Source organism: Agrobacterium sp. fls2-241-TYG-188a (genome assembly GCF_030209845.1).
The window spans coordinates 576,715-634,385 of sequence record NZ_JARVRD010000001.1 but is presented as its reverse complement, the minus strand read 5'-3'; the positions used below and the strand labels follow the sequence as shown (position 1 = coordinate 634,385).

Below are 57,671 nucleotides of genomic sequence, written 5' to 3'. Positions count from 1 at the left end.
GACGGCACCCCGGCGATTTATTCCGGCATCATATATCCCTTGCAGAAGCTCAATTGACCAGATCAGGCGACGGCTGTCTGCGTGGACTGGAGTGGCTCAAAAGAGCGATTGAACCATTCCCAGTCATGGGTGTGGTTTCGCTTCAAGCGATAGAGGGCCTGATCCGCTGCGTGGAGTAGCGTTTCGAGATTTCCAGCATGATGGGGGTAGAGGCTGGCCCCGACAGTCGCCCCAACGTCAATCTCTTCGCCCTGGATGATAAAAGGTTTGGCAAACGCATCTGAGATGCGCTGACAGATCTTCTCTGCGTCATCCTGATCTTCGAGATCGGTGAGAAGGATCGCAAACTCGTCACCACCCATCCGCACCACCGTGTCATCCTGGCGGACCGATTGCCGCAGACGAATGGCCACCATCCGCAAGATATCATCTCCGGCGGCATGTCCGAAATAGTCGTTGATCGGTTTGAAGTTGTCGAGGTCGATCATCAGGATGGCAATCATCCGCTGCGACGCCGTCGCAAGACTTCTCGCCATCTCGCTGTCCCAATGCTCCTGCAACGCCCTTCGATTGCCCAGACCGGTCAACGGGTCCTCATAGGCAATCCGCTTCAGGGCGCTTTCAGCAAGCTTCTGAGTGGACAGGTCCTCGTAGGTCGCCATCCAAAGATTGAAGTCGTGGAGGACGATACCTCTGTGGAGCACGACGATGGTCTTGTCGTTGATATCATTGATGTGCAATTCGAGCGGCTGCACCTCGGTTATGCCGCGACGTCCACAATTCCAGAATTCGTCCCATCTTTGCCGGGCCTGGGCCTTTTCGGCCTCATCAGCATAGGTCTGGCTGACCCATTGATCGATTGTGGCGAAATGACCGTTCTGGTATCCGAATGTCTTCGTGAAAGCCCTGTTGACGAAGCGCATGTTGCCGTCCGGCAGTGACGCCCAGGTCAAAGGCACCGGAAGCGCATCAAGGATGAATATCAAGTCGTCATCAAACCTGATCGTACCGCTGGCCATTCGCGCAAATATGTCTTTCATATCGGGATGCCTCTCTGGTGACGGATGCAACGCTCTTGAAACGGATGCTGCCTTCTGGCGGCTTACGCCGAGAGCAAAGCAGCCGGCTGGTCTCGTTCCACAAGCCAGTTGAACAGATCATCGCCCCGGATGGGTCGGGACAGCCAATATCCCTGTAATTCGTCACAACCCATCGCTCGAAGCAGATTGACGGCCTCGACCGTTTCCACCCCCTCAGCAACCACCCGATATGCAAGACTGTGGGCAAGATCGATCATCGAACGCACAAGTGTGCGCTCGCGATTGCCATTTTCCATTTCCGATACGAATGAACGGTCAATCTTGACAACATCCGCCGGTAGTTTCTGAAGGTAGGCTATGCTGCTGTAGCCGGTGCCGAAATCGTCGATCGCCAACTGGAATCCAGCAGATTTCAGCTTGTCCAGCAAACCGAAGGCGCCCTCAGTTTCCTTCATCATCACGGTTTCAGTCAATTCCAGTTCAATCTGGTCTGGGCGAACCATGTGGGTGGAAAGCTTTGACATGATTCTTTCGAAGAAATCCTGCTCATCCAGATTGGCCGCAGAAAGGTTGATCGACAGCTTGAAATGCAGACCATGAGCACCCCAGGAAGCCAAATTCGACAAGGCCTCGTCAACCACCCAGTCCGTCAGTTGACGGGCAAAGGAGGACGCTTCGATTACCGGTATGAATTCCACTGGTGATATCGGCCCAAGCACGGGATGGTCCCATCTCAGCAACGCCTCAGCACTACCAATCTCACCAGTCCGCAGGTCCATACGGGGCTGAAATACCAGGGAAAGCTGGTCTGTTGCAGTCAGCGCGCCTTTGAAGTCCTGTAGTATTCTGAAATTGCGCCGGTGTCGAAGATCCATGGCCGGGGAGAAAAGGCCGATCTTGTTGCAGCTCTCACTGGCGTCCTGCACCGCACTTTGCAAGGAGCGCAGTACATCTTCAGGCGATAGAGACGCAGGCTGGAACGCGACGATGCCGATCGACGGCGTCATCGACATCTGCAAGTCGCCGTCCAGCTCGATCTCGCGAAGTTTGCCGGCCAGAAGATCGACATAGGCATCCACTGCGATACCGGCGGGGGCAAAGAATGCGAACTGTGTCGGACCAATATGATATGGGACTCTATCGTCTCCCACATGGTCGCGAAGAAGCTTCGCGACTTTTTGTATCACCGTATCGAAATAGGATGGCCCCAGAACGCGTGACAGGCGCTCGAACTGTTCCGTCTGCGCAAGGTTCAACAGGCTGATGATCCACTCCTCGCGCGGGTGGTTCAAGGCCATGTCGGAGAGGTCATTCAGAAGCTGAAACCTGTTTGGTAGTCCGCTGATGGGCTCGATTCTGCCCAGAGCATGGGTCAACTCCACCTGATCCATGACCATGGCCGCCAGGTCACAGAGCGTCGCCATTTCTTCGTCAGTAACATCTCTCGGCTCCGTGCCGAGCACGCAAAGTGCACCTAAACCAAAGCCGTCTACCGTTACCAGCGGAGCCCCGGCGTAAAACCGTATGCCCGCGGCGCCTAGGGTACTATCCGCAAAACAGGAATCTGACTGAAAATCACGGATGACAAAGGGGCGGCAGGTTTCGGCCACCTCGGCACAAGGCGCTTTTTCGCGCGGAATTTCATTATGCTCGACCCCGACCTTCGACTTGAACCATTGGCGGTTCATATCCGTTAGCGAGACGGCGGCGATTGGAAGGCCAAATATGTTGGCCGCAAGCCGTGTAATTCGATCAAAATTCTCACTTGGCAAAGTGTCGAGAAGACGCAAGTTTTTCAGACTGGCCAGTCGCGCGATTTCGTCCTGCATGCTCAAATCCGTGGCAACGCCCTCGTATGTTCATACGAGCGGGCCCTCAAGTTGTGGTTCGGTACATTTTTGATGAGGCGATGTCGGGGGGCGGCATTCGGAGGCAAATGTGGAGGCCGGACAGTGTCGGGGCATCATGCCCAAGCTTATTTCAAGTTCTTGATGGAGCGTTTTACGACACAATAAGCCCATCAGATGTTAATCGTTCCATCGGACCTTTTATGATGGTTACGAAAAGCTATACGAAATTTGCGGCATTCTAGTACGCGAATAACCCGCTGCCGTACGATGGCAGCGGGTTCGATTTGACGGTATCCTGCCTAAGCGACCTCTGGCAGACCGCTGATGATCTTATCCAGTGTCATGGGATAATCCCGTACCCGAACGCCGGTCGCATTGTAGATCGCATTTGCGATTGCGGCCGAGACGCCGCAAAGACCAAGCTCTCCAACGCCCTTCGCCTTCATCGGCGATGACATCGGATCCGTTTCGTCGAGGAAAATGACATCCTGATGCGGGATGTCGGCATGAACGGGCACTTCATATCCAGCAAGGTCATGATTGACGAAGAAGCCTCGGCTTGTATCGACAGCCAGCTCTTCCGAGAGTGCGCCACCTGCCCCCATCGTCATGGCGCCAATGACCTGGCTGCGCGCCGTGATCGGGTTCAGGATTCGTCCTGCTGCACAGACAGCCAGCATTCGGCGAATCCGGGTCTCGCCCGTTGCGGCGTCAACGCCGACCTCTACGAAGTGAGCGCCGAAAGTAGACTGCTGGTGGGTCTTGGTCAGATCGCCCCACTCCATCGTGTCTTCACCGACAAGCCCTTCTGCGCCAGCGGCTTCGGCAAGCGGAACCGTCCTGTTGCCGGATTTTACAGAACCGTCTTCGAACACGGCATCTTCGGAGTTGAAGCCCAGCTTCTGCGCGATTGCCTCACGCAGCTTGATGCAGGCAGCATAAACGCCTGACGTCGACGAGTTTGCCCCAAACTGACCGCCGGATCCGGCTGAAATCGGGAAGCGGGAATCGCCAAGCTGCACCGCCACCTTATCGACAGTAACGCCCATCATCTCAGCAGCTGTCTGGGCGATGATCGTATAGCTGCCCGTCCCGATATCCGTCATGTCGGTTTCAACCGTGATGATACCGTCTCTCCCCAGTTTGACGCGGGCTGCCGAAGGAAGCACCAGATTGTCACGGAAGGCAGCAGCAACGCCCATGCCGATCAGCCAGTTCCTTTCCTTCTTCGACGCAACCTTTGGACGGTTGCTCCAGCCGAATTTTTCCGCACCCAGCTTGAGACAACCGATGAGATCGCGGTGGGAGAATGGACGTTCCGGGTTTTCAGGATCAACCTGCGTGTCATTGACGATGCGGAACGCGATAGGGTCCATACCGACCTTCTCAGCCATTTCATCAATCGCTATTTCAAGCGCCATCAGGCCCGGCGCTTCGCCCGGCGCGCGCATGGCATTCCCCTCAGGAAGATTGAGAGTGGCAAGGCGCATTGACGTCTGGCGGTTGGCACCAGCATAAAGGAGCCTCGTCTGATTGACGGCCGTTTCCGGCACGCCGCCAGGCAAATCGCCTGACCAGCTTTCATGGCCAATTGCGGTGATCTTGCCATCCGGTCCAGCGCCGATGCGAATACGCTGGATTGTCGCAGGCCGGTGCGTCGTGTTGTTCATGATCATAGGTCGCGGCAGTGCCAGCTTTACTGGCCGACCAGCTTCCTTGGCGCCAAGTGCAGCCAGCAACGCGTCTGCTCGCAGGAACAATTTGCCGCCGAAACCGCCGCCGATGAACGGCGACATCAGGTGAATCTTTTCCTTGTCGACGCCCAAGGTCGTCGCGAGGTCAGACCTCCACCAATCGATCATCTGGCTCGAAGTCCATATGGTCAACTCACCATCGTGCCATGCTGCGATGGATGCGTGGGGTTCCATCATCGCATGGGACTGGTCCGGTGTTTTGTAGGTCTGGTCGAGCGTGATCTGAGCAGCGGAAAATGCCTGGTCGAAATCGCCTACTGCCGTATCTGGCTTCTGTGAATCGTCCGGCTTCTTGGCTGCGCCCTTTTCAGCACTCAGATCGAACGCGCCTTTCTCTTCGGTATAGTCGACCTTGATTAGGGATGCGGCTGATCGCGCCTGTTCGAAAGTCTCGGCTACGACAACAGCAATCGCCTGATGATAATGCTGGACCTCGTCGCCACCGAAGAGATTGGCGGTGTTGTATTCGCCTTTCTCAAGCTTGCCAACATCAAGGGTCGTTACAACGGAGATGACACCGGGCGCTTTTTTCGCCTCTGTCACATCCATCGAATTTATCCGCCCCTTGGCAATGGCAGCGCCCACCGGATAGCCGTAGGCATATTTCATGGACGGGTCATGCCACTCATAGGCATACATCGCACGGCCTGTCGTCTTCAGTTCGCCATCGATACGGTGAATTGGCTTGCCGACGACTTTGAGGCGATCGATCGGATTTGTCGTTGCTGGTGTGTCGAATTTCATGGCTTAACCCCTTGCTTCAGACAGGACAGCACCGAGCGTGCGCTCGACCAACTCGACCTTGAAACGATTTTCTTCAGTGGGCTTGGCATTCTCAAGAATGCGGCTCGCAGTGGCTTTCGCGCCGTTCGGCAGCTCCGCCTCCGCTGCTTCTACACGCCAAGGCTTGTGAGCGACACCGCCGACAGCGACACGCCCGGTCCCATCCTGCTGAATGACGGCGCCGACCGAAATCAACGCGAAAGCATAGGACGCGCGATCTCTGACCTTGCGGTATATGTGCTTGCCTCCAACCGGTGGCGGAAGTGTAACGGCAGTGATGAACTCGCCTTTTTCAAGCGAAGTTTCGATGTGAGGCGTATCGCCAGGCAGACGGTAAAAATCGTCAATGGGGATGGTGCGTTTCGCGCCGTCAGCCTTAACAGTTTCAACCGAAGCGTCCAGCGCACGCATTGCGATAGCCATGTCGCTTGGATGGGTAGCAATGCAGGCGTCACTGACACCGACAACCGCGTGTTGGCGGCTGAAACCGCCAATGGCGGAACAGCCGCTACCCGGCTGCCGCTTATTGCAGGGTTGGTTAGTGTCGTAAAAATACGGACAGCGTGTGCGCTGCAGAAGATTGCCCGCAGTGGTCGCCTTGTTGCGAAGCTGGCCGGATGCGCCTGCAACAAGCGCACGCGAGAGCAGTCCATAATCACGCCGAACCGTAGCATCTGAGGCGAGATCAGTGTTTCTGACCATCGCCCCCACCCGCAGCCCGCCGTTCTCGGTGGTCTCGATCTTATCGAGGCGAAGACCGTTGACGTCGATCAGATGCGTGGGGGTTTCGATTTCCAGTTTCATAAGGTCGAGGAGGTTGGTGCCGCCAGCGATGAATTTAGCACCGGGATTTGATGCCGCAGATTTGGCTGCTGCTTCCACGGAGGAAGCACGCTCGAATGTAAAGGCCTTCATGCTGTGATCCCTCCGACTTCCGATATCGCATCAAGAATGTTGGAGTACGCCCCGCATCGACAGATGTTCCCGCTCATACGTTCGCGAACTTCATCGGCTGTCAGTGGAGCGGGACTGTTGAGATCTTCGGTGACGTGGCTTGGAATATTTGCTTTGATTTCTTCCAGCACCGCCACGGAGGAACAGATCTGGCCCGGTGTGCAGTACCCGCACTGGAAGCCGTCATGCTTTGCAAATGCTTCCTGCATCGGATGCAGATTACCGGGCTGACCCAGCCCCTCGATTGTGGTGACTTCGTCACCATCATGCATGACCGCCAGCGTCAGACAGGAATTAATGCGTTTGCCGTCTACCATGACCGTGCAGGCACCGCACTGGCCATGGTCACAGCCTTTTTTCGTGCCCGTCAGGTGAAGGTTTTCACGTAAGGCGTCGAGCAATGTCGTCCTGTTGTCGACATCGAGATCATGGCTTTTGCCGTTGACCGTAAAGTGGATTTTTGTGCTGTAATTCATCTGGCTCCCCGGAGACTGAGCCACCGCTTGACCGGCGACACCCGTGGCCGCGATCGTCGCGGCAGAGGTGATAAGTAAATTTCTTCGGGAAAGTTCCAGTTGGATGCTATCCTGCATGTCCAGATCCGCTTCACTTGTTTTGAGGTAAAGCTAAACGAAGCTGACGATCAAAAGTGCCCTCCAAGAACGAAAAGTTGAACGGCTCAGCGCTAAGGATGATCTCTCGGACTCAATCAACTCGGCTAGAATTTGGCGGGCATGCCTCCAGCTGCGGCAATAGCTTCGGGGGTGTCCACATCATTCCGCGCAGCCAGGCCCAATTCGACACCGATGATCGGCAATCCCGAGGTTTCAATCAACCGGCGTGCGCCGCTGTCACCTGTCAGATGCAAGACGCTTCCATATAGCGATCTTGGCATAATGACCGGATTGCCTGGCTTTTCACCGCAGACGGCACGAACGACAGAATTGCCTCCAGCTTCATGAAACACATCGATCATGCGGTCCAAGTGAGAGGTGGAAATTTCCGGCATATCTGCCAACATGACCATAACGCCATCCGCGTTTTTTGCCTGATCCGTGGCAAAGCCCTGGGCTATGGAACTTGCCATGCCGCTCGCGTAATTTTCATTGATCGTCACAGTGACATCGAGATCATTGAGCGCAGCTGCCAGCGCCTCATGCTGATGGCCCAGCACGACAACAACGGCCGAAGCCTTGCTCGACTTTGCAACCCGCGCCATCTTTCGAAGCAATGGCAGCCCTTCAAATTCCGCCAAGAGCTTATGAAAGCCCTGGCTCGCGGTCCGGCTGGATGTTCCTGCCGCCAGAAGAATGATCGTAACGGACATTCCGTTGCTCCTCGTCGTCACCTACACACATTAAGACGATATCATCGCCGCAGGCCATTGCTGCATTCAACGCCGCGCATTCCAGCAAGATCCAGGCGGCAAGAAACTTGTTTGCCCGAAAGGTTGTGCGGAGCACACATGCTCCGTATCTTTCAAATTCCGGTCGCAGCCAGATGCGTCCAAATCAGGAGGTAAAGCGTTACCGTGGTTAACATGGCAATGCTGATCAAAAGGAGACTTGGATGTCAGGCAAGAAAACGGTGAATGACTGGCGCGAGCTCGCTGAGAAAGAATTGAAACGATCCCCTGATAGCCTGGTCTGGCAAACGCCGGAAGGGATCGCGGTCAAACCGCTTTATACCGCCGAAGATCTCCACGGCATTTCGCATCTCGAGAGCTTGCCCGGCTTCCAGCCCTTCGTGCGCGGCCCCCGCGCCACCATGTATGCCGGTCGTCCGTGGACTATCCGCCAATATGCAGGCTTTTCGACAGCAGAAGAATCCAATGCTTTTTACAAACGCAATCTCGCTGCGGGTCAAAAGGGCCTGTCCGTGGCGTTCGACCTTGCCACCCATCGCGGATACGACAGCGATCATGAACGCGTCGTTGGCGATGTCGGAAAGGCCGGAGTGGCCATCGACAGCGTCGAGGACATGAAGGTTCTGTTCGATGGCATACCGCTCAAAGACATGTCCGTTTCGATGACAATGAACGGGGCGGTCATTCCCATTCTCGCGAGCTTCATTGTTGCGGGCGAAGAGCAGGGCTGCACGAAGGCAGAACTCTCAGGCACCATTCAGAACGACATCCTGAAAGAGTTCATGGTGCGGAACACCTATATCTATCCGCCGGAACCGTCGATGCGTATCATTGCCGATATCATCGAATATACCGCAAAGGAAATGCCTCGCTTCAACTCGATTTCCATTTCCGGCTACCACATGCAGGAAGCCGGTGCGACGCTCGTCCAGGAGCTCGCTTTCACGTTGGCCGATGGTCGCGAATACGTTCGTGCGGCCTTGAAGAAGGGCTTGAATGTCGATGATTTTGCCGGGCGGCTGTCTTTCTTCTTCGCGATCGGCATGAATTTCTTCATGGAAGCGGCCAAGCTGCGGGCGGCACGGCTGCTGTGGTCTCGCATCATGGAAGAATTCGAGCCTAAAAAAGCCTCGTCCCTCATGTTGCGAACGCATTGCCAGACATCCGGCGTTTCTCTGCAGGAACAAGACCCCTACAACAACGTCATTCGCACCGCTTACGAGGCATTGTCCGCAGCGCTCGGTGGCACGCAGTCCCTGCACACCAATGCGCTCGACGAAGCCATGGCGCTACCCACCGATTTTTCCGCCCGTATTGCGCGGAACACGCAGCTCATCCTTCAGCATGAGACAGGTGTGACCAAGGTTGTCGACCCGCTGGCGGGTTCCTACTATGTCGAAAGCCTTACCAACGAGCTGGCGGAGAAAGCCTGGGAGTTGATCGAAGAGGTCGATAAACTGGGTGGCATGACAAAAGCTGTTGCCGATGGGCTGCCCAAAAGGCTCATCGAGGAAGCTGCAACCCGCCGTCAGGCTGCTGTTGACCGTGGCGAGGAAATCATCGTGGGCGTAAACAAATTCCGCCTGGAAAACGAAGACCCCATCGATATCCTCGATATCGACAATAGTGCCGTCCGAGCTGGTCAGATCAGGCGGCTTGAAACGGTCCGGCGCCAACGGGACCCGGCCAAGGTCGAGGAAAGACTTGCCGAACTGGCTCAGGTCGCGCAATCCGGCACTGGCAACCTTCTGGCAACAGCGGTGGAAGCAGCAAGGGCGCGAGCGACAGTCGGAGAGATATCGGATGCGCTGCGGAAAGTCTTCGGCGACCATGAGGCCATGCCTGAGGTCGTACACGATGTCTACGGCGCAGCCTATGAGGACGATCCGGAATACGCGACATTGTGCACACGGCTGGGAGAGCTTTCTTCGGCCCTGGGTGGCCAGCCCAAGATGCTGGTCGCCAAGCTGGGTCAGGATGGGCATGACCGTGGAGCCAAGATCATTGCTTCGGCATTTGGCGATATTGGTTTCGATGTCGTTGCCGGACCTCTGTTCCAGACCCCCGAGGAGGCGGCGGAACTGGCCGTCAAAAACAAGGTTCATGTGGTCGGCATGTCATCGCTGGCCGCGGGCCACAAGACGCTCGCACCTCAACTCGTTTCTGCGCTGAAACATAAGGGAGCGGACGACATCATTGTCATCGTCGGCGGCGTCGTGCCCCGTCAGGACTACCAGTTCCTGTTGGATAGCGGCGTTGCCGCCGTCTTCGGCCCCGGAACCAATGTGCTTGAAGCCGCCCGCGCAGTGACCGATTTGATGCAGGGGCGGCTCAGAAACACATGAAGGTTTGATGGTTGGCGACCTTTATAGGGTCGCCAACAAACGGTTGTTCAACATGCCGGAAGAAGCCGCCTGCATGGTGACTTTTTTCTCGATTGCTTCAATGACCGTATCGGTAAAGTCCACTTTCGTCAGGTCGCGGATATGCGAAAGGCCACCCGGCGAGAATACATTGACTTCAAGTATCTTGTCACCAACGATGTCCAGACCGACGAGGAACATGCCGTCCTCGACAAGTTTTGGCCGCATCATCTCTGCCAGCGCGATGACATCGTCGGTTACGTCAACGGCTTCCGCCGTGCCACTGGCGTGAATATTCGACCTCAAGTCACCTTTCGCTGGCACACGACGAAGCGCGGCGTATTTGCCATCGCGCATCAATGGCTCGCCGTTCATCATGAAGAACCGAATATCGCCATCCTTGGCCGCAGGCAGGTACGCCTGCGCAATCAGATAACCCTCTACGCTCACAGCCTCGAAAATCTGGTTGAGATTGGTTTCCTTGCTTGAGCCGATCTTGAAGACATTCTTGCCTCCCGAACCCTGCAGCGGCTTGACGATGACGCCCTTGGGATGCGCATCAGCAAAAGCGCGGATTTCATCGACATTGCGAGAGATGAGCGTTGTCGGCCGAACGATTTCTGGAAAACTTTGGAAATAGAGCTTGTTCTGTGCAAGGGCCAAGCCTTCGGGATCGTTCAGGACCACGACACCGCGCTGTTCTGCAAGCCGCCCGAACAATATGCCGGAATTCACCGCCCATGGCCGTGCCGTCTGGTCGAGCGACGGGTCGTTTCGCAACATCAGAGCATCGATGTCTTCGATATTGATTGTCTCTCTATCGAGTTTCTTTTCCTGCAGGACAGCGTGAAAATTTTCGATCTTTTTGTATTTTTGACGTGGCAGGACAAGGCCATGCACCACAAGGCTATCGTCGGGCCTTAAGGTGAAATCGCTCGGTGTCAAATAGACCACCTCATGTCCGCGGTTAAGCGCAGCCATCGCCAACAGTCCGGTCGCAAAGGTTGGCTGCTCGCCCTCAATTGAATTGACGAAAAATGCGAGACGCATGTGTCCTCCCTTACAATGTTGCCATTTCGGCTATGGGTAATCCTGATCGTATTTTTTCAAGCCGCTTCTGGGCGCTTGCTGGCGCCAAAAAACCTGGGCTGATGCTCGGGGGACGAAGTAGTCCCCTTAAGGTAAGCTCCTGCATTACCGGAAAATGCGCGGCAGAAATCTTTCCCATCCAGAAAGGCTCAAGCGCGCCACCGTTGCGCAGATGTTGGATGATTTCGTTCAGTCCTCTCAGATAGATCGCATCTTTCGATAGACCGCCACCGCGGAAAATCCGCAGTACCGAGTTAAAAGCACCGGCCTTATCAAACCCTAACCTGTCAGTCATGATGCGGAAGGTATCTACGAAACTTGCGCCATCAAGCATGGCGGCGCAACCGACGACGCGTCCCGCAACCAGCCTCAACCGTTCACGCGTCATGCCGCCGACGAGATGCTCGGCCAGTACGGCAAGCCCTTCCTGCACGCCTTCGTAACCGGAAAGGCCCGAGCGGAAGAGGCGCAGCCCCTGCGCCGAACCATTGAAGTAAGTCAGCAGATGAACACCTATCTCGTGGTGGAGAAGCGCGTCTACACGACGCTCTTCCATAACCGTGTGACGTGAAACGAAAAGCTTGTTCCCGCTGACCATCAGCCCCGGCGGCAAATCATCTCTGATTTCCACTCGAGCATCGAACTCCGCACTCTGCTCATGGTAGGCGGCGACCATATCGCGCGCTCTGTTGGCAACATGGTAACAGTCGGCGGTAGCAACCGCTTCTTGAACGGGCGGCGGACACCTCGCCAGCACGTCCTCGGCAAGTGAGAGCAACTCCGGTTCCACAGCGCCATAAAGTGCGCGGCTGAAATCCTGAAATTTTGGATTATGCAGATTGGCAAGCATCGTGAGTTGAAGATCGATCTCCTGCTGCTTTTCTCGGTAGAGGTGATAGAGCACGGGGTCTTCGAGATGCTCGAATGCGACAGAGTAAAGCTTGCGTTTCTGCTCCTCAACGTCCACCCCAAGAGGACGATAAAGGAAATTCGGTGCGCGCTGGAAATCACTCTCCTGAAATTCCTTGAAGGCGTGGCGCGCATTGATTGGCGTAACGGACAGGAGGAAATCAAATGATGCGGCGATGTCGTCTATAGAGCGGTCAGCGCGCTTCACCGCATCGACAAAGGCTTTACGGCCCAGCGCCCGGTGAGATGAAACCTTGATTGATGTCGCGTCATTGGCAAAGGCAGAGAAAGCCCTGAGCCCGGCATCAAACAGATCTGCAATCATCGTTTCGCGCAAGCCCGGATAATCTGCACCGGATTCCGGCTGGCGATAGATCGGAGCGAAGCGGACACTCAGCCATGGGAAACACAGCGCATTTTTCGGCGCTCCCCATAGCACCTCCCCTTCGCTGGAGGGAGAGGTGATCCTAGGGGTCCTAAACCGTATCTCGGCATCGCAGACAGCTTTAATAAACACGCTTTTCGCATTGAGCGCGGGCCCGTGCGAACTGGAAGAAACCTTCACTTCGTAATGCGGCAAGAAAGGTGAATCGTCCGCGAGAAGGATGTCATGTTCAAGTTCATCCACATCAAGAACGATAAAATCACCGAAGCGTTTTACCATCTCCTGCCCGACTGCATCGATAATCGGTAGCGCTTCTTCGATATCAGCCGCAATCAGGTATGATGCGTGTGCTGCGGCGATGTCACGAGCTGCTAGATTCTTTTCGCCCTTTGTCAGATGAACGCACAAAAATGGCAATGGCCTGTCTATGTGCAGCCGGCCATCGGCACCTACATCCTGCCGGACAGCCTTTCCGGATTCGAGACAAGTCTTGACCATGTCCAGAAGGTCTTGTTCAGCGTCTTGTCTGCTGACTGGCGACAGCTTCATTGCCGCCTCCTCAGGACATCTGTCAGAACCTGTTCCAGTGAGGTGATGGCGTCACGTCTTTGATCTATGACCAGCTGGTCAGGTTCACCTGTCCACTCATCCATGAAAATTTTCTTGAACTCGATGGCCACCGCACATCCGTTTTCCGGGAAACGCTCGTGTACGAAGCGCGTTTGTTCTCCCTTACCCTGAAAGGCTACGTTCTCCCGCACATCCAATGGACGCCCGTTTACCTCAACTTCTCGAAAATGTTCGATGACGACATCGATGATATCGCCCCACCTCTCTCGGTCCATTGAAGACGTGCCGATATTAACGTCCGGAGCCTTATCCTGTGGCGTTGCCGGGCCGTCTGGCCCTGCTCTTCGATGATTATAACTATGGACGTCGAGCACAACGAAGGCGCCATGCCGCTTTTCCATGTTCCGCAGAGTCTGCTCGAGCATCGCATAGTAGTCTTGGTGAAAATTCAGCGATTTGCCCAGAGCTGTATCCGAAGGCTGCTCCCGCCACACATTAAGGCCCCATGCCTGGTCGGGATCCAGGTAGATTGCCTTGTCGCTCTGGCGGTTAAGATCGATTTCAAATCTCGACCTGTGGACTATGATCTGATTGCAAAGTCCGGAAACCATCTCAGCGGTAAATGGATCCTCTTCCCTCAAACGCTCACCATCTGACAGCGCCATAAGACCGGCTACATCACCCCTGACGTCATGCCCGTCGTGAATGGCCGTTCCTATAACCGGCGAATCTCCATATCTGGTGGACCAGAACCGAAGTCCGGAATTGCCAATAGTCTCCGCGTCCGCGCGCATCCTGCCCTCGCATTTTCATCCCAAGGCAAACAACACGACGAGAAAATTGGTTCCGCATTCATTTTTGAGGACACATCGGGCAAGCACCAACAACCCGCCACTTCGCGCCGTCACAAAACTCTTAAAAACTTTCGGTGCAGAAGCAGCAAACAGCATTTAGCCCCTTGCGCACCCGCACATTGCTGGTTAAGAGAACGCCCGCACGAACCTCACAGTTCGTGCCCGCGGAGAGGTGGCAGAGTGGTCGAATGCACCGCACTCGAAATGCGGCATACCTGCAAGGGTATCGTGGGTTCGAATCCCACCCTCTCCGCCAAAAATTTGCGCCATTGATTTCATGCAATTTTCAAAAACTCCGGATTGGGTCCGCACCTTTCTTTGTACCCGGGCTTTCCACTTATTACACACGTCACGGCAACGGCTTCAGATTTCAGCGGCGAATTTCCCAGAACCTCGTTTCAATCCTCGGCATTTAATCCGTCTAAATCTTGGTAGGGTCTCCACTCGACAGGCTGCGACAATCTGCCGGCTCCTAGCCAGCCGCCTCGCCCGGCCATTTGGTCATACCCTCGGACCAGAGGAAAAAACGACGGCCCAAAAACAAGGGAGATATCATCATCGCCAAGCTGCAGGCCGAGGTGCAATATCTCATGAAGACGATGCAGGTGACCGACTTAACCGACTAGGTCATGGAAGAGCAGGACCGCCTTCATGCGATCAAACTCGAAAATCAGGGTCTGAGGCTGAGTGAACCGCACCGGGTTTGCCGGAAGCTCCAAGTTCTGAGAAAGTGGAGCCATCATGAGCAAGACGACAAATTTTCACCTGAAGTCCGTCAACGTGGCATTCGTATGGTGCTGGATCATGAAGCCTAGCAAGGCCTGCCGAGTGATGTCGCCGAGAAGATGAGGGCTCTTGAGCGGGAGAATCGAGAACTTCGCCAGGCCAACGAGATTGTGCACAAAGCTTCAGCCTATTTCGCCATGGTGGAGCTCGCCCCCCTTCAAATAATGATTTCGTTCATCGACGAACACCGTGGTGTGTTCGGGGTCGGGCCGATCTGCAGACTGCTGCCGATCGCCCCGTCAACCTACGACGAGAATGTCTCCAAGCGACTGGACGCGGATCGCCTGTCGATCCTCGCCCGCAGCGATATCAGTCTGAAGATCGAGATACGCGTGTCTTCGAATAGAACTTCAACGTCTATGCGTTCGTAGGTCTGGCGGCGATTGAAGCGGGAGGGCTTTGGCGTCGCCCGCTGCAGTGTCGCCAGGCTTATGAGGTCAATGAGCCAGCAGGGTATCATTAGAGGAAAGCCGATCCGCACGATGTTCTAAGATAAGTCCGACCCGAGCCCGCACTACCCGGTGAACCACCAGTTCAAAGCCCCAGCACCAAACAGGTTATGGGTTTCGGACTTCACCTATGTCGCCATCTGGCAGGGCTTCGTCTACGTGACCACGCGACAGATGCTGCGCATTTGCGCTGATGTCATCGACGTCTTCGCTCGTCGCATCTTCGGCTGGCGGGCGAGTCGGACTGCCCATGCAGGCTTCGTCCTCGATGCCCTTGCCGAGGCACTTCATGATCGACGTCGCGCTGATGACGGCAGCCTCGTGTATCACCCGGACAGAGGTGTGCAATACGTGTCGTTTCGGTATTCCAAGCGATTGTCAGAAGCTGGCATCGAGCCGTCTGTCTGAAGCGCCGGCGACATTTATGACAATTCCGTCGCCGAGACGATCAACGGGCTTTACAAGGCTGAGGTCATTCATCGGCACGGACCATGAAGTACTTTCGAGACAGTAGAATTTGCCACACTGGAATGGGTCGACTGGTTCAACCATCGGCGTCTCTGGAGCCCAGAGGAAACATACCGCCAGCCGAAGCTGAAGAGCGCTTTTACGCTATGCTCTACGAACCAGCCATGGCTGCATACTTAAACAAAATGGCCTCCGGCAAACCCGGCGAGGTTCATATCGTCAGCTTTTCTTCCCGATAGAGGGCGAAGTGTTTCTTGTGGTTCACAAGGTGGCCCTCGCGTCTAAGCAGCACAAGAAGGCGTCCATATCCAAAACGGCGGCGCTCATGCGCCAGCGCCGTCATTCGCTTAAGAAGGTCATGATAATTCCTTGGCCTGGTTTCGTAACGGATCGTCATCCGGCAAAAGCCGATGGCTTTACACGCCCGCCCCTCTCAGCGGTGTAAACATCACCTGCCGGGCGATGGTTCGCTCATCTGGAGCTGGCTGATCGAGCGCGCTTGCCGCTAAAGGACAGTTACTCAAAGGTAAGCCAAGAAACTCCTTGCACCAGTTTTCCTCCATGCGCACAGGAATCGCCCATTCGGGCAACCTTTTTGCCCTCTATGCTGGCCACGGAAGACCCACTTGTTATTTTATCAGAGGTGGTGGGAACGCCAGTGCAGAGTAAGCTATCTCCGACGGTAGCTACCGGCACGCCCTCGACGGTCACGAAGTTCTGCTGCGTCGATGTGACCGGGCCTCCAATATGCGGTTTTGGTCCAGGATCAACCATTGGACACACATGCATCTGACCCTTCAACGTGACCGGGCGAGAAACCATATCGAACTCTCCTAATGCTTAATCCAACAGCGCGCTCTGAGGTTAAGAGCACTGAAAAGACACTTGAAAGATGTTAGCATCATCCTCCGATGGAACGAACCGGCTGGGGAGGATATGCTGCATCATCCATAAGCTGAAATTCATGTGCTTGTGCCAAAATCGCCATGTGCGGAACTGCGTCATATATTGAAAGGCTAGTCAGATCTCGGTTGCCGCCTAGTGCAAGAACAGGCCTGAAGCCGTAAATTTGGTCTACCCCTAGCTTGCCCAATTTTGAACGTGCTCGTTTGAACAATTTTTTCACGTCTGAATCATATTCGTCAAAACTCGGATCATCGAGCATCATCAGTTGGCTAGTTACAGAAAGGTCTGGATCATGGAATTTTCCACTGACAAGGGCTGGACACGAAACCCGGCTTTTCACGAGATCGATAATTACGTCTTGGTACGTCTCATTCCAGGCAATGATTGTCCCAAAAGAGCCAAAACCAAGAGCATATGTTTGGTCGGCACGAATGTCAGGGTCGTTATCGAATACCAGTCTTAAAACACCGCGATATCGGTTCGGATCACAAAACTGGAAATATCCATCTAGAACGACGCCTACTCCGTTGTGTTGCCAGAATTCCAACATCGCGTCTGGGACTTTCCCGCGATAATCTTCGGCATTAATGGCTTCGCCGCCTTGCGGGGCGCCATAATCAGCCACAATCGAGGCTAGTCTGGTCTGATAATCTTTCACGGAACCTCCACATAATAAGAATTGCCGAAATACTATGACATCGGTACGCCGTCGGGGCTACCCTGCCCATTACCGGCGTCGCTCTTTGAACCACCAGACTGATTATTTGAGCTGGGCGTTTTTTCGTCCTCACATATTTTTAGATCTGCGTTGGTTTTTTGACCTTTCTCTTTCGCCTTGTTCGCGTGGTCCTTAAGTTGTTGTAATCGGGTTTTATCAGAACCCTTTGCGGCTTTGGACCATTGCGAGCCTATCGAGCGATTTGCTGACCGCGGACCCATACCACCATTGTCTGGTGAAATTCGCCCAGTACCGCCCGCAGAAAGATCCGGAGTATGGATCACGTCCATCGTCTTAATATCGTTTGCGGCGGCAGTTCTTGCAGCGTCTCTAGTCATTTTGCTGTCTTGCTTTAGTATTTCAGTCGCTCTATTTCTGATCCACGCTTCACGAGCGTTAGCTCGATCTAGTGCGTCCTGCGCACCGCGACCAATTTTCTCGTAATTATCCATATTTTTGATAAGTTGGTCGGGCGGAATATTGTTTATCGCATCACGCTGCTCTTCGAGTTGTCGCTTAAATTCTTTGATCTCATCAGGCGTCGAGCCTTTTGGAGGTTTGAAGCAATCGATCTCACCACAATCTACACAGGGTTTCGCTGCGGCCTGATCGTGGGTGTCAGCCTCAGCTGCCGTGTCTGCATCCTCCATATAACTTGCTAACGCTTCTGCAGCCGCACGCCCCGCGTAACCGCCAACCCTTGACCCTACCGCGCGACCAATCCAAGCCCCAACTGGGCCACCGAATACTCCCCCGATAACGCCACCGAGTGCGCCGCCAGCAAGTTGCCCTCCTGCTTGGCCTATCGTTCCAGCCACGGCGCTCATGTCGCAGCACCCAGATTACTTATGTTAAACGCATCCTGTTTTTTTTCGATGTCAGGATTTTTACATCTGGATTGTCGAGATTTTTGGCGGTCAATTTTTTTGACTGGGTCAAGGGGATAAGAAACATCCATGATCTTGTTTTCCAAATCGGTAAATCTCGAACGAGGCAGGTTCCGGAGTTCAGACAGTACGGTTTAGGGATTGAATTCGCTCTTCTTTTCGCCCGTCAGATTGCTGTTCTATTAGCGCGTCTTCGCAAAGGAACGAGATGTTACCGCCATAGCTGCAACCGATTGAAACTAGCTTCCCAGTGCTCATGCGGCTTTGGTATCGGGCAATCTGAGCATCGACTTCCGCTCGATCACTGATCCTTCCTTCGAACAGGTGCGACCAACCTACTTCGGAATCAGAAATGTACCGATCCGGAACCCTATTGAAATCCCATACGAACACGTTTGAAACGATCGAGCCTTCCCATAGGCCAGACATGTTTAGCATATGCAGGCTGGACGTTTTGATGATCGTGGTCACGCCCTCAGAATTGAGTCTGAACAAAAGAGTTTTTGTCGCACCACTCAATGTAAGGTCAGCTATCACGCTGTCATGGATACCACCTAGCGCCAGTCTCCCCGATGCATCTGTCTCGAAAGCCATTGTAATCTCCTTGGCGACATGACTCTAAGCCTCGTCCATGAACGTCTTTTCAATTGTCCCATTTTCCTTAAACAGGATCATTGCAAAAGGATTTTCGCTTGAATCATCAGGGATCGCGATATCGCCATTCAAGGCGCGACGTAGATCACCAATTGCGAGTCTTGGATCTCGTCCATCGATGGCTTCAATGTCGAACTTGATCGGAAAATCGATATTTCCCGTTTTCCAGAAAACAGCCCATGAATCCGGGACGCCATCATCAAGCATTTCGCCGATAGCCACAGCGTCGCCGTCCCAGATGTTGTCCACGGGGAGTCTCAGCACCTCAGATACTGCTAGCTTTGCGTCAGTAAGATCGATATCTCTCGAAATATAAATATCAACGCCATACGGCTTTGTCATAATTCCACCCTCACACCATTCCACACTTTCGCCAGAGTTCAAGGACTCTATTAATTTCTTCTTGGCTCATCAGGCCTTTTTGTTGAAGGTTGTTCGCAAACTTCATTCCCCCGTCATATCCGACGGAATTTAGTTGCTTTAAGAACTGATGCTCGAACCTGCTGAGGTTTACAAATCCTGATCCCGATTGAGGAAACAATGATTTCCCGTGGGTGCCGTAGGTCCGCCCGTTAACTGTGTACGATCCAGATTGGCGTGGAATGCTTCCACTCTTGATTTCATTTATGTCATTTCTGACATCAGACGCAATTTCTGGGTCCCATACAGTATTGTTCTCTTTCGTTGGATCTTTACCTTTCGTCCGGCATGGGTCGTGGCGTCGGTTCGGAGGCTCACAGTCTGCACATGCTACGGCGGGAGCCTCATCCTTTGTTTTCTTTTCTGCATCTTCGTTTGCGTCCTCCATGTAGCTGGCCAACGCTTCTGCGGCCGCGCGACCGGCCACTCCACCAAGATAGCGACCGACCCATGTTCCAACGGGGCCAAAAACGCTACCAATAGCGCCTCCCAGTATGCTACCACCAATTTTGCCGCCAGTTCCCAGCACGGTCGTCGTCGTGCTCATAGTGCGACACCCGTCACAGTCCCAGAGCGCAACGCATCGGCGGTATATCCTATCAACGCCTTTACCTGATTATCTGGTGTGGCTCCTTTTTCTTGAAGGAAGCTTCTAACCTCTGGTAGCTCTGCAGCCTTGCCGTCCGAAAGCACCATTACAGATGCCCACCGTGCGCGGCCGCGCTCAGTTTTTATGCCGAGGTCATCAGCCGAGGCCTCACTTGCAAGCGTAGCGCCCCAGAAGAAATCGTCGTTCAGGCCGGTAAAATGCGGAGGCGGATTTGACTTTAAAAACCGGGCTATTCTCAGCCGAGAGGAATGAAGCATCGCGGTTTTTAGCTTTTCAATTTGCTCTTGCTCAATGCGAAGCGGACCCGGTGGAGGCGCAGGTAAATCCGGCGGAGCTTTCACCCGCTTAACGCCACCATAGTCCGGCGCATTCAACACGACGCAGTCTGCAGGGCCCAGAAATCGAGCAAGCTGGGGTCGTGTCAAGATTGGGAGTAGAGCGCCGAGGACATTAGGATCCCAGTGACGAAACAGCACACGCTCATACTGTTGTGAACTTGTGCTTTGCGGATAGGCTCCAGTTTGCTCCAGCGGGATCATAACCTCATTGAGGGTGCGCAGATGCCGATAAAGCGTGTCATCGCCACCCGGACAAGACCAATAGACAGCGCACGCATTTTTTGAGTCCAACCAGCCGATGTAGGACCGAACTGGAAGAGCCTCAAGATTGACCAACCATGGTCCTGCCAAGCGGAAATCGGCAGATGCACCTTCAAGAAACAAGGAACGCGCGCCTATGCCTTCTTCCTGAAGCATGCGTGGAAGATTATCAAATGCACCCCCATCCAGTACAGCGGAGACCACTCCCGTCATCGCGTCTGTGGCTTGTCTCGTTAGTTCGGCGGTTTCGTTAGGATTTGGCAGATCGATTGTGGGTGTGTCGGTCATAATCAAATCCTCACAAACGGCGTGGAATTCTTCGACATCGACTTCAAGCAGGAGCCGCTGTCACCTGGGCCGCCTTTTTTAAAGTTAATCTGGTTGCCCTCAATATCAATCTTCAATGCAAATAACTTGATTCCGCTTTTCGTTAGGGAGATATAACCACCTGGCGTCGAAAGTCTGATTTCGTCATCTGCAAAAATCTCCCAGACCTTTGCCTCTCCATGGTATTTCTCCTCGGAGACGAGATTGTAGAGCTTGCCGACATTGACGGTGATCTTCTCGCCGACACGGGTGTATTGGCCTGTTCCGATCTCGACGAACTGCTCTTTGCCGATGGTCAGGTTCTGTTGTTTTCCAACTTGCCGCACTTCGGTCTGCCCGATGTTAGTCACCTTGCTGACGCCGATCTGCTCAGCCTTTGCAACGCCCACTGACGTGGACTGAAACGCACCAATAATGGTGTTCATGATGCCGGGGAGCGGGAAAAGACCGGAAGCGTCGGCACCCACACCCGTACCGGAACCAGCAAGCGCCGTGCCTGCATCGGAACGCGGGCTGGGGCCTGACACCACGCCCTCGCGTGACGACATGCCGCCAGCGCCGAGAAAGCCGAGTGCTGATGACGCAAGCGTGGTTGCGAAGGCAGCAATGCCGGGTCCACCGCCGCCAGCGAATTGGGCGGCTTGACTGAGAAGACCAGCCGTCTGGCCTGATAACGCCTGCACTCCCGCCATGGCCATCATGGCCATCGGCCCTGTGCCACCGACGACGGTGTTCACCGATCCGCCGATCTCATGCTTCTGGTTGCCAGACACTTCAACGGCGCGGTTGCCACCGACGGAGGCCACCTCGTGTCGGTCGACGCGTTTGGTACGGTCGTTCAGAACACGCGTGGTCTGGTCCTTCTGGGCATGGAAGAACTGGTTCTCCTTGCCTGCTTCGTCCTCAAACGTGATTTCGTTGAAGCCATCGCCCTTATGGGTATTGGAGCGCAAAACCATGCGGGTCTTGTTGGCGGGAAGGTCGTAGGGCACCGAATTTTTCGGGTTATTCACGACACCTGTCACCAGCGGTCTGTCTGGATCACCGTCCACAAAGGCGACCATCACCTCCATGCCGATGCGGGGGATGACCTGCGCACCCCATGTCCCGCCACCCCATGCCTGACTAACCCGCACCCAGCACGTATCCGTCCCATCCTTCTTTGCCTTGCGGTCCCACGGGAACCACAGCTTGATGCGACCATATTGATCCGGGTGGATTTCTTCGCCCTCAGGACCTGCAACTATGGCAACCTGCGTGCCTTCGATCTTCGGGCGCTTGGTGGTGCGGTGCGGAGTGAGCGGAACGCGGGCGGGGATGGCCTCGAAGGTGTTGCGGTATTCCGGTTCGTTGCTGTTGGTCTCATAGGAGCGATCCACAATAGTGTGGCTTGCTTTTATGATGACGTGTTCTTCATATTCATGCTCGGGATGGGCCACCTCATATGGGGTGAAGCGACGACCAGCTTCCAAAATGCGAGACGTCGATCCGCCGAAAACGCGGTCGTGATCCGCCTCAATGGATTGGGCTCGCAGCTTTTGGGCGCGCTCTGCCTCTTCCACGGTCTTGATACGGGCGGGGTATTCGTAAAGCTCACGCTTGGTCGCGTCCGGCATCTGCACCAGTGATGGCGTCATATTGCTTGGCACCATGCCAGGTGTCTCGAAATTCCAGTCAGCACCGGCGCGCTGGCCGGGCACATAGGAAAAGCGGCGTGCCCAGTCATTGATGTGGTTGCGATCTGACGAGCCCTGTGCCAGCCGCACCCTACCTTCGCCTTGAGCGGATGGCGAGGGTCCGAGCCAGCCATTGGCGGTATCGGCCACATGCAGCTTGTGAGAACCGTCTTCGTGGGAAAACCAGTAGAACAGTCCGTCCTCTTCGAAACGGCGTAGCAGATAGTTCAAGTCCGTCTCGTTGAACTGGACGCTGTAGTGCTTCGGTGGTGGAACCTTGATGATGCCCGATGTATCCGGCGCCGGAATGCCGTGTTCGGAAAACAGCGTTTCGACGATATCGACCGATGTCTTGTCCATCCAGATGCGGCAATCGGAGCGGCGCGACAAAAGCCACATTTGCGGGCGGATGGTCATAGCATAGGAGCGAAGGCCGCGGGTGATCGGTGGGCCTTCATGCAGGTCTGTCACCAAGCCGTTGAAGGGGCGGCGGATGCCGCTACCCTCTTCGCCATCACCTTGGCTCACCTCGATTGATACATCGACCAGACGTCCGATCAGCTCTTCTGGCTTCACCGCCTCCTTCTTGGCGCGGACGCTCAGCTGTATTTCAAAGAGTTGAGACACGCCTTCATTGATCACCATCCGCTCGGGCAGCAACTGGTCTTCGCCCAAGGGCGACTTTACCTTCAAAACGCGGCTGGCCTGGATGAAATCGGATGACGATGGCTGCTCGGTCATGGTCTATCTTTCGCTACCGCACTGAAATGCAAAGTTGAACGACAGTCACGGATTTCTCCGTCATTGTTTGCATCGAGCTCGCATTGGTTCTGTCGCTCAATTGCCGATTAGAGACGTTCACCGACGAGGTATGCGTATTTGAATTTCGTCGCATTGTTGGGGACGTCATCGATCTTGGGGCCGAACATCAGCTCAGGCGTGAGCACCGTGCCGATCTCTTTCGCGGATGGGGCCGTGCCGAGTAGGTAGATGTCTCGAGACATGAACATCTGGTTGCCGAAAGAATTTCCAACAGCGTAATTGACCTGCACCGCGAATGCGGAGTGCCCCTTCTCAAGCATGGCCTGCTTGATCTTGGCATCATTCGCCTTCAGCCATTTTTTCAGCCAGACTGATAGCGAGTATTCGTTCACCCCGCCCGATATCTGACTGAAAACGGCAGCGACGGCGCCGCCAACAGCCATGCGAGAATTGAGTTGTCGTGGTCCATCCGCCTGCGTCAAATAGGACAGGTCAGGCCCACGCCCCATGCGTTTGACGGGAACGACCTCATCTTCCCGCACCGGGCGTACGGTAAATGAATCGGTAGAGACAGCGAAATTGGGCATCGGTAATTTCTCCCAGTAACAAGCCACACTGAGGGGCAAAATTTATGACTAAAGGCATTCCCGATTGGCCGGTGGCCGATATGCGAGGAATGAACTCCGGCGCCCCGATAACGAGGCGCCGGATGAAGCCTGTTAGCCAGCCTTGGTGGTGGCAAGATCGTAGGAGGCGATCATTGGAGCCTGCTGCGTGTTGTTCTCGTCAGCTGGCGTGTACTTGACTTCCATCTTGGTGAAGTTGAGCTTGATTGTCTCAACCGGGCGGTCGCCACTGGAGTCGACAGAATAGCTGGCGATCAGCGTGTTCGTCAGCAGGTACTGGATGTAGGTGTTGCCTGGATCACCCGTGGTAACGAGGTGAATGGTGGCAAGCTTGCCCTGGCGGCCAGAGCACGCCTCGCTGAAGAGCTTGGTGGAGGACGAGTCGCTTACCTTCGTCAAAATGACTTCCGAAATAGTCGGTTCGGAGGCTTCACGGTTTGCAGCAGAACCCGCAGACGTGTTCATGTTGCGCGAAACATTCCAATGAATGGCCTCGATATCCATCCATTTGCGGTGTTCCTCATGGGTCGCGTCACCCTGAATACCGTCGATCTGCAAATAAATTGGCATACTGTAAGCTCCTGTAGCTGATGAAAGACCTCTTGCTCCGAGGCCGTGTTTGCCTTTCCACTACTGCCGCATGCGTCGGGACACCCCATCCGACGCGGCAACCTTATCCACGGCACCCTTGGCGGCTGCTGCGAATTCGTCAGTCTCCCCAGCCGCTCCGACACGAATGCCGAAACCGCGTTCATCAAAATCGACCGTGATGTTTTTCACCTTTTCGCCAGCAATGACCTTCTCGAGGAAAAAGCTGGAGAGTGGCGGCAACAGATCCCTGCCGATCATGATTTCGATGGCGCGTGCGCCAATTTCGCTAGACCCTGCGCGGCCAACCAGCGCCTGCCGCGCAGCATCGGAAAGAACGAGTTCCGTGCCATAGGCGTCATGGACGCGCTCGCTGACTTTAGCGATCTGCATATCCACGATGCGCGAGAGCTGTTCCGCACCAAGAGGCATGAAGGGGAGGATCACCGTCCGACCCAAAAATGCTGGCTTGAACTGCTTCGTCAGCTCCGGCATCAGCATAGCTTCCAAAGCCTCGGCATCGGGCATCGTGTCCGGATCTGCGGCCAGCGCCGTCAGAAGTTCGGATCCCGTGTTGGCAGTCATGAAAATGGTGGTGTTCTTGAAGTCGATGTCGCGGCCCTCGCCGTCCTTCAACATGCCCTTGTCGAAAACCTGATAAAATATATCCTGCACGCCAGGATGGGCCTTATCGATTTCGTCAAGCAACAGGACGCCAAACGGTCGGCGGCGGACAGCTTCCGTCAAAACGCCGCCTTCGCCATATCCCACGTAACCGGGTGGCGAACCGAGGAGCAGCGAAACCTTATGCTCTTCCTTGAACTCGGACATGTTGATCGTGGTCAGATGGCTGTTACCGCCGTAAAGCAAATCCGCCAACGAAAGAGCAGTTTCCGTCTTTCCCGTCCCGGACATGCCAACCAGCAGGAATACGGCAGGTGGACGGCGCGGGTCGGAGAGGCCTGCGCGGGCGGCACGCATGGCATCGGCAATGCGGTCGATCGCCCAGTCTTGTCCGATTACTCTTTGCTTCATGCGATGATCGAGCGACTTCGCGCTTTCGATTTGGTCGGCCAGAAGCTTGCCGAGCGGAATTCCAGTCCAGCGTGAGACAACCGCCGCTATCATCTCGCGGTCTACGACGGTCGGGACCAACTTCTCGTCGCTGTTATCCGGAGCAATCGCCAGCGGCTTCCGCTTCTTGCCGCGTGTGGCCTCCGACAATTGAGCCTTGCCGTTTTCTTGCTCAGCAAGTGCGCTGATCTCAGCGTCATAACGCGCGCGCAGTCCCTCGATGGCCGTATCCAGATTTCCGATTTCAGTCTTGATGGCATCGACACGGGCAATCTGCTCTTCACTGGAAGGTTCGCGCACCAGCCAATCAAGCTCGGTCGTCAGCAATCTACGCTCATTTTCCATCGAACGCAGCTTTTCGGGCAAGGTCTGGCGGGCGAGGGAAACGGCCGCAGACGCCGTATCGAGAAGACTGACCGCCTTGTCCGGCAGTTGCCGCGAAGGCATGTAGCGAGCGGAAAGCTGAACGGCTGCGACTATGGCCTCGTCGCGAATGGTTACGCCGTGGTGCTCAACGAAGCTATCGGCTACGCCGCGCAACATCCGAATTGCTGTTGCCTCATCGGGCTCACGCACGTGCACCGGCTGAAACCGCCGGGTCAGCGCTGCGTCTTTCTCGAAGTATTTTTTATATTCGCTCCACGTCGTTGCCGCGACGGTGCGGACTTCACCTCTGGCAAGAGCCGGCTTGAGAATATTGGCGGCGTCACCCTGCCCGCTGGCGCCACCGGCACCTACGAGACCGTGGGCTTCATCGATAAAAAGGATGATCGGGTCGGCTGAACGTTTGACCGCGTCGATCACGCCGTGCAGACGCCGCTCGAACTCGCCCTTGACCCCCGCACCAGCCTGAAGAAGTGAAAGATCGAGGCTCAAGAGCCGAACGGATCTCAACTTTTCCGGCACATTGCCTGACACAATTTCAAGCGCCAGCGCCTCGGCCACCGCCGTCTTGCCGACACCCGCCTCACCCACAAGGATGGGATTGTTCTGACGCCGACGCGTCAGGATATCCACCATCTGACGTAGCTCATCGTCACGGCCGATGACAGGATCGAGCTTTCCAGCGCGTGCTTCTTCTGTCATGTCCTGCGTATAGAGCCGCAAGAAATCGTTTTGGTCCTTACTCTTGGCGGCAGTGACGAGATCGCTCCCATTTTCTGCTGATTGTGCGCCGATTTCGCCTCGCAAACGTTCGAGAGCACCGCGATCCATGAGTTTCAGGGAGGGAAACGCTGCGCGAACCATGCTGCGTAGTGACGCGTCTTCGTCCAGTGAAAGCAAAAGATGGAGCAAGGAAATCCTTGGGTGGCCATCCTGGAGGGAAGCCAGCAACCAGGCCTCACGACCCGCGGTCAACACGTTCTGGGAAAGCGCAAGAGCCTCGCCGTCTCCTACTGCCGCCTCATCAAGCGCGCGGTCGATTTCGGCGTGAAATTTGTCGAGAGGTATCTGAAGTTGTTTGAGAATGTCAGCATGGCTGCCAGTTTCCACAACTGCACACAACCAGTGAGAAATATCTACGAACTGGTGTCCACGCCTCGCTGCGATGGATGCAGCCTCCTCAAGGGAGACACGCAGCTCAGGCTCAAGCGCTTCCACCAGGCGATTGAGATCGATTTGCGACATGCAGCGAGCCTCCGGTTTGGATCATTCCACAACGTGACGTGGCATAGTTAGGTTGCTAAAACTATCTTGTCCAGCCAAAAGTTGCTTTTTTATTTGACGAGTTTAAAAGCAAGTCGCCACAATTATGCCTCATTTTCCATAAGTCTGGTTAGTGAATAACCTTACGTAACGGAAGTAACAGACACTTCACCAACACGCTTTATGAGGGATAAACTCGCTTTGGAACTCACAAAAGACATTGCTTCAATAGAATATCTTGGCGACTGTGGAGAAAATATTCGCGCAAACCAAAGAACACGTGAACTATATTATAAAATTAAGGATGAGCGTAACCAAGCAAGAGCTGAAGAACGTACTGTCTCACCACAAGAAGTTCTACGTGTTTCCAACAATTGGACCGAGGTCAGCAATCTCGGATTGCATATTATATATTCGGAAAGCCGCGATATCGAAATATTAGCATGGCTTGCTGAAGCAGAACTACGTTTGAAAGGCTTTCCCGGGCTGCGAGAAGTTTACCGCGTTACACATGATATATTTTACAACCAGTGGGATTCAGTTCACTCGATAAGCGACGAAGATGACGACGAAAGATTTGCACCCTTTGCTGGCTTGAACGGCATTGGCAGCGAAGGAACGCTCATCCAGCCGCTGCGTCTGAGCTCTCTCATTCCTGGTGGGAAATTTGGTGAAAACACGCTTTGGGATTTTCAGCTGGCGCAGCGATCGTCCGAGACGAAACGCAAGGAAGAGCTCTACAATGCGGCTTCCGAAGCGGGTGTGGCGGCCATGTCCGCGCATCTGGCCGACGTCAACGCCTGCCTCTCACTATTCGACGACATCACGTCGTTGCTGTCGCAGAAATGCGGGCCGAATGCGCCTGCAAGCTCTAATATCCGGAATATTTTAATTGAGGTGGCAGCCGCGATCAGAGCACTCGGCGGGCGGGACGAGAGCCCTGCACAATCCGGGGAGATTGCACGGATAGCGGACGAAGGCAGCGACGCGGCACAGCCAACGGTTCAAAAAACAGTCGTAAAAAATCCAGAAGAAATCGCTTCGCGTGACGAAGCGTTTGAAACTCTTCTTGCAGTTGCGCGTTACTTCCGCCGGATGGAGCCGCATTCTCCAATCTCGCTGGCCATTGAAACGCTGGTTCGCAGGGGGCGCATGGATTTTTCAGAACTGCTCGCAGAGCTTTTACCCGAGGCGCAGGCACGCAACGCCGTGCTCACAGCGGCGGGTATCAAACCGAACGGCGAGAATACCGGAAAATAAAGAAACTACGGGGGCATTTTCCCTCACTTCAGTCAGCAATGCCCCGGGGGCATCAAGGAGGTTTTAATGGCAAGTGTACACGAGAAGCTGGAACGGGTTCGCAAACCCCGCGTCCACATCAAATACGAAGTCGAAACCGAAGGTGCGATGGTCGTCAAGGAGCTTCCCTTTGTCGTGGGCGTTCTCGGTGATTTCTCAGGCAACCCGACGCAGCCTTTGAAGCCGTTTGGCGAACGCAAATTCGTTCAGATTGATCGGGACAATTTCGATGAGGTCATGCGCCGCATGACACCGGGGCTGAACATCGCGGTGCCCAACACCCTGCAGAACGATGGCACCGACATTCAGGTCAGCCTGAAGTTCGAGAGCATGGATGATTTTCTCCCTGCCTCGGTGGTGGATCAGGTTCCGGCCCTGAAATCCCTGCTCGATGCGCGCAACGAACTGCGTGACCTTCTGTCGAAGGCAGACCGTTCGGAAGACCTTGAGCGGCTCCTCGAAGATATCCTTCAGAACAAGACCGACCTCGGCAAGCTGGTGTCCGAGTTGAAAGAGAAAAATGGCGCGCCGCAATAAACTGGCGCGCAGGAATTCATCTTTGAACGGCCCCGGCGCACGGGGCTTCACCTGTTCTAGCGGCCAAGATGCCGCATTTGGAAGGATTGAAAAATGAGCGCTGAGAGCCTGCTGAAGAATGAAGCACAGACAACGACCGAGCAGGATGGCGGTCTGCTGTCCAAAGTTGTCGCTGCCACACGCCAGACTGAACCGGACCGCGCCCAGAACCTGCTGCGTACGCTGACCGACCAGGCGCTGAAAGGAACGGTCAAATACGACCGCAACCTGACCGTCACGCTCAATCAGGCAATTGCCGAAATTGACAAGGCCATTTCAGGCCAGCTGGCCGCGATCATGCAATCGCCCGAATTTACCAAGCTCGAGGGCACGTGGCGCGGGCTCAACTATCTCGTCAAGAATTCCGAAACCAGCGTCAATCTCAAGATCCGCGTTCTCAATGCTTCGAAACGGGAATTGGGCCGCGATCTGGAGAAAGCCGTTGAATTCGACCAGTCCCGTCTGTTCAAATCGATCTACGAAGACGAGTTCGGAACCCCTGGCGGCGAGCCGATGGGTGCGATCATCGGTGACTACGAATTCGACAACTCGTTCGATGATGTCCAGCTTCTGCAGGGCGCTTCGTCAATTGCCGCGGCTGCATTTGCTCCGTTCATCTCGGCCGCAAGCCCACGTATGTTCGGCTTTGACGATTACCGCGATCTTGCACGCCCCCGCGATCTCGAAAAGATTTTCGACACGGTGGAATACGCGAAGTGGCGTAGTTTCCGTGAGAGCGACGATTCACGCTTCGTTACGCTTGCCCTGCCCCGCGTTCTTTCCCGAATGCCATATGGCCCGAAGACAAACCCGGTTGATGAGTTTGCCTATGATGAAACCAACGGTTCGCCAAATGGCGACCTGCCGCACGACCAGTACTGCTGGATGAATGCGGCCTATGTCATGGGCACAAAACTGACCGATGCTTTTGCCAAATATGGCTGGTGCACGGCCATTCGCGGGGCGGAAAATGGTGGCAAGGTCGAAAACCTGCCGATGCATGTCTTCTCCAGCGACGATGGCGATCTGGACCTGAAGTGCCCGACAGAAGTCGGCATCACCGACCGTCGTGACGCCGAGCTTGGCAAGTTGGGCTTCCTGCCGCTTTGCCACTACAAGAACACGGACTATGCCGTTTTCTTCGGTGCACAGACAGCGCACAAGCCGAAGCTCTACGACCGCCCGGAAGCGACCGCTAATGCCGCTGTTTCTGCCCGCCTGCCTTACATGATGGCGACATCACGTTTTGCGCATTATCTGAAAGTGATGGGTCGCGACAAGATCGGTTCCTTCATGGAGGCTTCGGATTGCGAAGTCTGGCTAAACCGCTGGATTTCCAACTACGTGAACGCAAATGACGAAGCGGGCGAAGAATCGCGGGCGAAATATCCGCTTCGCGATGCCAAGGTCACGGTTCAGGAGATTCCTGGCAAGCCCGGCGCCTACAATGCCGTTGCCTGGATGCGTCCGTGGCTACAGATGGAAGAGCTGACCACGTCCTTGCGCATGGTTGCTCGTATTCCAACCAAGAACTGATCAAGCGGAGGGGGCGTCCTGCCCCCTTCCCAGCCTTCTTGCCCGGAGCCCATTCATGCCGCAAAGGTCCGTTTCGGACATTCGCAGTCAGGCCGATCAGCTCATCGCTCTCATCGATGATGCGCTGAACCGGCAGGTCAATGCCATCCTCCACCATGCCGAGTTCAAGGCCATGGAAGCGAGATGGCGCGGCCTTGCGATGGTGGTGCGTGAAGCCAGCCGCAGCCCGGAGGTCAAGATCAAGCTCCTGAATGCCAGCTGGCGTGAACTTGCCCGCAGCATGGAAAGAGCCACCGACTTCGACCAGAGTCATCTTTTCGAGATTGTCTATAACCGCGAATTCGGAATGCCAGGTGGCGAACCCATCGGCATGATGGTTGGCGACTACAGTTTTTCACCCGACGATGTGGACGGCGTGGACGCCATCACCACGCTGTCGCAGATCGGCATGGTTGCGGCAGCGGCATTCTGCCCGTTCATTGCCGGCGCCGCACCATCCACCGTTGGGCTCGAAGATTTTTCGGAGCTTTCACGCGTCCATGATTTCTCTTGGCTGAAGCAGGAAAAATCCCGCCTTCGTTGGAACGCACTGCGCGCCCGTGATGATAGCCGTTTCATCGGCCTCGTCGCTCCGCGTATCCTGCTGCGCTCCCCCCACAAGCCATTTTCGCGCAGACGCGAAGACCCGTTTCCGTTTCGAGAACATATCGGCGAAAAAGGAGACACGCTGCTGTGGGGCAACCCTGCTTTTGCCTTCGCGTCCGTCGTCATCAGAAATTTCATCGATTCGGGATGGTTCGCGGACATTCGCGGTGTGACGCAGGACGAGATAGATGGCGGAATGCTGTCTTCCTCACAATTGCCGCCGCTGGATCTCGGCATCGAAAGCCAGGGCCTTTCTGCCCAGCCTCCGGTGGAAATGCAGCTAACCATGGGGCAGGAACAGCAATTTTCCGATCTCGGCATCGTGCCGGTCTCGACGACCTACCTTGCCAGCATGGCGATTTTCAACGCCAATCAGTCGCTGCACGCGCCCGGCCACTATTCCAAGGAAAGCGCCCGTCAGAACGCACGTCTGGCGGCCATGCTTCAATATGTTCTCTGCGCTGCGCGCTTCTCGCATTACCTCAAGGTCATCATGCGCGATGACATAGGCCAGCTGAGCGACGCCTTGACCATCGAACGGAAGCTGGAGACCTGGCTGTCATCCTATACGCTCGGCAACGACGACGCCGACGCAGCACTTCGCACGCGCTACCCGCTGCGGTCTGCCGGTATCAAGGTCTACGAGATACCCGGCAAGCCTGGAAGTTTCTCCTGTACCGTCAGGCTGCAACCGCATTTCCAGCTGGATGATGTCTCCACCAGCTTTCACCTCATCGCCGAAACGACGACACCGACCGCATCGACTGCACGGTCGGCGGAGCCACAAAGGATACCCGCATGACACTTCGAGACGATGTTGCCCGCCTGCTCGACGATGACCGATTAGATGATGCCATCGGCGAAGCGAAAGATCAGGTGAAGAAAAATCCCTCCGAGAAGGAGGGACGGTATCTCTACATCGACCTTCTGGTGCTGGCAGGTGATTTTGAGAAGGCGGACGCCCAGTGCAATGTCGCATCGACATTCGCACCGCAGGATGCCGTCGGCTTCTCGCTGTTCCGCCACCACCTGCGCGCCATGGCAGCGCGCAATGCGTGGTTCGAAACCGGTGCCGTTCCCGATTTCACACACGGACCATCAGAACTCGACCAGTTCGCCATAAAGGCAAATATCGCCGCCCGCGATGGTGACGTGGAGGCAGCGCGCACAGCGCTTGCGGAGCTGGACGAGCGGCGCGCGGAAATCTCACTCTCAGTTAACGGTGGAGCGCCGGGATATATCCGCGATCTCGATGACCGCGTGCCCCACGCGCTCGAAGTGCTGACAAATGGCGGAAAATATCTCTGGATCGATTATGATCGCATAGAAAGCGTGGCGATAGAGCCCATGAGCCGACCACGCGACCTTGCATATCGGCAGGCGGAATTGACGCTTCGCGATGGTGCTATAGCCTCAGTCCTGCTGCCAGCGATCTATCATGGCAAAAACACCAGCACGCCTTTGCTGCTGGGGCGGGAAACGGTCTGGAGCGAGGACACAGCTCTGGTCACGGGTACGGGACAGCGCTGCCTCTTGGTCGGCGACGACCTTATGCCGTTCCATGAGATTTCCAGCATGGCGGCTGCGGTATCCAAGGTCGAAAGGCAGTCTGCCCTTGGTTGATCCGCTGGAACAATATCGCCCAAAGCAGAGAACCCTGGCCCGCTCGGTGCTCGACCGGCTGCTGGACGACGCGCCCGATATGGAAAACGATCCTCCTGCAAGCCTTTCGGATCAGGTTCGGGAAATGCGTGAGGTCATTCGCCGCGATCTGGAGTCCCTTCTCAACACGAGGCGTAATCCGGCGGGTCCACCCGCCATCCTCAAAGAGTTGACGGACGCGCTGGTGAGCTACGGCGTAGACGGCATTCTTTCGGCAAACCTTGTGACAGATGCATCCAAGGCTCGGCTGGCTCAGACGATAGAGCGGCGGATCTCGATGTTCGAGACGCGCCTGTCGGATGTCAGCGTGACGATCATGAAAAATCGCACGGACGGCGACCGGGCACTGCGGATGCGCATCAATGCAAGCTTCCGTCTGCATGAGGGAATGCCACCGATCAGTTTCGAGTCGAAGATCGATCCATCGACGCAACGCTTCCTTGTGGAGGCAGGTCATGGCTGAAGGTTTCCTTGAGAAATACAATGACGAACTTTTCGCACTGAGAAAGCGGGCGTCCCGCTTTGCTTCGGCCTTCCCAAAGATTGCGGGCAGGCTGCGGATGACCGGAGATGTTGCCGACGATCCGCATGTCGAGCGATTGATACAAAGCTTTGCCTATTCCGCAGCCCGCGTTCGCCAGAAACTGGACGACGAGTTTCCGGAGCTTTCCGACAGTCTGCTCGAAACACTCTATCCTCATTATCTCTCGCCCCTGCCCTCCATGAGCGTTGTGCATTTCGCGCCGAGCCCGGCTCTGGCAATTGTCCAGACCCTGCCAAGGCACAGCGAAATTATCGCAGAGCCTATCGGTGGAGAAAGCTGCCGGTTTCGAACCACGCAGGATGTGGAGATCGTCCCGCTGGACATTTCAGCGGCTGCACTTGCAAGCCAGCCAATCGATGCGCCTTTTTCACCCACGTCGGCGGGTGCTGCCTCCTGCCTTCGGCTGTCGCTGCGTACGACCTCACCCCGCCCCACAAGTTTCAGTGAGATGGGCCTGAACGCGCTGCAGGTTTTCATTTCATCGGGATGGCAGCAGGCAACAGCTTTGCATGAATTGCTGACCAATCACTGCATCAGCATCGCGCTCGCGCAACATTCCGAAGACCGTAATGCGGTGTTTCTCCCGCCCTCCTGCCTCAAGCCGTCCGGTTTTTCGAAGGAGGAGGCGATGTTGCCCTACCCCGCCAACAGCTTCGACGGGTACCGGCTGCTGACGGAGTTCTTTGCCCTTCCGCAGAAGTTTCTCAGTTTTGAAATCGGCGGCCTGGAGACGTGGACAGGTGGCGATTGCGAACTTTACATCTATCTGGACGCTGCGGATTCGCGTTTGGAGCGGATGGTGTCGGCAAATGACTTGGTCCTCAACGCGTCTCCGGTCATCAACCTCTTCAAACAGAGCTGCGAGCCGCTGAGCCTTGATGGAACGCGCACCGAGTATCGCTTGCTGCCCGATGCGAGACGGCAGCGCACCCGCGAAATCTACGGCGTCGAGAATGTCCAGCTGACCACCCGCTCCGGCCAGATCGAGAAAACATCACCCTTCTTCGGTCGCACCCAGCGCAGCAACGGCTCCAACGTCTTCTGGCAGACCTATCGCCGCTTCGATGATGATGATGGCTCCTCCGACACCGACATTGCCTTTATCGATCAGCAGCGCGGTCCACTCGGCCCACTCGATGTCGTCGCAAGTGTCGATACGCTTTGCATCAACCGCGAGCTGCCGAGCCAGCTCCCCTTCGGAGGCGGGCATCCCTTCCTGCAGCTGTCATCGGGCAACGAAGCTGTTGGCTCCCTCCAGGCGCTTATGCCACCGACGCCCGCTGTGCGGATGAACGAACGGTCCGCGCGGGAATGGCGGCTGGTTTCGCATTTGCTGCTTAACCACCTCTCCCTCTTCGACAATGGTGGCGCGCCGCTGAAAGATATCCTCTCGCTTTACGCATTTCGCGACACGCCGGAGACGCGGCAACTGGTGGAAGCCATTACATCGGTGGAAGCACGCAACTCCCATGCGAGAATTGGTTCTGCCATGGTTCCCGGAACCGATATTACGCTGGAGTTCGACCCGGCAATGATCGACCGGCCTGCGGCCTATATCTTCGCCAGCGTTCTCAACCATTTCTTCGGGCTCTACACCTCGATCAACAGCTTCACCCGCCTGACCGCAACCATGCGCGGCCATTCCGAACCTCTCGCCAGTTGGCCTGCCCGTGCGGCAGACCGGCCTCTGCTGTAGGAGGCCGCCGATGCAGCGTGAGGCGATTGATATGGAAAAACAGCAGGCGGAGCGTCTGGCGAGCGATCCGGGCAGTTTCGAGCCCACCACGGCCTTTCGGGTTGCGCAGCATCTGGCATCCCATGATGAGCTGACCATCGGCTCGCACAATGGCGCTCGCCCGACTCCGATTGCCATCAGCGGCTACAGGACCAGAAACGGCGCGCTTGAGCTACGGTCCGCCTTCGCGCCAATCGTCGGCCCGCTTGGCTCTTTGCCCCCAAGCTATTCCGAGTTGCAACAGCGTGAAGAGCGAAACCGATCGAGGGCGCTGACAAGCTTCTTCAACCTGTTTGCCGCCCGCTTCAGCGAACTCTTTGTGTCCGCCACAGAGAAATACCGGTTGGCCCGGGGTCTTCGCTGGACCCAGACCCGCGAAAACAACGCCTTTCTAAAGACCCTGCTTTCACTCACGGGTTTTGGCACCGCTGGGCTGGCCGAAAAAGCTGGCGTCAGGGAAGATGTCCTTCTGCGCTTTAGCGGGCTGCTGGCCAATCGCAACCGGAATGCAACGGCATTGACATCGATGCTACAGGAATTCACCGGCCTGCCCGTCACGGTCGAGCAATTCTGCAAACGCTGGGTACCCTTGCCGGTGCCCGAGCAAAGTCAACTCGGCCAGCCCGGTGGCCTGCTCCTTGGCCGGAATGTGACAGCCGGTAGCGCCGTAGAGGATTTCAGCAGCCGGTTTCGCATCGTCCTCGGCCCTGTCGGTTATGCCGACTATCTGGCGCTCACACCGGGCTCGAAACGTCTAGCGGAAATCTTTGCCGCAACGCGCCTCTTTGTCGGCAGCGGCTTCAATTTCGACGTTCAGGTCATCCTGCGAAAAGAAGACATTCCCTTTTGCCGGCTGGGGCAGGACGAATCTCCAGCGCGGCTGGGATGGAACAGCTGGGCGCGCGTGGCCCCTGCCGCGAGGGACAGCATGGACGCAATCGTGACCGAGCGCGAAGGCTCGGCGGTTTCGACGTGAGGGCGGCATCATGAAACTTGTGCTGAAGGACACACAAACAAACGGTGGAGCAAAGCCCACCCAGTGGACCCTCGAACAGGGAAGCCGCGTTATCGGCCGTTCAACCGACAGCGACTGGCAGGTGAATGACGACGCGCGACGGGTTTCCAAGCAGCACTGCACCATCACCAAGGACCGTGCCGGTTTCTTCATCGTGGACCGCAGTGCCAACGGCACCCAAGTGGACGGAAGGCTTCTGCTGGAAGGAGAAACCACGCGCCTTCAAAGCGGCTCCAGGATAGGCATCGGCACCCGCACCTTCGAAGTTATCATCACGGGTGAGGCCGAGGCAGATTTCGGCGATCCCGACCCGTCTCTTCGCATCAGCGATGAAACGATGACGATCTCAGCAATCCTTTCCGATATTGCGCCCGGAGGCAGATCCTCTCGCGGACCGGTCGCCGCTGGTGCGTCCAATGACGATTGGCCTACGGCTACTCCCAGCCAGTCGGGCAAAAAGGCAAAGACAATTTCCCGAAATGTGGACGTTGGCTGGAATGAACCGCCCTCCACCGATGGCTTCGGCACCGTCCTTCCGAACGACTGGAACGAGGAGCCGGTAGAGAGCAGCAAGCACGAACATACTGACGCGATGAATATTCCCGTGCTGGTGTCTCGCCCGGCGAGGAAGCCGCCTGTCGAGGACTTCGATGCGGTCTTCACAAGTCCGACCGAGGCCCCGCAAGAGGCACCGGAGGCCTTTGTCAGCGCGGCGCCCCATGATCCGCTCGATGACCTGCTGCTTCAGCTGGAAAAGGAAGCGGCGGAATGCCTCGCCACTCTCGATATCGACAGTGCTGCCTTCGCAAGCGAGCCCGGCGCAACCAGCGACAGGGCACGTCTTGAGAATATCATCCGGCAACAACGCCTTCTTGCGTCATCGCTTGAAACCCTGATCCGCACCTGCACGCAGAGGCTTGAGCCCAGACTGATCGAAGCGAGGGCTGATGCGCAGAACGACTGGCGCAGCAAGATCGCCCGCAAGGAATGGCGCCAGGTGGTTTCAAGGACCGATTACTGGTCGACGTTCAAAAGCCAATTCGACGTGGAGGGCCGACAATTATCGGTCCGCGAGTTTCTTCAACAGGCAGCGCGCGGAGACGCCGCACCGGACGAAGCAACCAGTCCACGCAACATAGACACCAAGGGGGTAAGCAACCAAGATGAGGCATGAAAACCGTGTCGCCTGGAGCGAAGGCATGTTCCTTCGTGTCCAACATTTTCAGCAGTCGGACCGCTGGACGGAACGGCTTGTGCGCAATACGACGCGCAATCTCTCGCCATACCCATGGGGTGTCGCGGAAATCGGGATAGATCGAAGCGCGCTCGCAATCGGGCAATTTGCGCTGTCAAACCTGCGCGGAATCCTGCCGGATGGGACGCCCTTCGAGGCCCCTGAAGACACAGATCTGCCGCCGCCGCTGGATCTGGATGAGAGCGTCAAGAACGCGATTGTCTACCTCGCACTTCCGGCCCGCCAACCGGGCAAGGCCGACATGTCCGCGAGCGGCAAGGCCGAGGTCAACAGCGTTCGGGTGGTCGCCACCACCTATGAGGCGACCGATGCCAATGTCGACACCGACTTCGTCGCACCCATCGAGGTTGGTCGCTTGAGCCTGAAGTTTCTGAAAACTGGCGATGATCTTTCCGGATATGATCTCATAGGCCTGGCTCGGGTGGTTGAGGTGCGGTCCGATCGCGCCGTCATCCTCGATCCGGACTTCATACCACCGTCGCTCAACTGCGCTGCATCTTCGCGGTTAAGCGAACTCCTGACCGAACTGCTTGGTATCGTCAGGCACAGGGCTCAGGCGATTTCAGAGCGTATCGGTGATCCGACAATTCGCGGAACGGCGGAGGTGGGCGACTACTTCCTTCTGCAGATTCTCAACCGTGCCGATCCGCTGCTCTCCCATCTGTCCGCCAACGCCACCCGTTTTCACCCCATCCGGTTTTACGAGGAGTGCATCCAGCTGGCGGGCGAGCTTGCGACATTCACCACCGAGCGCAAGCGTGCCACCGATTTCCCTCCCTATCGCCATGACGATCTGAAAGCCAGTTTCGCAGCGGTCTTCGATGACCTGCGCACCTCGCTATCTGCCGTTCTGGAACAGGCCGCGGTGGCAATCGAGCTTGTGGAGCGCCGCCATGGTGTGCGCGTCGGCACCATCAACGACCGCACCCTTTTGCGCGATGCAGGTTTCGTTCTGGCCGTTCGGGCAGATATGTCTGCCGAGGATATCCGCCGCAGGCTGCCAGCGCAGATCAAGATCGGTCCGGTGGAGAGGATTTCGGAACTCGTCAACGTTGCACTTCCGGGCATACCGGTGCGTTCGCTTCCGGTCCTTCCGCGCCAGCTGCCCTATCGTTCCGGCACGATATATTTCGAAATCGATACCAAGACACCTCTCTGGAAGCAGCTCGAAACCTCCGGCGCAATCGCGCTGCATCTCGCCGGTGAGTTTCCCGGCCTTGAGATGGAAATGTGGGCATTACGCGAATGAGCAATGACACGCCCTCTTCATGGCAGGATCTCCCGACGGTGGTGGAAATCACCGATGAGAGCCGCAAACGAAACCAGAATGCCCGCAATATGGCGGCGATACTGGATGACATCATCGATACCGACCAGACGCCGGGCCGCGAGCAGCGCGGCGATGGCGGGCTGCCAATCGACGCCCTGCTTTCGGACTTCCGGTTCGGTGGTGAAGAAGTGCCAACGCTGGTGCAGTCTGCTGCGCCGCTACTTAACCTTGCCCATGTCCTGCGCTTCAGCGATGCCCAGCCTGATCCGGACCATTTGCGACGGGCCTGCATGGAGGCCATTACCCGCTACGAGCGGGATCTGGGTTCTGCGCGCATCAGCCCGGAACGTGCGAGAGCCGCGCACTACGTGGTGTGCGCGACAGTTGATGACGTCATATTGAGCAAGCCCTGGGGTGTGCGTGCCGGATGGGCGAGATCCGGCCTCGTCTCCACCTTCCACAATGACGTAACCGGCGGCGACAGGGTCTTCGATATTCTCGACCACTTTCACCAGTCGCCGGGAGCAAATAAGGACCTGCTGCTCCTCATCTATCTTTGCCTGTCTCTGGCATTCGAGGGTCGAACACGGGTATCCGCCAAGGGCGCTCTTGAACTATCCCGCATACGCGACAGCCTCTACAAGACGTTGATCGGCCAATATGGCGTCTTCGAGCGCGAACTTTCTCCGCACTGGAAGGGCGTCGAGGCGCGGCATACGCCTCTGCGCACCATGGCTGCCCTTTGGACGCTCCTGTCGCTGATCGCTCTCGCCTTTGCCTTCGGCTATCTGTTCTTCACGCTGACGCTCAACAACGCATCCGACGCGACGTTCGAGCGCCTTGCGTCGCTACCGCCCAACGAAACGCCAAGCGTGCTCATCGCAGCGCCACCACCACCGCCGCCGGGAGAACCGGTTGTCGAGCAGAAACCCGTTGTCGCGGCAGAACCACCCAAGCCGGTTGCCCCACCAAAACCGACACGGCTGGACAATCTGCTGACGTTTCTTCAGCCTGAGGTACAGCGAAACCTCGTGACGCTCGCGAATGTGAACGGTCGCTTACGCGTCAGGATCAACAATTCCGGTCTGTTTGAAGTTGGCAGTGCGCAGGTCAGCCCGCAATTTCGTGACCTGATCCAGCGCATCGGCGGCGCCTTGGCGGCGGAAAATTTCCGCGCGGTCGTCATCGGCTATACCGATAACATTCCCATCAAGACGGTCGAGTTCCCATCCAACTGGCACCTTTCCGAGGCCCGCGCCAAGGCAGTCGGCGATCTTCTGTCGATGTTCACCGGGCCGGAAGCCATCTTGACCGAAGGCCGTGCTGACAGTGATCCGATTGCTGACAACAGCACGCCTGAAGGGCGGGAAAAGAACCGCCGAACGGAAATCATGGTCCTGACGAATCCTGACGAGAAGCTCAGCGACGCGGGCATTCTCGCGCCCGCCGTAACAAACACGACCGGTCAGCCATCAGGAGAGACCCAGCAATGAACCCGCTGAGTTATTTTTACACGATCAGGTCCTATGTCGACAGCTACGCCTCGCTGATCGGAAGGCGTTTCATTTCGCTGCTGTGGGCGGTCGCCCTTTGCGTGGTAATCTGGTTCTACGGCTACCTCGTCAGCTTCGGCACCTTCAAACCCTTTGGAACGACGCAGGCGCGGCTGATTGCCATTGGCGTCATCCTGCTCATCTGGCTCGTCTATATTGCTGTCACGCTCTACCGGGCGCGCCGGCAAGACAAGGAACTCGTCGACAGCATCGAGCAGGAAGCACTGGTCAACCGCCAGGCCGAGGTTGGTGAAATCCAAACGCGGCTGAAGGAGGCGTTGGCGCTTCTGCGTCGTGTGACCAAAAAACGCTTCGGCTATATCTACGACCTGCCATGGTACGTCATTTTCGGCGCTCCCGGCTCCGGCAAGACTACGGCGCTTACCAATTCCGGCCTGCAGTTCCCGCTCGGCGATGCTCTGGGAGAGAGCGCGGTCAAAGGAATTGGCGGCACCCGCAACTGCAATTGGTGGTTCACGGATGAGGCAATTCTTATTGATACCGCCGGCAGATACACCACGCAGGATGATCTCAACGGCGCATCCAAAGCGGGTTGGGAAGGATTTCTCAATCTCCTGCGCCGCTATCGCCGCTCGCAGCCGATCAACGGCGCGCTGGTCACGCTTTCTACGCCTGACTTGTTAAGTCGCGACCCGGAGGAACAGCGTCAGGAACTCCGATCCATCCGCCAGCGCATGTCCGAACTGGATGAATATCTTCACGCACGCGTTCCTGTCTACGTGGTGCTGACAAAAGCCGATCTGCTCGATGGTTTCGTCGAGTTCTTCGACGGCTTCAACAAGACCGACCGCAATCAGGTCTGGGGGACGACTTTCAAGCTGGATGAAAGCTATTCCGCACAGGACCTGCCCCAGCGCTTTCTCGAAGAATTCGAATTGCTGCAGCAACGGGTCGATGCGATGCTCATCGAGCGACTGCAGCAGGAACAGAACGCCGAGATTCGCGGCCGTATCTTCCGCTTCCCGGCCGAACTGGCGAAGCTCAAGGACCGGCTTTACGAGGCGCTGACAGAACTTTGCGCAAGTTCGCAGCTTGTCGAAGCGCCTCTGCTGCGCGGTGTCTATCTTGCCTCCGGCACACAGGCAGAGGCCGGCAGCGCAGCACCGCGCGCGCGTCGCAGCTACTTCCTGACCCGGCTGTTCAAGGAAGTTATCTTCCCGGAAGCCGCCTTGGTCATGCGCGACAAGCGCCTGTCCGGTCGCCAGCTTCTTGTCCGGCGCATCGCCTATGGCATGGCCGCCGTGCTGGTCGCCATCGTCTTTACCGGCTGGATATCGACCTACTTCTCCAATACGCAGGCGCTGGCCGAGGCTGACCGAAAGTTGAATGCCTATCAACAACTCGTGCAGGGAATACCGGTTCGCAACGTTTCCGATGCAGACTTCCTGCGCATTCTTCCCGCGCTCGATAATCTGCGCGACGTCAATTCCGGCTTCGAAAACGGCAGGATATGGAAGGTCGGGTTCGGGCTGGACCAGCAGGAGAAAATTGCGGGCAGACAACGAGATGCTTACCAACGTGCGCTGAACGCACTTCTGTTGCCTCGAATGATCGTGCAGTTGCAAAAACAGCTGGAAGACCAGAACGATGTTACCCGCACCTTTAACTCCCTGAAGCTTTACGGGATGCTGGGTGGTCTTGGCACGCTCGACCGGGATTTCCTGGCGGTGCAATCACGCGACATGTTCGCATCGCTCTATCCAGGCGACGGCAGAGCGGCCGCCCGCGATGCGCTCAACCGGCATGTTCTCGCCCTCTCCAACGGATTGCTGGCACCGATAGAGCTGGATGCACGGCTGATCGACAAGGCGCGCAGCACCATCCGCAATCAGGCAATCGGGACGCGCGCCTATGATATTCTTGCCGGTCTGCCGCAGTCACGCGGACTTGCCGAATGGGACCCGTCGGCGGCGTTCGGCGCCCTCGGTGCGCGTGCCGTGGAGCGCGAAAGCAAGGCGCCTATGGTGGATGGAATCGAAGGGCTATTCACGGCGAATGGATATCGCAGTGTCGTTATTCCCCAGGTCGCCTACGCATCGCGCATTGCACTGTCCGAGGCATGGGTGCGCGGCTCAGACGACGCCATGAAGGGTGCGACCGTCGAAACGGTGGCACAGGCCGCGCTCGAAATCTATTTCGACCGGTTCGAAAAACGCTGGAACGACCTTCTTTCGGATATTCGGATCAAGCCATCGCAAAGCCTGGGAGACGCGGTGGAGACAACGCGTATTCTGGCGAATGATCGCAACATCATCATCGAGGCGGCACGATCGATAGCCGAGGCAACGGATCTGCGCCCCAACGCCGGCGCAAGCCTGACAACACTGGCATCGACCTCAGACGGAGACGCCACGTCGGCCATACTTTCAGCAACGGTCGATGCTGCCGATCCCTATGCCCGTTTGCGGGAAATGCTTGCGGACAAGGGCCCCGAGAAAGCTCAGACGCCTGCCAATGGGCAAGCGTCTGATGCGAGATCGGGATCACCCTCCGAGCAGTTGCTTGCCAACATCAAGACACTTCACGAGCAGTTGGCCCGCTCCTCAACAACATCCGACGAGGTTGCCAAGGTCTTTGATGTCGACAGTCAGCTCACCAAGGCCAATCAGGACCTGCTACAACAGGCCCGCCAGCTTCCGGGCCCGCTTGACGTGTGGGTTGCGGGGCTTGCGGCTGATGTCGGATCGCTCGCGGTTAAATCCGCACGCAGCCGCATCGCAGACCTGTGGGTCGCCGAGGGCGCATCACTCTGCTCCACCATCGTCTCCGGGCGTTACCCATTTGACCGGGCTTCACCGCGCGATGTGGCGATGGCAGACTTCACGCGCCTTTTTGGCCCGACCGGGACGTTCCAGTCCTTCTTCAAGCAAAGAATGGAGCCTTTTGTCGACAAGACGACGACGCCATGGAGCTGGAAAGGCACCTTCGGGACTGCCGGTATTCCAAGCGATGCCATTGCGCAGTTCGAAAACGCCGACAAGATCTTCCGGGCATTTTTCCCGAATGGAAGCGAGGTTCCGGCGGTATCGATCAACGTCAAGCCGGTGTCGCTCACCAATAGCTCCAGTGCAGTCATGCTGGAGATAGAAGGTGAACGCGTGGTCTATTATCACGGGCCGATCCAGGCAAAGTCGATAACCTGGCCGTCTGAAAGCAATTCCGCCAATCTTTCGCGGATAGCGTTTCAACCGGGCGGATGGCAGCAGGCAAAAACGGAAAATGGCGACTGGTCGCCCTTCCGCCTGCTTGACGACGCGCAAATCCAAAATCAGTCGGGTGATTTGTTGCGGGCGAAGTTTGAAAATAGCGGGCAAAGCGCTGAATTCGATATACAATTCGGATCGGTTCTAAACCCGTTCAAGCTCGATGCCCTGTCCAAATTTGCCTGCCCGGCTCAGTTCTGAAGCAGCGCAACCCGCACGCAGAAGGAGGGGATGATGATAAAAACCATGCACCGGCAAAGCAAAGCCGGATCGTGCCGCTAATGGCCAACCCAACGACAAATCCCGTAAAAACCGCGATCGAAAATGATCGCATCGGCTTTTACGGGAAAATTCCAAGCCACGGAGATTTTGTTTCCGAAGGGCTGGATCGTGAGCTACTGGAAGCTTTCGATACGTGGCTGCGATCCGGTATGCACGCCTGCGCGGATGTCTTTGCCGATCGCTGGAGCGCGGTTTTTTCAAATTCCCCTCCCTTGCGCTTCATCATCGAACGCGGCATCTGGGGCAGAAGTGCCTATGCGGGCGTCCTGCTGCCAAGCAAGGATCGGGTCGGGCGCAAATATCCACTTATCGTGCTTGCGCAGCTGCCGGATTTTCGCCACCACCCACGAACGCTTTATCTTGACGATACCTGGTTCATGGCAGCCGAAGCTCTGGCGGAAACGTCGATGACGCTCGACTTCGAGATGGCGCGCTTCACCTCGGCCATCAAGAGGTTGCGCATGCCAAAGCCAAGGGGTGAGGATGACGAGCTTGACGTTCGAGCGGTTCCCGTCACCACTCCAACGAGCCTTTGGTGGTATATAGACGCAGACAGCCGCCGTCCGCGCGGGATGAAATTCGAGGGCAAACCGGCGGCGACAGACTTCGTGAAGCTGTTTCGCGAACAGGTGGAGCCGGAAAAACCTCCGACACCTCAGAAAGCCGAGAACCCGACACGCAGCCGTGACGCCCGCCCAGCCCCCGAGGCAACCAGCCAAAAAGCGGCACCTGCTCCACAGCCCATCCCGGTCGAAAAGGTGAAACGGGGCGAGACCGTTTATAGCTATGCGACACACGCCGGAACACGCCTGACAACCAATGCCGATGCACTGTTTGTTTCTAAAGCGCCTGCCCTGTTTGCCATCGCAGACGGCGTGGGCGATGCGGCATCGGCTGTCGAGGCAGCCCGGCTGACAACCAATGCCTTGACGGAAATTGGTGACACCGACCGCGCGGAGATCATGACGCAGGACATCAGGGCCAAACTCGGCACCGTCAACAGCCTGCTGTTTTCGCGTCAATTTGCCACCGATCTTTCCAGGCCCATGGCAAGCGTCGTTGCCGCCGCGATTGTCGGGGAGACCATGAGCGTCGTCTGGTCTGGCGATGCCCGTGCCTACCTCATGCGCGATGGCACCATGCATCCGCTAACGCGTGACCACGTGACCGTCGGCATGAAGAAACAGCTGGCGCAGTGCATTGGCATATCGCAACAGTTCCGGCCAGGCACTTTCTCCGACCAGTGGAAGCATGATGACAGGCTGCTTTTGTGCAGTTACCCGCTGTTACAGGCACTGCAGGAGCGCGTCGTGGCCGAAATCTTACAGGAAACACCCCTGGGCGATTGTGCCAATGCGTTGATGCAGGAGGCACTGATCGAAAATGCCCGCGATAACATCAGTGCGATCGTCATAGGCACCAGGCGTGGATAGCGGCGACAAAGAGCAAGAGCTGGCCAGATGTTTTGCAACCTTGGTGGCAGCCATCGGTGCCTGCGAAAACCCAATGGACACGCTGGATCGCGTTCGTGACGCGCTGGATCGCAAAGCCGCGAAACTCGCCTCCCACCATCAAGGCTTCGTTGAAGGCAGCCTGTCTGTCGTCGCAGTGGCTTACGAGACGGGAAACACGCAGCTTCTTCAAGCGTGGCACCGCGACATCGACGCCGCCTATGCCATCAAGACGGTGCATCCGGAGCGTCGCCACGATGCCCATCTCATCCAGCAACTTCGTCGTGAAGCCGAGATTGGCCTGTCCCTGCGCCACCCTTTGCTGCAAGAGACCTCCGCCCTCATCCGCATGGCCGATGGAAGGCCCGGACTGTTGCAACCCTGGGCACCAATGACGCTCGGCTCGTGGCTATCCGGCAACCGCATTGCGATATCACAGATATCCGCCTTGATCGCATCCATGCTGCAAGCGGTAGGTGTGATGCACGCGAGAGGTCTCGTACATGGCGATGTCACGGCATCGAATATCCTGCTGCCCCACGGCAATCTCGACAGTCCGCGACTGGGCGACTTTGGAATTACCTTGAGAATAGGGGAAACGCCGCTCGATGTGGGCGCGCGCTATGCGGGATCTCCGGGATACGCCCCGCCTGAGCAGATGGCGGGAGGAAAAGCAGATCCACGTCATGATATCTATGCCATTGGAAAACTGGCAGAGCGTCTGCTCGTGGCCGCGGACGATGTGACTTCGGCACTTTCCAGATTTGTCGAAATCTGTACATTGCAGGATGCCGACAAACGGCCATCATCGGCAGAAGAGGCTGCAAACCTCTTGAGGTGATGGCCATGCGCGTGTAGCGCAACGGCCTCACTTCCTGATGTCAGTTTGAGCTGCCCGGTTGCGGTGCCGCTGCCGTAGGAACGCTCTTCTGGAATACGGTGAGCAACTTGGCGGAGTCGACCAGCGGGGCGTTGCTGGCATAGAGAACGTCACCCTTCTGCATCTGGAACAGCTGCATCAAGGCAATGCTGGACGCGTCGCGCATGTTGACGTGGTAGATCACGGGGCGCATCGTCGCAGTCGTGCCACCCGATTTCAGGTCGGAAGCCGACGCCACCTGAACGACCTCATTGCGGAAGACATAAACGTTGCGCGCATCCGCACGGTCATCCAGCAGACCGCCGGCACGGCCCACCGCCTGCGCAAGCGTCATCTTGCCGGTTTCAAACTGGAATTCACCCGCACTCTTGAACGCGCCGAGCGCAGTGAAGCTCGAGGCGTCGCCATCGATCATGATCTGGTCATCTGGAGACAGGCGGATATTCTGCCGGTCTTCGCGCATGATCCGGTCCAACGTCGCGGTGGCGCGCTGCGATCCGCGGACAACCGTCACACGTGCGGCACCCGGTGCGACAGTCGGCCCACCGGCCTGATTGATCGCGTCCAGCACACGCTCCTGACGCGCGGTCAGAGGAATTTTTCCGGGCGTTTCGACCGCACCGCTCAACATGACGGCGCTGGTCGGCTTGTCAACGACAGTCACCACGGCCTGTGGATTGACCGCCGAGCCCTTGAGCCCGCTGACGACCTGTGTCTGAAGGCCTTCCGGTGTAGAATCGACCACCCGCTGCTTGCCGATGAACGGCAATGTCACGCTACCGCTCTGGTCGACCGTGAAGCGACCCAGATTCAGTGTCTTGCTCTGCGTCGAAGAGAACAGGCCGTCTTCGCCGGTATCGAGCACCGTGATATCGATCACGTCGCCGCGACGCAGGCGCTGGGAATTGTAACCCGTGTTGCGAAGCATGGTCAGACCGGGACCTGTGGCGCTTTCGATGGCAGATGGCGATATGGATGCGGCAGGAGCATTGGCAAGCTCGACCACCCGGATTTTCTCGTTTGTCAGAGGGAAAGTAGCGGACCGGATATTACCGGAAGTCGGACCATCAGAGGGCTTCGCACAACCACTCAGCAAAGCCAAAAGAAGAACCGATACAACCTTCTTCATCCCAATCCCCATGAAAGAATCACCTACACGCAGGAATAGCATCAGGATGTTTCACGGCAATAAGTTTGAAGCTGAAAATTGAAAAATATCAGCTATATAAATTGACCTGTGTGTCCAATAAGCAACCACTTACGTAAGGTGAACCGGAAATTTGCGCCGTCATCATTCAGCCCTGCGCAGTGTGCAGCATCATTGGCGGTCGGCGTCATACCAGCGCGCTCTTACGGGTCCGCTTTGCGCGCGCAGGCAACTTGCTTGGTTTGCCGAATAGATAGCCCTGCGCCTGCGCGCAACCCTCATCCACGATCATGCGATATTGGCTGTCAGTCTCAATTCCCTCGGCGGTAACCGGCAGATCCAGACTTTTTCCAAGGCCAATAATCGCACGAACGATGGAGTGGGCGTTCTCATCCTGTTTCATCGCGGCGATGAAGCTGCGGTCGATCTTGATCTTGTCAAAAGGGAAACTGCGAAGATTGCTGAGGGAAGAATAGCCGGTTCCGAAATCGTCCATGACAATCGTTACCCCTAAGTTCTTCAATTGCCTCATCGTGGACAGGGTGACAGCCCTGTCCTTGAGCAGCGCCGCCTCCGTCATTTCCAGCTCCAGGCGCGTTGGATGCAATCCGGTTTTATCAAGTATTGCGCAGATTGTGTGAGCAAGATTTGCCAGAGCGAACTGAACCGGAGATACATTGACGGCAACTTTTATATGCGGCTCCCACTGTGTCGCAGCCATGCAGGCGTCTTGCAGGATCCACTCACCCAACGCGATGATGACCCCTGTTTCCTCTGCGATCGGGATGAAAACATCAGGGGGTATCATGCCGCGTGTTGGATGGCACCAGCGCACCAACGCCTCATAGCTTGCAATGTCTCCTGTGGAGACGGAGTGAACGGGTTGGTAAAGCAACTCCAGTTCGCGGCGGCCGATGGCCTGACGCAGATCGGACTCCAGCCTGCGACGTTCCTTCGTTTCCCTGTCCATCGCAGGATCGTAAAATGCAATCATGCCACGACCGCTCACCTTCGCCCTATACAGTGCCATATCGGCAGCGTGCATAAGGGTTTCGCTGTCTTTGCCGTTTGCTGGAAACTCTGCGATGCCAATCGTGACACCCACAGCCGTGGGATCACTCACATAGTCCATTTCCCTGCGGAACACAGACAATATATGCTCGCCGAGTTCTCGCACACTGCTTCCCGTGGTTCCAAACCGTGTCAGAATAACAAATTCGTCACCCCCGAGACGCGCAACCAGATCTCCGGTGCGTACCGCCTGCTGCAGAAATCGGGCGACATCTCTTAGCACCCGATCGCCCTCTGCGTGGCCGAAGAGATCATTGACGGCCTTGAAGCGGTCGAGATCGAGTGCGAGCAACGCAAACTGATCATCACTCTGGGCGTGCGCTATATGCTGCGCCAGACGGTCTTGAAACTGCGTACGGTTCGCCAGTCCGGTCAGAATATCGTACCTAGCGAGATATTCGATTTCCCGCTGCGCACGCCGCTTATCAGTCAGATCCCTGACAGCCATGACTTCGCAGGGGCGACCGCGATACTCGATCGTTCTCACCGCCAGTTCGAACGTCCGCGACCTGTCGCCGCGATTGGGAACAGCTTCAACGGCTGCGACACGCGGCATATAGGCAAGTTGCCCATCATCTGCGTTCATCAGATCAGCAGCGTTCTCGCCGATGAGTGTTGCCTCGCCTGTATCAAGTAGCTGTGCAAAGCGGGCATTCACTTCCACGATCCGGCCATCGCGCACGACAGCGAGGCCATCGAGCGTTGCTCCGACAAGCCCCTTAAGATCAACAAGATAGCGGTCGACAAAGGCCGCGACCGCCGTGATCGCAACAACCGTCAGGGTAACCGCAGTAATCGCACACATCAGAAACAGTCGGTCGAGACCGTCCATCTGCGGACCACTTAAGCTTGGGTCAGGCGCGAGCACTGTCGAAGACATGGCTGTAAAATGCAGTATCAACACACCGAGAATGGCTGCCAGTGCGGAGAGATGCACCTGTCTCCGGCCCCGCACGTGCATGAACAACTGGAAGGATGAGGAGAAGATCATCAAGGCAATCACCGTGCCGACGAGGATCGGTGTCATCCGATATTCGATTGTTGCCGCAACCTGCATGCCTGCCATTCCAAGGAAGTGCATGAGCCCAACGACAACAGTGAAAAGGCCACCGACGATGAGAGCCGAGCCTTTACCGCGCCAAAGAAATTGCAGACTGACCCAGAAACCGCCAACCGCCACCGCCGCCGAAAGCGTTGTGTAGAAAAGATCGAAGCCGATGGGCATACTGCCTCGATAGGCAAGCATAGCGATGAAGTGGGTCGCCCAAATGCTTAGGCCAGACGCTAACGCTGCGGCGGTTATCCAGTAAGGCCTGCGCTGAAGCGGGCTTTCGTCAGCTCGGAGCAATATCTGGAAGAAAGAAAGCATTCCGATGAGGGCAATCAAAGCCGCCAATGCTATGACATATTGGTCATGCTGATTGGCGACGCATTCGAGAACGGCGAACACTGCAGGAAACCCTCCATCGGACAGCTATCGCAACATTAGCGCACACCATTTTAGATTTTACTAATTTATTTTTTTGATAGCTTTACGCGAAGAAACTCGCACAAGGCGAGTTTCAATATCGTGGTCGATTAACGGGCTAGAAATCGCACGTTAGATTTCGGGGCATCCACGCTCATTGGCGAACGTAATCGTGTCAGGGCCGCGGCGGGTAAAACCCTCTACAACCACGCGGCGCGGCGTGACCCGTACGATTTCCGGATCTCGCAGACCGGACGCGCGGGCGGCAGCACGGGCTTCGCGTTCGCTGCAGCCTCTTCTTGGAGGGCCGCGACGATCGAGTTCTCTGTCGCGGATGACGGGACGTACACCATCCCGACCAATTCTCAACTCCATATCCTGCGCCTTGGCAGGCGCGGTCATGGCAACGCCGGAGACGGCCATTGTAAAAGCAAGACCGGCAATTTGAATAACCTTGAGCATTCTACCTCCTCGGCGCTTGTCGCACCTTGTATTGTTCACGCCGGAGATAACGCGGATGTGAGGTCGTTGTTCCTTGACACCGTAAGTAAACGGCCCGGCGCTTTGGCCGGGCCGAGTATCAGGCCGCAGTTTCGGTGGTGAAAGCAGACTTGATCAGAGTCTTCGTGTAGTCCGCTGCGGGATTGTTGAAGACGGCGTCGGTTTCGCCTTCCTCGACAATCTTTCCATCCTTCATCACGATCACATAGTCAGAGATTGCCTTGATGACAGAGAGATCATGGCTGATGAAGACATAGGACAGCCCGTGGGCCTTCTGCAGGTCCCGCAACAGATCGATAACCTGCCCCTGAACGGAGCGATCAAGAGCAGATGTCGGCTCATCGAGAATGACGACATCTGGCTTGAGGATGATCGCGCGCGCAATGGCTATACGCTGCCGCTGGCCGCCGGAAAATTCGTGCGGATAACGGTTGCGCGCCGCCGGGTCGAGACCGACTTCCTGGAGAGCCTCTATGGCCCGCTTGTCACGCTCCGCGCGGCTAAGTTCGGGCGCGTGTACGAACAACCCCTCGGTGATGATTTCACCCACGGTCTGGCGCGGTGACAGCGAGCCGTAGGGATCCTGAAACACCAGCTGAAGCTGACGACGCATCGGTCGCATGGCTTTGCGGTCCAGGCCGGAGATTTCCTTCTTGCCAAAAAACAGCCTGCCGCTCGAAGGCGTCAAGCGCAGCAATGCCCGCCCGAGGGTGGACTTGCCTGATCCGGATTCCCCAACGATGCCAATCGTCTGCCCCTGGCGCAGCGAGACATTCACACCATCGACGGCCCTGAAAACCGAGGCCTTCTTGAACAGGCCGCCAGGTATCTCATAATCTACCGTCACATTCTGACCGGAAAGGACAAGCGGTGCTTCCGAGCCAACCGGAGGCTTGTGTCCGCTTGGCTCTGCATCCAGCAGCATCTTGGTGTAGTCGGCTTGCGGACGCTCGAAAATATCTTCCGTGCTACCGGTTTCAACCACCTCGCCACGACGCATGACCGCAACACGGTCGGCGAAATGGCGCACGACGCCCAGATCATGAGTAATCAGGACGACCGCCATCCCGAAACGCTGCTGGAGCGATTTCAGCAGGTCGAGGATCTGCGCCTGAATCGTCACGTCGAGCGCCGTCGTCGGCTCGTCCGCAATGAGAAGATCGGGTTCGTTGGCCAGCGCCATGGCGATCATCACACGCTGGCGCTGCCCGCCTGACAGTTCGTGCGGATAGCTATCGATACGGCGTGCCGGATCAGGAATGCCGACAAGCTGCAACAATTCCATGACGCGCGTTCGCGCTTCCGCCTTGCTGCAGCCTCGGTGGTGGATGATGGGCTCGGCAATCTGCTTGCCGATCTTGTAGAGCGGATCGAGCGATGTCATCGGCTCCTGGAAGATCATGGTGATCTTGGCGCCTCTGATATCGTTGAGATCATCGACCGGCAGTCCAACCAGTTCACGTCCCCGGTATTTCGCGGAACCACGGACCTGCCCGTTTGAAGCCAGCAGGCCCATAATTCCCATCATGGTCTGGCTTTTGCCGGAACCGGATTCCCCGACCACGGCCAGGGCCTCACCCTTGCGCACGTCCAGATCGATGCCCTTGACGGCATTTACGATCCCGTCCGGCGTCGTAAAGTCGACCTTGAGATCGCGCACCGACAGGATGTTTTCAGTTGTTTCACTCATGTCAACGATCCTTGGGATCAAGCGCATCACGCAGCCCGTCACCCACAAAGTTCAGAGAAAACAGCGTCATCACGAAGAAGACCGCCGGGAATATCAGCAACCATGGGGCCGACTGCATATTGTTGGCACCTTCCGAAATCAGCGCGCCCCAACTGGTCAAAGGCGCCTGAACACCAAGACCGAGGAAGGACAGGAAGCTTTCCAGAAGAATGACCTTCGGCACCACCACGGTCACGAAGACAACCACGGGGCCAATCGTGTTGGGAATGATGTGACGGCGGATGATCTGCCAGTCCGTCAAGCCCAGTGCCTGTGCGGCACCGACGAATTCACGCCGCTTGAGCGCAAGGGTCTGGCCACGAACGATACGCGCCATATCCAGCCATTCCACTGCCCCGATAACGAGGAAGATGAGAATGAAGCTTCGTCCGAAGAACACGACGAGGACAACGACGAGAAAGACAAAGGGCAGCGAATAGAGGATTTCCACGAAACGCATCATCGCATTGTCGACACGCCCGCCGATATAACCTGCGGTCGCGCCATAAACGACGCCTATGCCAAGCGACACGAGGCTAGCTAAAACGCCCACGGCAATCGATATCTGTCCGCCAAGCATGACGCGAACGAGAAGGTCGCGACCATTGCTATCGGTACCGAAGAAGAAATATTCGCGGTTCACATCGCCTTCTATTTTCAGCGTGCGACCTTCATCCTCCGTGGCGACGACCCGGGTGTTTTCAAACTCATTGGCGCGATCGAAATAGCGAGTCGTGCGCGGGTCCACTTCGGTGGCAGATGTCACCGTCGCGGTGAATGTCTTGCCTTCGACGGCAAACTCCTTCAGCTCGACGCGGGCGCGGCTCGCAACCCCCTCCATCACGCCCTGAAGGCTCCCGACATCCGGACGGGCGTCAAGGCTGGGCGGAACGGAGACATAGGATGAAAACACCTGATCATAGGTGTGGCTGACGAATTGCGGCCCGAGAAACGAAAACAGCGTAATCAGCACAAGCATGATCGAGCCAGCCATGGCCGCCTTGTTGCGTCGGAAGCGCATCGTGGCCAGCTGGAAAAGGCTGCGGCTTTTAACCGATGTGGGAACGGCATAGGTGCCGGGGATATCAGTCATGTCTGACCCTCGGATCAAGAAGGCCGTAAAGAATATCGACCACAAGATTGAAAACGATGACGAACAGCGCGATGAGAACGACCGTTCCCATGACGAGCGTGTAGTCACGGTTGATGGCGCCCAGCACGAAATAGCGACCGACTCCGGGAATGGTGAAGATCGTTTCGATAACGGCAGAGCCGGTCAATAGCGCAGCGGCGCAGGGCGCAAGATAGGAAACGACCGGCAACATCGCGGCACGCATGGCGTGGACGATGACGACGGTGCGCTTTGGCAACCCGTAGGCTTTGGCGGTGCGAATATGATCCATCCGCAAGGCTTCGATCATCGAGCCGCGTGTGAGCCGCGCAATGACAGCGAGCTGTGGCAAGGCAAGGGCGATCATCGGCAGGAGCAGATACCGCATCGAGCCATCGCCCCAGCTACCGGCAGGCAGAAGACCGAGCAGCACGGCGAAAATCAGCGTCAGAACGGGCGCGACAACGAAGTTCGGAACGGTCACGCCGACGGTCGAAACCGACATCAAGGAGAAATCAAAGAGGCTGTTCTGCCTCAGCGCCGCGAAGGTGCCGGCCAGGACGCCGCCGATCAAAGCCAGAAGAAGCGCATAAAAGCCGAGTTCCAGCGAATAGGGCAGACCCTTGCCGATCAACTGCGCAACGGTGTTGTCCTTGTAGATATAGCTTGGCCCGAAATCGCCGGTCACGGCGTTCTTCATGTAAATCAGATATTGGCGCCACAATGGTTCATCCAGATGATAGGTTCTCATCAGGTTTTCCATCGTCTGTGGTGGCAAAGGCCGCTCCAGATTGAACGGACCACCCGGCGCAAACCGCATCAGAAAAAATGAAATCGTGACGACGATGAACAACGTCGGCACGGCGCTCGCCAAACGGCGCAGAATGAAAGAGATCATAAGTTTTAGGCTCCGGGCATGGCACGGTGGCTAAATCGCAAAACGAGGTCTATTTGCATCGCAAGCTTAGCCCGTTCTACGGATCGTGTCGCGCAAAAGCTCAAAGCTCTTGCGCGACAAATCTAGAACCACCGCGGCAGCACTGCTTATTCGGATACGCTCAGGAAGCGGCTGAGATGCGCGTTATTTGCGTTGTCCTGCCAACCCTTGACCCGGTCTGACACCAGCCACAGCTCTGCCTGCGTCAGGAACGGCGCAATCGGCTGTTCCCTCATGAGGATGGTTTCTGCTTCGTGAAGGATCTTGTTGCGGGCAACCGGGTCTTGTTCGTCGTAAGACTTCTTCATCAACGCATCGAATTCAGGATTGTTGAACTTCGAATAGTTGAAGGTCTTGTTGGACGAGACAGACAAAGCGAGGAAGTTTTCAGCATCCGCATAGTCGGCAACCCAGCCGGCACGCGCAACGTTGAACTTTCCGCCTTCCTGGAGATAACCATAGTGCGAGGCAACGTCGAGATTGACCATCGATACCTTGGCACCGAACGTGGTCTTCCACATATCGGCGACAGCAGTTGCCACACGCTCATGGTTCGGGTTGGTGTTGTAGCGGATTTCGATCGAAAGTGGCTTGCCGCCTTCGCCGTAACCGGCTTCCTTCATAAGCTTGACGGCTTCGTCTTCGCGATCCAGTTGGGACATCTTAGCGAAATCGGCCTTCGCCGGCTCGCCGTAGCTGCCCATGCCCGGCGGCACGAGGGAATAAGCCGGAAGCTGAGAGCCGCTATAGATTTCGTTTGCAAGGAAATCACGATCTACGGCCATGGAAAGAGCGCGGCGAACGCGAACGTCGTTGTAAGGCGCTTCGCGGGTGTCGAAGGTGTAATAGTAGGTTGCCAGAGCCGGTGAGACGTGGACCTGATCACCATAGGACTTGCGCAGACGGTCCAGTTGATCCGCCGAGAAGTTGTAGGCAATGTCCATCTCTTTGGCTTCGAAGCGGCGGACCGATGCAGCCTGATCGTCAATCGGGTAGAAAATGACCTTGTCGATCTTGGTATTGGCGGCGTCCCAATGGTTTGGATTTTTAACAACCGTCAGGCTGTCATTGGGAACGTGAGCTTCCAGCTTGTAGGCACCATTCGACACCATGACACCAGGCTTGACGAAATCTGCGCCGTTCTTCTCAACGCTCGCTTTCGAGACAGGAAGAGCGGTCTGGTGTGTCAGCAACTCAAGGAAAAACGGTGTTGGACGCTCAAGCGTGACTTCCAGCGTTCTGTCGTCAATGACTTTAACGCCGAGGTCTTCGACCTTGCCCTCGCCCTTGTTGATCTTTTCTGCATTCTTGATGGGATAAAGAATGTTGGCGTATTTCGAAGCCGTAGCAGGGTCTTCAACGCGCTTGAACGAGAAAGCGAAATCTTCAGCCGTCACCGGCGAACCATCCGACCACTTCGCATTCTCGCGGATTTTGAACGTGTAAACGGTGCCATCATCTGACACGGTCCAGCTCTCAGCTGCACCGGCAACGACCTTACCGGCAGGATCGTAAATCGTCAGACCCTCATAAAGATCCTTTAGAATGAACGACTCGATGTTGATCGACGTCTGGGCCTGATCCAGCGTTTGCGGCTCTCCTGCGTTGCCACGATGCAGAACTGTTTCTGCCAGAGCAGAACTTGCGCCAATCAGTAGCGAGCCAAGCAGGAGTGCGGCGCGCGTTGTTGTTTTTATAGAATTCATTTTTTTAATTTCCCCATAAAGTGTGAGAACGCGCAAACAAGGACAAAACGGGCCAAGGCGCAACCCCAATATTTATCGGTTGGAAAAAATGGACGGGATTTGCGCCGGATGATTGTGGAAAACTTGTGCCAATGAGCACGACGCCAATCTTTCGTTTCCGGGAAAAATGAAATAAAACGAAAGTTCGCATCATCGCCCGGGCAGAGCCTCATGTTTTTCACACCCCGCCAAGTTGAGATCATCGAACTCGCAAAGTCTGAAGGAAAGGTCATTGTCGAGGATCTGGCAAACAGGTTTTCCGTGACGTCCCAGACGATTCGCAAAGATTTGAACGACCTTTGCGAAGCAAGGGCGCTGACCCGTATTCATGGTGGAGCGATATTTCCAAGCAGCACCGAGAACGTCCGCTATGAGGCCCGCAGATCGATTGCTGCCAGCGAAAAACAGGCCATCGGGCGCGCCGCCGCTGCCCTCATTCCCAACAACACCTCCCTCTTCATCAATATCGGCACCACGACGGAAGCCGTTGGCGAGGCGTTGCTGGACCATCACGAACTGATGGTCATCACCAATAATATCAACGTTGCCAATCGATTACGCATTTATCCCGGCATCGAGGTGGTGATTGCAGGCGGCGTCGTGCGCGGCTCGGATGGTGGCATTGTCGGGGAAGCGGCCGTGGACTTTATCCGACAGTTCAAGGTGGATTACGCCGTCATCGGCGTCTCGGCCATCGACAGGGACGGCGCCTTGCTTGACTATGACTTTCGTGAGGTGAAAGTCGCGCAAGCCATCATCGCCAATGCACGTCACGTGATTCTGGTTTCAGATTCCAGCAAGTTCGACCGAACCGCGCCTGTTCGCATCGGCCATATCTCCCAGGTACACACCTTCATCACCGACAGTTGCCCGCTTCAGCCAGTCAGGGTGATCTGCAAGGAAAACGGGGTGAAATTGATCGAAACCGGTGCGGGCAACGCAGAGAAATAACGGCCCGAACATTCGTTTGACATTCACTTTGTTTTCATTTTAACTCGCCTGAATTTCGAATTCCAAAGAATAAGCGGCAGAATGTCGCGCCAGGGAGAGTGTCAGTGAACGAGCAGGCGGTCCGCGATATTTTCGTGATCGGTGGCGGGATCAACGGGTGCGGCATCGCGCGCGACGCTGCTGGCCGGGGCTATTCGGTCACTCTTGCCGAAATGAACGATTTCGCGTCGGGCACATCGTCAGGCGCAACAAAGCTCATTCACGGCGGCCTTCGCTACCTCGAACATTATGAATTCCGGCTGGTGCGCGAAGCGTTGATGGAGCGCGAAGTGCTCTGGGCCATGGCTCCGCACATCATCTGGCCAATGCGGTTTGTTCTGCCATTCCACAAGGGCGGAGTGCGCCCGGCCTGGCTGATAAGGCTCGGGCTGTTCCTTTATGATCATCTTGGCGGTCGCAAACTGCTACCCGCTACCAAGTCGCTCGATATGCGGCGCGATCCAGCAGGAAAGCCCCTGAAGCCGATCTTCACCAAGGCATTTGAATATTCGGATGGATGGGTGGATGATGCACGTCTCGTCGTGCTGAACGCCCGGGATGCAGCAGATCGCGGCGCCGACATCATGAGCCGTGCGAAGGTCGTATCCGTTCGTCGTGAAGACGGCCTGTGGAAAGTCGATGTGAAGGAAGCCGCCACCGGCATCGTTAAAACCGTTCACGCCAGAATGCTGATCAATGCATCCGGTCCGTGGGTGGATAATGTTCTTTCCAACGCGGCGGGCAAGAACCAGGTGCACAATGTGCGCCTCGTTCAGGGCAGCCATATCATCGTGAAGAAGAAGTTCGACGATGTCAGGGCCTATTTCTTCCAGAACCCTGATAACCGCATCATTTTTGCCATTCCCTATGAGACCGACTTCACGCTGATCGGCACGACGGACCGGGACTATGATGGTGATCCGTCGCAGGT

At 56.4% G+C, this 57,671-nt stretch carries 45 protein-coding genes, 1 tRNA gene, 2 pseudogenes and 1 other annotated feature (2 of these 49 only partly in view); of the genes and pseudogenes, 20 read left to right on the top strand and 28 right to left on the bottom strand.

The window, feature by feature from the left end; translation table 11 throughout:
- A protein-coding gene (locus tag QRN85_RS02685) for a PAS domain-containing protein (protein WP_113091807.1) crosses the window boundary here: on the top strand, positions 1-57 show its 3' portion. 303 nt of this gene lie to the left of the window's left edge; the window shows 57 of its 360 coding nt (coding positions 304-360); its start codon lies beyond the left edge, outside the window; it ends in the stop codon at positions 55-57.
- Positions 58-62: 5 nt separating this feature from the next.
- Here the strand turns inward: QRN85_RS02685 and QRN85_RS02680 are convergent, their stop codons facing one another.
- The 6 genes from QRN85_RS02680 to QRN85_RS02655 all read right to left on the bottom strand — a co-directional run bounded on the left by QRN85_RS02680 (position 63) and on the right by QRN85_RS02655 (position 7,708).
- Positions 63-1,040 (bottom strand): GGDEF domain-containing protein, encoded by a 978-nt coding sequence (locus QRN85_RS02680; protein ID WP_112962252.1) that lies wholly within the window; start codon positions 1,038-1,040, stop codon positions 63-65.
- A 62-nt stretch (positions 1,041-1,102) separates the two neighbouring features.
- A complete protein-coding gene (locus QRN85_RS02675) occupies positions 1,103-2,869 on the bottom strand; it encodes a sensor domain-containing phosphodiesterase (RefSeq protein WP_284757139.1) in 1,767 nt (588 codons plus the stop codon).
- 320 nt (positions 2,870-3,189) lie between these two features.
- The gene (paoC, locus tag QRN85_RS02670) at positions 3,190-5,388 is read right to left on the bottom strand and encodes an aldehyde oxidoreductase molybdenum-binding subunit PaoC (RefSeq protein ID WP_284757138.1); all 2,199 of its coding nucleotides are present in this window, start codon (positions 5,386-5,388) and stop codon (positions 3,190-3,192) included.
- Positions 5,389-5,391: 3 nt separating this feature from the next.
- Positions 5,392-6,342 (bottom strand): FAD binding domain-containing protein, encoded by a 951-nt coding sequence (locus QRN85_RS02665; protein WP_284757137.1) that lies wholly within the window; start codon positions 6,340-6,342, stop codon positions 5,392-5,394.
- On the bottom strand, positions 6,339-6,974 hold the full coding sequence (gene paoA / locus QRN85_RS02660; RefSeq protein WP_062588008.1) for an aldehyde dehydrogenase iron-sulfur subunit PaoA: 636 nt from the start codon (positions 6,972-6,974) through the stop codon (positions 6,339-6,341). Before paoA ends, QRN85_RS02665 begins: the two co-directional genes overlap by 4 nt.
- Positions 6,975-7,099: 125 nt before the next feature.
- The gene (locus QRN85_RS02655) at positions 7,100-7,708 is read right to left on the bottom strand and encodes a nucleotidyltransferase family protein (protein WP_284757136.1); all 609 of its coding nucleotides are present in this window, start codon (positions 7,706-7,708) and stop codon (positions 7,100-7,102) included.
- Between the two features lie 242 nt (positions 7,709-7,950).
- On the opposite strand from QRN85_RS02655, the gene scpA reads away from it, so the two are divergent.
- A complete protein-coding gene (gene scpA / locus QRN85_RS02650) occupies positions 7,951-10,092 on the top strand; it encodes a methylmalonyl-CoA mutase (RefSeq protein WP_284757135.1) in 2,142 nt (713 codons plus the stop codon).
- 21 nt (positions 10,093-10,113) lie between these two features.
- Here the strand turns inward: scpA and QRN85_RS02645 are convergent, their stop codons facing one another.
- The 3 genes from QRN85_RS02645 to QRN85_RS02635 are packed head-to-tail and all read right to left on the bottom strand — an operon-like array spanning position 10,114 to position 13,857.
- Positions 10,114-11,160: a glutathione synthase gene (locus QRN85_RS02645; RefSeq protein ID WP_112962246.1), complete on the bottom strand. Its 1,047-nt coding sequence runs from the start codon at positions 11,158-11,160 to the stop codon at positions 10,114-10,116.
- 10 nt (positions 11,161-11,170) lie between these two features.
- A complete protein-coding gene (locus QRN85_RS02640; RefSeq protein ID WP_284757134.1) occupies positions 11,171-13,042 on the bottom strand; it encodes a flavohemoglobin expression-modulating QEGLA motif protein in 1,872 nt (623 codons plus the stop codon).
- The gene (locus QRN85_RS02635) at positions 13,039-13,857 is read right to left on the bottom strand and encodes an N-formylglutamate amidohydrolase (protein ID WP_284757133.1); all 819 of its coding nucleotides are present in this window, start codon (positions 13,855-13,857) and stop codon (positions 13,039-13,041) included. The genes QRN85_RS02640 and QRN85_RS02635 overlap by 4 nt, the downstream gene beginning before the upstream one ends.
- A gap of 226 nt (positions 13,858-14,083) precedes the next feature.
- Between QRN85_RS02635 and QRN85_RS02630 the strand changes: the two genes are divergently transcribed.
- Together QRN85_RS02630 and QRN85_RS02625 are read left to right on the top strand one after the other, a co-directional pair.
- A tRNA-Ser gene (locus QRN85_RS02630) sits at positions 14,084-14,173 on the top strand.
- A 535-nt stretch (positions 14,174-14,708) separates the two neighbouring features.
- Positions 14,709-15,793 (top strand): annotated as a pseudogene (locus QRN85_RS02625) (IS3 family transposase); the annotation flags it as partial.
- Positions 14,828-14,942: a sequence feature (AL1L pseudoknot), on the top strand. (Overlaps the previous pseudogene by 115 nt.)
- Before the next feature lie 41 nt (positions 15,794-15,834).
- Here QRN85_RS02625 and QRN85_RS02620 read toward each other — a convergent pair.
- From QRN85_RS02620 to tssH, 12 genes and pseudogenes are all read right to left on the bottom strand, one after another.
- Positions 15,835-16,053: pseudogene (locus QRN85_RS02620) on the bottom strand (IS3 family transposase); the annotation flags it as partial.
- Positions 16,054-16,136: 83 nt separating this feature from the next.
- Positions 16,137-16,442: a PAAR domain-containing protein gene (locus tag QRN85_RS02615; protein ID WP_284757132.1), complete on the bottom strand. Its 306-nt coding sequence runs from the start codon at positions 16,440-16,442 to the stop codon at positions 16,137-16,139.
- Between the two features lie 79 nt (positions 16,443-16,521).
- Entirely contained in the window at positions 16,522-17,184 is a 663-nt protein-coding gene (locus tag QRN85_RS02610) for a GAD-like domain-containing protein (RefSeq protein WP_284757131.1), read from the bottom strand.
- Positions 17,185-17,216: 32 nt separating this feature from the next.
- On the bottom strand, positions 17,217-18,071 hold the full coding sequence (locus tag QRN85_RS02605; protein WP_284757130.1) for a polymorphic toxin type 15 domain-containing protein: 855 nt from the start codon (positions 18,069-18,071) through the stop codon (positions 17,217-17,219).
- A gap of 180 nt (positions 18,072-18,251) precedes the next feature.
- A complete protein-coding gene (locus QRN85_RS02600) occupies positions 18,252-18,725 on the bottom strand; it encodes a hypothetical protein (protein ID WP_284757129.1) in 474 nt (157 codons plus the stop codon).
- A 24-nt stretch (positions 18,726-18,749) separates the two neighbouring features.
- Positions 18,750-19,127 (bottom strand): hypothetical protein, encoded by a 378-nt coding sequence (locus QRN85_RS02595; protein WP_284757128.1) that lies wholly within the window; start codon positions 19,125-19,127, stop codon positions 18,750-18,752.
- 10 nt (positions 19,128-19,137) lie between these two features.
- Positions 19,138-19,752 carry a hypothetical protein gene (locus QRN85_RS02590; RefSeq protein ID WP_284757127.1) on the bottom strand — a complete coding sequence of 205 codons (615 nt, stop codon included), beginning with the start codon at positions 19,750-19,752 and terminating at the stop codon, positions 19,138-19,140.
- On the bottom strand, positions 19,749-20,702 hold the full coding sequence (locus QRN85_RS02585) for a DUF4123 domain-containing protein (RefSeq protein WP_284757126.1): 954 nt from the start codon (positions 20,700-20,702) through the stop codon (positions 19,749-19,751). Before QRN85_RS02585 ends, QRN85_RS02590 begins: the two co-directional genes overlap by 4 nt.
- A 2-nt stretch (positions 20,703-20,704) precedes the next feature.
- Positions 20,705-23,158, bottom strand: a complete 2,454-nt coding sequence (gene tssI / locus QRN85_RS02580) for a type VI secretion system tip protein TssI/VgrG (protein ID WP_284757125.1) — start codon at positions 23,156-23,158, stop codon at positions 20,705-20,707.
- Positions 23,159-23,265: 107 nt separating this feature from the next.
- A complete protein-coding gene (locus QRN85_RS02575) occupies positions 23,266-23,766 on the bottom strand; it encodes a hypothetical protein (RefSeq protein ID WP_113091812.1) in 501 nt (166 codons plus the stop codon).
- Between the two features lie 132 nt (positions 23,767-23,898).
- Positions 23,899-24,375: an Hcp family type VI secretion system effector gene (locus QRN85_RS02570; protein WP_042619944.1), complete on the bottom strand. Its 477-nt coding sequence runs from the start codon at positions 24,373-24,375 to the stop codon at positions 23,899-23,901.
- Between the two features lie 60 nt (positions 24,376-24,435).
- Positions 24,436-27,096, bottom strand: coding sequence for a type VI secretion system ATPase TssH (gene tssH, locus QRN85_RS02565; protein ID WP_284757124.1), 2,661 nt, complete (start codon positions 27,094-27,096; stop codon positions 24,436-24,438).
- A gap of 219 nt (positions 27,097-27,315) precedes the next feature.
- Between tssH and tssA the strand changes: the two genes are divergently transcribed.
- From tssA to QRN85_RS02495, 14 genes are all read left to right on the top strand, one after another.
- Positions 27,316-28,374 (top strand): type VI secretion system protein TssA, encoded by a 1,059-nt coding sequence (tssA, locus tag QRN85_RS02560; protein WP_284757123.1) that lies wholly within the window; start codon positions 27,316-27,318, stop codon positions 28,372-28,374.
- A 66-nt stretch (positions 28,375-28,440) separates the two neighbouring features.
- Positions 28,441-28,950 (top strand): type VI secretion system contractile sheath small subunit, encoded by a 510-nt coding sequence (gene tssB, locus QRN85_RS02555; protein ID WP_113097992.1) that lies wholly within the window; start codon positions 28,441-28,443, stop codon positions 28,948-28,950.
- Between the two features lie 93 nt (positions 28,951-29,043).
- Positions 29,044-30,525: a type VI secretion system contractile sheath large subunit gene (tssC, locus tag QRN85_RS02550; RefSeq protein ID WP_113170104.1), complete on the top strand. Its 1,482-nt coding sequence runs from the start codon at positions 29,044-29,046 to the stop codon at positions 30,523-30,525.
- Between the two features lie 55 nt (positions 30,526-30,580).
- Positions 30,581-31,972 (top strand): type VI secretion system contractile sheath large subunit, encoded by a 1,392-nt coding sequence (tssC, locus tag QRN85_RS02545; protein WP_284757122.1) that lies wholly within the window; start codon positions 30,581-30,583, stop codon positions 31,970-31,972.
- Positions 31,969-32,793, top strand: a complete 825-nt coding sequence (locus QRN85_RS02540) for a type VI secretion system accessory protein TagJ (protein WP_284757121.1) — start codon at positions 31,969-31,971, stop codon at positions 32,791-32,793. The genes tssC (QRN85_RS02545) and QRN85_RS02540 overlap by 4 nt, the downstream gene beginning before the upstream one ends.
- Complete coding sequence (gene tssE / locus QRN85_RS02535) at positions 32,786-33,295, top strand: type VI secretion system baseplate subunit TssE (RefSeq protein WP_112962230.1); 510 nt, start codon at positions 32,786-32,788, stop codon at positions 33,293-33,295. The genes QRN85_RS02540 and tssE overlap by 8 nt, the downstream gene beginning before the upstream one ends.
- The gene (gene tssF, locus QRN85_RS02530; RefSeq protein ID WP_284757120.1) at positions 33,288-35,072 is read left to right on the top strand and encodes a type VI secretion system baseplate subunit TssF; all 1,785 of its coding nucleotides are present in this window, start codon (positions 33,288-33,290) and stop codon (positions 35,070-35,072) included. The genes tssE and tssF overlap by 8 nt, the downstream gene beginning before the upstream one ends.
- 10 nt (positions 35,073-35,082) lie before the next feature.
- The gene (gene tssG, locus QRN85_RS02525) at positions 35,083-36,087 is read left to right on the top strand and encodes a type VI secretion system baseplate subunit TssG (RefSeq protein ID WP_284757119.1); all 1,005 of its coding nucleotides are present in this window, start codon (positions 35,083-35,085) and stop codon (positions 36,085-36,087) included.
- A 10-nt stretch (positions 36,088-36,097) separates the two neighbouring features.
- Positions 36,098-37,300, top strand: coding sequence for an FHA domain-containing protein (locus tag QRN85_RS02520; RefSeq protein ID WP_284757118.1), 1,203 nt, complete (start codon positions 36,098-36,100; stop codon positions 37,298-37,300).
- Positions 37,290-38,630 (top strand): type VI secretion system baseplate subunit TssK, encoded by a 1,341-nt coding sequence (gene tssK, locus QRN85_RS02515; protein WP_062588047.1) that lies wholly within the window; start codon positions 37,290-37,292, stop codon positions 38,628-38,630. Before QRN85_RS02520 ends, tssK begins: the two co-directional genes overlap by 11 nt.
- The gene (gene tssL / locus QRN85_RS02510; RefSeq protein WP_284757117.1) at positions 38,627-40,144 is read left to right on the top strand and encodes a type VI secretion system protein TssL, long form; all 1,518 of its coding nucleotides are present in this window, start codon (positions 38,627-38,629) and stop codon (positions 40,142-40,144) included. Before tssK ends, tssL begins: the two co-directional genes overlap by 4 nt.
- On the top strand, positions 40,141-43,629 hold the full coding sequence (gene tssM, locus QRN85_RS02505) for a type VI secretion system membrane subunit TssM (protein WP_284757116.1): 3,489 nt from the start codon (positions 40,141-40,143) through the stop codon (positions 43,627-43,629). Before tssL ends, tssM begins: the two co-directional genes overlap by 4 nt.
- Before the next feature lie 80 nt (positions 43,630-43,709).
- Positions 43,710-45,143: a type VI secretion system-associated protein TagF gene (tagF, locus tag QRN85_RS02500; protein ID WP_284757115.1), complete on the top strand. Its 1,434-nt coding sequence runs from the start codon at positions 43,710-43,712 to the stop codon at positions 45,141-45,143.
- On the top strand, positions 45,136-46,002 hold the full coding sequence (locus QRN85_RS02495; protein ID WP_284757114.1) for a protein kinase domain-containing protein: 867 nt from the start codon (positions 45,136-45,138) through the stop codon (positions 46,000-46,002). Before tagF ends, QRN85_RS02495 begins: the two co-directional genes overlap by 8 nt.
- 40 nt (positions 46,003-46,042) lie before the next feature.
- Here QRN85_RS02495 and QRN85_RS02490 read toward each other — a convergent pair whose 3' ends face one another.
- The 7 genes from QRN85_RS02490 to QRN85_RS02460 all read right to left on the bottom strand — a co-directional run bounded on the left by QRN85_RS02490 (position 46,043) and on the right by QRN85_RS02460 (position 55,711).
- Entirely contained in the window at positions 46,043-47,170 is a 1,128-nt protein-coding gene (locus QRN85_RS02490) for a polysaccharide biosynthesis/export family protein (RefSeq protein WP_113170259.1), read from the bottom strand.
- A 205-nt stretch (positions 47,171-47,375) separates the two neighbouring features.
- Positions 47,376-49,709 carry a bifunctional diguanylate cyclase/phosphodiesterase gene (locus QRN85_RS02485; RefSeq protein ID WP_284757113.1) on the bottom strand — a complete coding sequence of 778 codons (2,334 nt, stop codon included), beginning with the start codon at positions 49,707-49,709 and terminating at the stop codon, positions 47,376-47,378.
- 150 nt (positions 49,710-49,859) lie between these two features.
- Positions 49,860-50,150, bottom strand: coding sequence for a hypothetical protein (locus QRN85_RS02480; protein ID WP_502870755.1), 291 nt, complete (start codon positions 50,148-50,150; stop codon positions 49,860-49,862).
- Between the two features lie 157 nt (positions 50,151-50,307).
- Positions 50,308-51,918 (bottom strand): ABC transporter ATP-binding protein, encoded by a 1,611-nt coding sequence (locus tag QRN85_RS02475; RefSeq protein WP_113091827.1) that lies wholly within the window; start codon positions 51,916-51,918, stop codon positions 50,308-50,310.
- Between the two features lies 1 nt (position 51,919).
- Positions 51,920-53,050, bottom strand: coding sequence for an ABC transporter permease (locus QRN85_RS02470; protein WP_113091828.1), 1,131 nt, complete (start codon positions 53,048-53,050; stop codon positions 51,920-51,922).
- Entirely contained in the window at positions 53,043-53,966 is a 924-nt protein-coding gene (gene oppB / locus QRN85_RS02465) for an oligopeptide ABC transporter permease OppB (RefSeq protein ID WP_062588065.1), read from the bottom strand. The genes QRN85_RS02470 and oppB overlap by 8 nt, the downstream gene beginning before the upstream one ends.
- A gap of 146 nt (positions 53,967-54,112) precedes the next feature.
- Positions 54,113-55,711: a peptide ABC transporter substrate-binding protein gene (locus QRN85_RS02460; RefSeq protein WP_113091829.1), complete on the bottom strand. Its 1,599-nt coding sequence runs from the start codon at positions 55,709-55,711 to the stop codon at positions 54,113-54,115.
- A 210-nt stretch (positions 55,712-55,921) separates the two neighbouring features.
- On the opposite strand from QRN85_RS02460, the gene QRN85_RS02455 reads away from it, so the two are divergent.
- Both QRN85_RS02455 and glpD read left to right on the top strand, forming a co-directional pair.
- On the top strand, positions 55,922-56,701 hold the full coding sequence (locus QRN85_RS02455; RefSeq protein WP_113097978.1) for a DeoR/GlpR family DNA-binding transcription regulator: 780 nt from the start codon (positions 55,922-55,924) through the stop codon (positions 56,699-56,701).
- Between the two features lie 104 nt (positions 56,702-56,805).
- Positions 56,806-57,671, top strand: the 5' portion of a protein-coding gene (gene glpD / locus QRN85_RS02450; RefSeq protein WP_284757112.1) for a glycerol-3-phosphate dehydrogenase. 643 nt of this gene lie beyond the right edge of the window; 866 of the gene's 1,509 nt are visible here — the first part of the coding sequence; the start codon lies at positions 56,806-56,808; the stop codon falls past the right edge of the window.

Excerpts from the sequence above, each read along its gene's own strand:
- QRN85_RS02655 (WP_284757136.1), bottom strand. The coding sequence starts at position 7,708 with ATGTCCGTTACGATCATTCTTCTGGCGGCAGGAACATCCAGCCGGACC.
- QRN85_RS02645 (WP_112962246.1), bottom strand. The coding sequence starts at position 11,160 with ATGCGTCTCGCATTTTTCGTCAATTCAATTGAGGGCGAGCAGCCAACC.
- tssF (WP_284757120.1), top strand. The coding sequence starts at position 33,288 with ATGGCTGAAGGTTTCCTTGAGAAATACAATGACGAACTTTTCGCACTG.
- QRN85_RS02455 (WP_113097978.1), top strand. The coding sequence starts at position 55,922 with ATGTTTTTCACACCCCGCCAAGTTGAGATCATCGAACTCGCAAAGTCT.
- QRN85_RS02470 (WP_113091828.1), bottom strand. The coding sequence starts at position 53,050 with ATGACTGATATCCCCGGCACCTATGCCGTTCCCACATCGGTTAAAAGC.
- QRN85_RS02640 (WP_284757134.1), bottom strand. The coding sequence starts at position 13,042 with ATGAAGCTGTCGCCAGTCAGCAGACAAGACGCTGAACAAGACCTTCTG.
- QRN85_RS02490 (WP_113170259.1), bottom strand. The coding sequence starts at position 47,170 with ATGAAGAAGGTTGTATCGGTTCTTCTTTTGGCTTTGCTGAGTGGTTGT.
- tssL (WP_284757117.1), top strand. The coding sequence starts at position 38,627 with ATGAGCAATGACACGCCCTCTTCATGGCAGGATCTCCCGACGGTGGTG.
- QRN85_RS02585 (WP_284757126.1), bottom strand. The coding sequence starts at position 20,702 with ATGACCGACACACCCACAATCGATCTGCCAAATCCTAACGAAACCGCC.
- QRN85_RS02595 (WP_284757128.1), bottom strand. The coding sequence starts at position 19,127 with ATGACAAAGCCGTATGGCGTTGATATTTATATTTCGAGAGATATCGAT.
- tssM (WP_284757116.1), top strand. The coding sequence starts at position 40,141 with ATGAACCCGCTGAGTTATTTTTACACGATCAGGTCCTATGTCGACAGC.
- QRN85_RS02480 (WP_502870755.1), bottom strand. The coding sequence starts at position 50,150 with ATGGCCGTCTCCGGCGTTGCCATGACCGCGCCTGCCAAGGCGCAGGAT.
- tssK (WP_062588047.1), top strand. The coding sequence starts at position 37,290 with ATGAGGCATGAAAACCGTGTCGCCTGGAGCGAAGGCATGTTCCTTCGT.
- QRN85_RS02635 (WP_284757133.1), bottom strand. The coding sequence starts at position 13,857 with ATGCGCGCGGACGCGGAGACTATTGGCAATTCCGGACTTCGGTTCTGG.
- QRN85_RS02520 (WP_284757118.1), top strand. The coding sequence starts at position 36,098 with ATGAAACTTGTGCTGAAGGACACACAAACAAACGGTGGAGCAAAGCCC.
- QRN85_RS02675 (WP_284757139.1), bottom strand. The coding sequence starts at position 2,869 with ATGCAGGACGAAATCGCGCGACTGGCCAGTCTGAAAAACTTGCGTCTT.
- QRN85_RS02460 (WP_113091829.1), bottom strand. The coding sequence starts at position 55,711 with ATGAATTCTATAAAAACAACAACGCGCGCCGCACTCCTGCTTGGCTCG.
- QRN85_RS02615 (WP_284757132.1), bottom strand. The coding sequence starts at position 16,442 with ATGGTTTCTCGCCCGGTCACGTTGAAGGGTCAGATGCATGTGTGTCCA.
- scpA (WP_284757135.1), top strand. The coding sequence starts at position 7,951 with ATGTCAGGCAAGAAAACGGTGAATGACTGGCGCGAGCTCGCTGAGAAA.
- QRN85_RS02665 (WP_284757137.1), bottom strand. The coding sequence starts at position 6,342 with ATGAAGGCCTTTACATTCGAGCGTGCTTCCTCCGTGGAAGCAGCAGCC.
- tagF (WP_284757115.1), top strand. The coding sequence starts at position 43,710 with ATGGCCAACCCAACGACAAATCCCGTAAAAACCGCGATCGAAAATGAT.
- QRN85_RS02590 (WP_284757127.1), bottom strand. The coding sequence starts at position 19,752 with ATGAGCACGACGACGACCGTGCTGGGAACTGGCGGCAAAATTGGTGGT.
- tssC (WP_113170104.1), top strand. The coding sequence starts at position 29,044 with ATGAGCGCTGAGAGCCTGCTGAAGAATGAAGCACAGACAACGACCGAG.
- QRN85_RS02540 (WP_284757121.1), top strand. The coding sequence starts at position 31,969 with ATGACACTTCGAGACGATGTTGCCCGCCTGCTCGACGATGACCGATTA.
- tssH (WP_284757124.1), bottom strand. The coding sequence starts at position 27,096 with ATGTCGCAAATCGATCTCAATCGCCTGGTGGAAGCGCTTGAGCCTGAG.
- oppB (WP_062588065.1), bottom strand. The coding sequence starts at position 53,966 with ATGATCTCTTTCATTCTGCGCCGTTTGGCGAGCGCCGTGCCGACGTTG.
- QRN85_RS02475 (WP_113091827.1), bottom strand. The coding sequence starts at position 51,918 with ATGAGTGAAACAACTGAAAACATCCTGTCGGTGCGCGATCTCAAGGTC.
- QRN85_RS02570 (WP_042619944.1), bottom strand. The coding sequence starts at position 24,375 with ATGCCAATTTATTTGCAGATCGACGGTATTCAGGGTGACGCGACCCAT.
- paoA (WP_062588008.1), bottom strand. The coding sequence starts at position 6,974 with ATGCAGGATAGCATCCAACTGGAACTTTCCCGAAGAAATTTACTTATC.
- tssB (WP_113097992.1), top strand. The coding sequence starts at position 28,441 with ATGGCAAGTGTACACGAGAAGCTGGAACGGGTTCGCAAACCCCGCGTC.
- QRN85_RS02680 (WP_112962252.1), bottom strand. The coding sequence starts at position 1,040 with ATGAAAGACATATTTGCGCGAATGGCCAGCGGTACGATCAGGTTTGAT.
- tssG (WP_284757119.1), top strand. The coding sequence starts at position 35,083 with ATGCAGCGTGAGGCGATTGATATGGAAAAACAGCAGGCGGAGCGTCTG.
- QRN85_RS02605 (WP_284757130.1), bottom strand. The coding sequence starts at position 18,071 with ATGAGCGCCGTGGCTGGAACGATAGGCCAAGCAGGAGGGCAACTTGCT.
- QRN85_RS02575 (WP_113091812.1), bottom strand. The coding sequence starts at position 23,766 with ATGCCCAATTTCGCTGTCTCTACCGATTCATTTACCGTACGCCCGGTG.
- tssC (WP_284757122.1), top strand. The coding sequence starts at position 30,581 with ATGCCGCAAAGGTCCGTTTCGGACATTCGCAGTCAGGCCGATCAGCTC.
- paoC (WP_284757138.1), bottom strand. The coding sequence starts at position 5,388 with ATGAAATTCGACACACCAGCAACGACAAATCCGATCGATCGCCTCAAA.
- tssI (WP_284757125.1), bottom strand. The coding sequence starts at position 23,158 with ATGACCGAGCAGCCATCGTCATCCGATTTCATCCAGGCCAGCCGCGTT.
- QRN85_RS02600 (WP_284757129.1), bottom strand. The coding sequence starts at position 18,725 with ATGGCTTTCGAGACAGATGCATCGGGGAGACTGGCGCTAGGTGGTATC.